Raw genomic sequence first — 41332 nt, 5'->3', positions numbered from 1 at the left:
ACATTAATTTTAGCGTGTTTTAAAAACCTCTAAATTGGTTTTTATCAACCGCTTTTTCCATCGCATCTTGTTTGGTGATTAAGCCTCGATTAACTAGACCTTGTAGACAACAGACACCCATGGTTTGAGCTGGTTTTAAAACCTCTACATTGATCTTAGCTCGCTTTAAAACATCTACATTAATTTTAGCGTGTTTTAAAAACCTCTAAATTGGTTTTTATCAACCGCTTTTTCCATCGCATCTTGTTTGGTGATTAAGCCTCGATTAACTAGACCTTGTAAACACTGATCCATGGTTTGCATACCATGCGTCATACCGGTTTGAATGGCACTGTACATTTGCGCTATTTTATCTTCACGAATTAAGTTTCTTATTGCCGGAACGCCCAACATTATTTCATGAGCGGCAACACGACCACCGCCCACTTTTTTAATAAGAGTTTGCGAAATAACCGCACGAAGTGATTCTGACAACATTGAACGCACCATAGATTTCTCTTCACCTGGGAAAACATCAATTATACGATCGATGGTTTTTGGTGCTGAGGTTGTATGTAAGGTACCAAAAACTAAGTGACCGGTTTCCGCCGCTGTCATCGCTAAGCGAATCGTCTCTAAGTCACGCATTTCACCAACAAGAATAACATCAGGGTCTTCACGTAAAGCACTGCGCAGGGCAGCTTCAAAGCTTAGCGTATCGCGATGGACTTCACGTTGGTTTATTAAACATTTTTTGTTTTCGTGCACAAACTCAATAGGATCTTCAATGGTAAGAATATGATCATGTTTGTTGTTATTAATATAATCGACCATAGCCGCTAAAGTGGTCGATTTACCTGAGCCTGTTGGACCCGTGACTAAAACTAAGCCGCGAGGTATATCAGAAATTTCCCGAAATATATCAGGACAGCCTAAATCATCTAAGGATAATATCTTGCTTGGGATAGTACGAAATACCGCTGCGGGGCCACGATTTTGATTAAAAGCATTAACACGAAAACGCGCTAAATTAGGCACTTCAAAAGAAAAATCGACTTCTAAATTTTCTTCATACTCTTTGCGTTGGCGATCATTCATAATATCATAGACCAGAGCATTAACATCTTTCTCGTCAAATGCTGGGATATTGAGTTTACGTACGTCACCGTCGACACGAATTGAAGGCGGAGTGCCTGCAGATAAATGTAGATCAGATGCATTATTTTCCACACTAAAGGCAAGTAATTCGGTAATATCCATAAAAAGACCTCTTAATAATTATTTTTTATAATATAAAGTAAGTTGAAACTAAATTGACACAAAACAATATGACACCCATTAAAGATAATCTTGCTAAGATAAATCTGCAAATTTTTAATGCTTGCGAGCTAGCAAAACGCCCAACTTCACAGGTTACCTTACTCGCGGTAAGTAAAACCAAAACCAGTGCCATGATCGAACAAGCTTATTTAGCAGGTCAACGAGAATTTGGCGAAAACTATATCCAGGAAGCCGTTGAAAAAATAGCAGACTTACAACGTTTGTCAGATATTACTTGGCATTTTATTGGTCCTATACAGTCAAACAAAACACGATTAATTGCCGATAACTTTGCTTGGGTACATAGTGTTGACCGCATTAAAATAGCAAAACGTCTTAATGATCATAGGTCTAGCCAAGATACTCCCCTCAACGTTTGTTTACAAGTCAATATTAGTGGCGAAGAAAGCAAATCTGGCATAGCCGTTAAAGATATTAAAGCGTTAGTTGATTGTATTGACCAGTGCCGACATTTAACCCTACGCGGCTTAATGGCTATCCCTGAGAAAAATGCCTCTGAACAAAGTTTTGAAAAAATGCAGCTACTTTATGCACAATTAAAAAAAGAACATCCTAGTATGGATACTTTATCGATGGGCATGTCAGGTGACTTAAGTGCCGCCATTGCCAAAGGTTCGACTATGGTCAGAGTTGGCTCAGCGATTTTTGGCGCAAGAGAAGATAAATAGTTATATTAGGATACAATCTATTTCACTTTCTTTAGGTATAATTCGTTACAATAGTTAAAATATTTACTCTCTTATTTATCATAGGTATTTCATGACAAAAATTGCTTTTATTGGCGCTGGTAACATGAATGGCGCAATTATTTCTGGCTTAGTAAAAACAGGCTTTGCCGCTCAAGACATTATCGTATCAAACCCTTCACCTGAAAAGCGACTGGCTTTACAAGAGCAACTTGGCATTAAAGAAACCGCTGACAATATCGTTGCCGCTAATTTTGCAGACTTTATTGTACTTGGTGTTAAACCACACTTTATTGCTGATGTTTGTCAAAAAATTAGTCAAGAAATTGATATAAGCAACAAGTGCTTTATTTCCGTTGCTGCTGGCTGCACCGTAGCTCAAATGAAAAAAGCCTTAGCCAAGCCTTGTGCTATTATTCGCACTATGCCCAATACCCCCTCACAGATTGGGTTAGGTGTTAGTGGCTTATATGCCGACGAAAATGTTAATCCTCAACAAAAAATAATTGCTGAAGAGCTTATGAGTTCGGTGGGTATTATAAAGTGGTTAGCCACTGAAGATGAAATTGACAATATTATTGCGGTTTCTGGCTCAGCACCTGCTTATTTCTTTTTGTTTATGGAAGCAATGGAAAAACAAGCGATAACATTAGGATTTTCAGCACAGGAAAGCCGTGAATTAGTACAGCAAACCGCTTTAGGTGCTGCGCAAATGGTAGTCAACAACGACATTCCAATCAGCGAGTTACGTGCTAAAGTCACCTCTAAAGGTGGTACAACCAATGCTGCTATCAATTCTTTTATAGATGATGGTTTGGAACAAATAGTAACAAATGCAATGAACAGTGCATTGCATCGCGCTAAAGAAATGGCGCAAAATAACGGTTAAGACCGTTTGAATTTTATTAATTATTAAGTTTTGGAGAAGTAGATGGAAGCCATTAATTATTTGCTGAGTTTTGCCTTTGACGCATTATTAATGTTGTTAGTTTTACGTGTATGGCTACAATTGGTCCGTGCAGATTTTTATAACCCGTTAAGTCAGTTTATTGTAAAAGTAACCAATCCAGCCGTTATTCCGCTTCGTCGCGTTATTCCTGGTTTTGGTGGTATTGATGTTTCAACATTACTGTTAGCTTTTGCCGTTGCAACGTTAAAGTTTATTATTATCCCATTACTTAATGGCGGCGATCTCAATATTATTTCGGCGCTGTACTTTGGCCTTATCTATTTAATTAAACAAACCGGTGTATTGCTGTTTATGCTAATGCTAGTTATGGCATTAATGAGCTGGGTAGTGCAAGGATATAATCCTACACAAGCTATCTTTCAGCAGCTAACTGAACCGTTTTTAAAACCGATAAAGCGTATTGTACCCAGTATTGGCGGTCTAGACTTATCTATACTTATTGCTTTCTTATTATTAAACGTGATTAATATTTTTCTATCTGGCGCCGTTCCTGGTTGGGCAATGCTATAATAACGTAGCAGCGATTAAACAGGCTTTGTAATAATTTTGCTACAAAACCTGTCTTATTAAATGTATGGCTCATTAAGATAAAAAGGAACACATTATGAAAAACATCTTCCAAACCTGTTTATTTATTATTTTAGTTTCATTGACCCTAGTCAGTAACGTTTTTGCTGAAAACATGAAGAAAATGGGTTCGATGCAAGTGCATTACATGGCAATAAATGCCACGTTTTTAACGCCAAAAGTCGCAAAAGCTTACGACATTGAACGTAGTCGTTTTAACGGTTTAATTAATATTTCGGTTTTAGACGATACTAAACCGTCGACACCAGCTAAAGCAGTAACCATACAAGGCAAAGCACGAAATGATATTGGTCAAATCAAAACCCTTGAATTTGACGAAGTAAAAGAAGGTGATGCTATTTATTATTTAGCACAAGTTAATTACACCAACGAAGAAACCTTTTACTTTGATATCACCATTAGTGATGGCAAAGAAACCCACCAGCTTAAATTTAAACAAAAATTTTATGTTGATTAATCGCTAATTGCAGATAAATAATTAATATATAAAATCAGGTTTTACCTGATTTTATTTTTTCATTTCTATACGCTCAAGGTACAAAATGTCAACCATCGTATTAGCCACAGGCAACCCAGGTAAAGTTAAAGAACTCAGCCATTTATTAGCCGCACATAACATTGAAATAAAACCCCAAAGTGAATTTAATGTCAATGATGTGGCAGAAACAGGCACTACTTTTGTTGAAAATGCCATCATTAAAGCGCGTCATGCCGCTAAAATAACGGGCTTACCAGCAATCGCCGACGACTCTGGCTTAGAGGTTGATGCATTAAATGGTGCACCGGGTGTTTATTCAGCGCGTTACGCAGGTGAAAACGCTAGTGATAGTGATAACACAAATAAACTGTTAAAAGCACTAGAAAACACACCTGATGAACAACGTACCGCTCGTTTTCATTGTGTGCTGGTTTATATGAAACACCAACACGATCCAACGCCGATAATTTGTCATGGCGTTTGGGAAGGCACAATTACCCGTGAAAAATTGGGCGAACAAGGTTTTGGTTATGATCCTATTTTTTGGCAAGAGTTACAGCAACAAACATCCGCACAATTGCCTCGCGATTTAAAAAATAGTTTAAGCCACCGCGGCCAAGCACTTGCTCAACTTGTGCAACATTTTGGTGTTAAATAATAATGCTTCAAGCGCCCCCGCTTTCTTTATATATCCATATCCCTTGGTGTGTGGAAAAATGTCCGTATTGTGATTTTAACTCGCATGCCTTGAAATCAGCGGTTCCAGAAGAAGAGTATGTAAGACATCTAATTGATGATTTAGATGCAGATATCGCCAAATTTTCTTTGAGTGATCGGCCACTACACACTATTTTTATTGGTGGTGGTACACCGAGCTTATTTTCAGCACAGGCGATTGAAAGTTTATTAACGCAAGTTCTTGCGCGCTTCGAACATAAAGATGACATTGAAATAACGTTAGAAGCGAACCCAGGCACGGTTGAAGCTGAAAAATTTATTGGCTTCTTTAACGGCGGTGTTTCAAGGCTATCCATTGGCGTACAAAGTTTTGAATCTGACAAGCTCATAAAATTAGGTCGAATTCATGACAGTAACCAAGCAAAAAAAGCAGCCGAGTTGGCCTATTCTTGTGGCATAAAAACCTTTAATCTTGACTTGATGCATGGCTTACCACAGCAAAACATTGCTAACGCCCTTGATGATTTAACCACGGCTATTTCACTGAATCCAACCCATTTATCTTGGTATCAGTTAACAATAGAGCCCAATACCGCTTTTCATTCTCGCCCGCCTAAATTGCCTGAAGACGAAGTACTCTGGGATATTCAAGATCAAGGTATCGCCTTATTAGCGGCAGCAGGTTATCAGCAATACGAAATCTCGGCTTACAGTAAACCCGGTTTTGAATGTCAGCATAATATCAATTACTGGCAGTTTGGTGATTATCTGGGCATTGGCTGCGGCTCACATGGCAAAATAACAGATCCTCTTAATAATAAAATTTTCCGTACCATCAAAGTAAAGCACCCTAAAGGTTACTTAGACGAGAGTCGCCCGCATCTTGACCATTTAGTTGAAGTCAGTGCCCAAGAGTTACCCTTTGAATATATGATGAACAGACTGCGCTTACATGAACAGTTCAGCTTAACGGAATATCAACAAAGAACAGGCTTATCGATTGATACTGTCTTGCCAACATTGCAAGTCGCTAAACAAAAACAATTGATGCAAGAAAACACTGATGGCACTTGGCAAGTCAGTAAACTAGGTCATCGTTATTTAAATGATTTACTCGAGATGTTTTTATAGTGGCGGTTAGTGAAGAGCAGCAAGCATTCGACCAAACGTTTATGCAACGAGCTTTTGAGCTCGCTCAGCAAGCAGAAGCGATTAACGAAATCCCGGTTGGTGCTGTGGTTGTCGCTAATAATAAAATTATCAGCGAAGGCTACAATCAATCTATTACATTGAACGACCCTTCAGCCCACGCTGAAATGGTTGCGATACGCCGTGCTGGCTTAGCCTTACAAAACTACCGTTTGCTCGACTGTACACTCTATGTAACATTGGAGCCTTGCCCGATGTGCGCTGGTTTATTAGTACATAGTCGAATTAAACGTGTGGTATACGCGACGCCAGATTTAAAAACTGGCGCGGCAGGTAGCGCCTTTAATTTATTGTGTGATAAGAAGCATAACCATCAAATTGTGCTATCTTCAGGGATAATGGCAGAAGAATGCAGCCAATTACTGTCCGCTTTTTTTAAACGCCGCAGAGCTGAGAAAAAAGCGTTAAAACAGCAAGCGAAGTTAGCACAAAAATAAGCGCTAACCTCAGTATTATTGTTACTTCAACCTAGAGCGTGTTATTGAAATTATCTTGCGGCTTATTTTTCCTACTGGTGTGCTTTACTCATCATGTCATTGCACAAGATAGTGTAAAGGTATAGCAATACCAGTCAGAAAAAGGCATCAGCTCTTTTTCTGATATTCCCCCCGTAACCTCAAGTTATCAACAGGTCAGCATAGGTTGCTTTGCCTGTAAACTTAACGCTATGGTTAACTGGCATAACACGCGCTTGTTTATTGATCACTTCACAACAACCATCAATCAACAAGCAAAGCTTTATAAAATAGACCCTGCCCTTATTCTTGCGGTCATTCATGCAGAGTCACACTTTAACCCGCTAGCTTTGTCTAAAACTGGCGCACAAGGGCTAATGCAGTTAATGCCGGCAACAGCGAAAGCGTTAGGCGTTAAAAATTCCTTCGATGCTAAACAAAATATTAGCGCGGGCACTAAACATTTAGCACGTTTAATAAGGAAGTTCGGTGGTAATATTACGTTAGTTTCCGCGGCCTACAATGCAGGCGAAGGTGCGGTTAAAAGATATAACGGCGTGCCACCCTTCCCTGAAACTGAAGTTTATGTTGAACGGGTAAAAATTTTACATCAGCGTTATTTAGCCCATATCACCGCTTTGCCCTTTTTTGTACCAACGAATTAATTCTTTTTGATCGCCAGGAGCATCTTCACCTTGCGCTATTTTAGTGAGCGCTTGTTTCGCTAGTAATTGTTCAACTTTATCTTCAAGTTTACTGAGCGCATTATAAAAAGCACTCGTTTCATCAGCGGTTAAGACACTTTCAAGCTCTTTTGACCGCATCTCCATCGCGGCAGTAAGTTGTTGATATAGTAACTTACCTTGGTCATTTAAGGCTAAAATCTTAATATTTTTACTTTTTTCATCTCGACGAATATCGATTAAACCTTTCTTATCTAATGCTTTTACTGCACGACTAACATTATAAGAATCAATACGAGATTGGTAAGCAATATCCGCTGACTTAATTGGCATGTATGAGCCAATATTTAAGAGAACACGCATTTCTCTTGGCTCTAAGTCACAGAGATCTCGAATCTTCCAGTCACGATTTAACGCGAGTAAATTACTAACAACCGCGACTCTAAACGGTAAGTGCTTTGTTAAATCTAATGGTTGAGCTATTTCTTGCGTTAGCGTAAACGCTTTATTTCTGGCAGATGTAGTAATGAGAGTACCTCGAGATTTTAAAATAATGACTAGATAAAAGTCGCAATTTCATTCAATGGTTTTTTAACTAGAGCATGGTGAGGCACAGTAGCATCTTCGCCTGGATAGCCAGTGATAAGTAACATATAAGCACGGTCATTTTCTGGTCGTCGACACACTTTACTTAAAAAAGACATAGGTTTTGGGGTATGTGTTAGCGTTACTAAGCCAGAGGTATGTAAGGCATTAATTAAAAAACCCGTCGCTATGCCAACAGATTCATGAACATAATAATTAGTTTTTTGCTCTGCTGAACTTATGCCACCTTTCTTTTGACTAAAAATGGCAATCAGCCATGGTGCACTTTCTAAGTAGGGTTTATTAGCATCGGTGCCGAGCGCTTTTAAAGCACCTAACCATTCTTCACCTGCCCGGCCTTGATAAAAGCCTCGTTCATGAAATTCAGCTTGTTCTCTAATTTGCTTTTTTATATCACTGCTATGTACAGCGACAAAGTGCCAAGGTTGGTGATTAGCACCACTTGGCGCTGTTGCAGCAGCTTTTATACAGTTCTCTATAATCTCTTTAGGCACAGGGCGATCGCTAAAGCTACGAATGCTATGGCGACGTTTTATATCCAAGTAGAAATTTTCAGAACGCAAGCGCATTTCTTCTACGGGGTATTCAATGTAATCGGTGAGCGGGCTTGAGTCATGATCTTGCATCAAACTTTATCCTTTTTATTTAATACGACTAGCTAGCAGGATATAACACTGCACAGATATTGCAAGTGCAACAACAATAACAGGTTGGCATGCTATTTTTCGTAGCTATATTTTTACACTATTATTGATAAGGTAAATAAATTGAAATCAAATCAGTAAAGTAAAATTATGCTTTATAATTTATATTAGAATTAACGCTATTATTTTCAACGAATTAAAATAAATCGTTAAAATCTGTGTATATTTTATACTTTTTTATGATTATTTTATTATAAATCCTTCGTTTTTAAGTTTAAATAAGTCTTGTGGCTACATAAAGTATTTTCATAAATAAACTATAGTTAATCATGTGGTGTTAAAGTAACCGGAGACACTTGCATGGATAGCTTCTCAAATATATTAACGCTAGTTCAGCCTAGAACGAGCGGTTTAATCTCACTCAAAAAATCGATACTTTTGGCTAAAAAAAATCACGCATCCGTGACTGTTTTAGCAACAAAAGAAAAACCTTCTGCCTATCAACGCTGGCTTAATCATAAAACAACGACTGAAGTAGTTAATGAAGATAAAATTAATGGCTTAATTGACCTTGCCAAACAAGAAGGTATTTCTATTGACTATAAAATAAGGGAGGAGCGCGATCAATTTATCGCACTAAAAAAACAACTCAAGGAAAACCAGTATGACTTGGTGGTAGCAGAGAGCTTCAAAGAAGCATCACATCTTTGGACATTTGAACAAGCAGAATATACTCATTTATTACGTGTTTCAGATACCTCAGTTTTATTCGTTGGTGACCATAAATGGTTAAATAATGGCAATGTACTGGCGGCTATAGAAACAGAGGAAAATACCGTAACGCATAAAACATTTAATAACGAAATTATTGAAAAATCATCTGATTTAGCAAAACTATTAATGAGTGATATTCATTTGTTTAATTGTTATTTAGAAAGTTGCAGTGTTTCCTTTCAGCCAATGGACCCAATGAAACAATCTAAAAATCATTTAGATAATCTAACATCATTTGTTAAACCCTATTATTTTGAGGGTAAATGTTTACACGTTGAGGAAGGATTAGCCGATGATATTATTCCATCTTTAGCAAATAAATATAATGCGAATGTTGTGGTTATGGGATATGGGGAACACCAAGGATGGTTATCTAGAATTAAGGGGCACACTCTTGATTATGTTTTAAATAACTTATCTTGTGACTTGTTAGCATTAAAGCAATCTAATAACCGTGCAAATAAGCCACACCACTGAGTAATATTGTTTAAAACAACGCTATAAATAATTTTCTTAAAGAGTGAAAATTTAGCCAAAAAAATACCGTTCACCTTAAGTGAACGGCATTAACTGATTAAGTGCTTTATTGTTAACTAGACCGACTAGAAGAAATTAACCAATAAAAGCACGCGCATTACGAAACATGCGTACCCAAGGCGAATCTTCTTGCCATTCGTCTGGATGCCAAGAGTTAGCAACCGTTCTAAAGACACGTTCTGGATGCGGCATCATAATAGTAACGCGACCATCTGTTGTGGTTAGGGCGGTAATACCGTCTGGCGAGCCGTTCGGGTTAGCCGGGTAAGTTTCAGTAACTTGACCATAGTTATTAACATAACGCATTGAAACCGTGCCAGAATCATTGGCAGCGCCAATAGCCTCTTCAGAGCTAAATTCTGCATGACCTTCACCATGAGAAACAGCAATCGGCATACGAGAACCTGACATGCCTTTAAATAATACTGACGGGCTTTCTTGTATTTCAACTAATGAGAAACGTGCTTCAAAACGTTCAGATTTGTTTTGTACAAAATGTGGCCACGCGGCTGAACCTGGAATAATCTCTTTCAGGTTAGATAACATCTGACAGCCATTACAAACACCTAAAGTAAAAGTATCTTGGCGTTCAAAAAAGGCTTTGAACATGGCTTTAGCGTCTTTGTTAAACAAGATTGATTTTGCCCAACCTTCGCCAGCACCTAAAACATCACCGTAAGAAAAACCACCACAAGCGACTAAACCGTTAAAGTCAGCTAAATCGGCACGCCCTGATAAAATATCAGACATATGCACATCAATGGCAACAAAACCAGCACGGTCAAAAGCGGCCGCCATTTCAACATGAGAGTTAACGCCCTGCTCACGCAATATCGCAATTTTAGGGTTAGTGCCCTGCAGTGAATCTTGTGCTATTAACTTAGCAACAATATCCTCATTGATATCAAAAGTAAGCTCGGCATGTAAACCTGGATCTTCGGTATCGTATTTAACATCATGTTCTTGTTGAGCACATTCTGGGTTATCACGCAGTGACTGCATTCTATAGGTAGTTTGTGCCCAGACAGTACGATAATAAGTACGAGAATTTTCAAGTACTACCTTGCCATCACGGCTAAAGCGCAGCGTGTCTTCGTTATTAATGCGGCCGATATCAGTACAACAATCTAAAATCCCATGAGCCGCTAAAATAGCATCAATGGCTGCAACATCGCTTTCACGAATTTGAATAACCGCGCCGAGCTCTTCATTAAACAATACGTCAATGTCATTACCTGAAACTGAGTTTAATTTTGTTAAATCAATATCAACACCGGTGTGACCTGCAAATGCCATTTCTACGACGGTGGTAAATAAACCGCCATCAGAAATATCGTGATAAGCAATAAGCTTTTCATCACGCACTAAGGTTTGCATGGCATTAAAGAAACCTTTTAAGGTTTCAGGACAATCTACATCAGGTGTTTCTTTACCTAAGTGCTTATAAACTTGTGCTAGACATGAGCCACCTAAGCGCTTTTTACCCTTTGATAAATCAATAGCAACAATTCGAGTGTCGCCTTGGTCTATTCTTAATTCTGGGGTCACGGTTTTGCGAATATCTTCAACAACACCAAATGCAGTAATGATTAATGACATAGGTGAAGTGACTGATTTCTCTTCGCCGTTGTCTTCCCATTTGGTTTTCATCGACATTGAGTCTTTACCAACTGGAATAGTTAAGCCAAGCGCAGGACAAAGTTCTTCGCCGATGGCTTTAACCGCTTCATACAAACCAGCATCTTCACCTGGGTGACCTGCCGGTGACATCCAGTTAGCAGACAATTTAATACGGTTTAAATCACCGATATCTGTACCGGCAATATTGGTGAGTGACTCAGCGACCGCTAAACGAGCAGAAGCGCCAAAGTTTAGTAAAGCAACCGGTGTACGTTCACCTAAAGACATCGCTTCGCCGTGGTAAGAGTCGAGCGCAGAGGCGGTAACACCACAATCGGCGACAGGTACTTGCCAAGGACCAACCATTTGATCACGATTAACCATACCGGTTACCGAGCGATCGCCGATGGTAATGAGGAAGGTTTTTTCTGCCACTGTCGGTAATGACAATATGCGGTCCGCGGCATCAGCTAAAGTAATGTCCGTTAAAGAGAATACATCGCCTGCTGCTTTAGCTGTGGCGACATCTTTAAATATTTTAGGCGTTTTACCTAATAAAACTTCAAGCGGTAAATCAATCGGGGTATCGCATTTCGCATTACCAGAAAAATGTGCATCAGTAACCGTTAAGTGTTCCTCTTCGGTAGCGCGGCCCACCACTGAGAATGGTGCACGCTCACGCAGACATATTTGTTCAAATGTCGCTAAATTTTTATCTGATACCGCAATAACATAACGTTCTTGAGATTCGTTACACCAGATTTCATGAGGAGCCATGCTGCGTTCATCATTAGGGACATTACGCAGTTCAAAAACACCACCACGGCCACCGTCAGACACTAATTCAGGAAATGCATTCGATAAACCACCTGCGCCAACATCATGAATGAAGGCGATAGGGTTGTCTTCACCAAGCTGCCAACATTTATCGATAACTTCTTGGCAGCGACGTTCCATTTCAGGGTTTTCACGTTGCACAGAAGCAAAATCAAGGTTCTCGGCTGATTGGCCAGAAGCCATTGATGATGCAGCACCGCCGCCTAAGCCGATATTCATTGCTGGCCCACCAAGTGCGATTAAATGAGCTCCGACGATAATTTCACGCTTTTGTACATGTTCGTCACGAATATTACCCAAACCACCGGCTAGCATAATGGGTTTATGGTAACCACGAACCTCTGAGCCATTGAACGAATTAACTTCTTCTTCGTAAGTACGAAAGTAACCTAAAATAGCCGGACGACCAAATTCATTGTTAAAAGCTGCACCGCCTAATGGGCCTTCCAACATAATATCTAATGCTGAAACGATACGACCCGGTTTACCAAAATCGGTTTCCCATGGTTGGACAAAATTAGGAATACGTAGATTTGATACTGAAAAGCCGACTAAACCTGCTTTAGGTTTAGAGCCAATACCGGTTGCGCCTTCATCACGAATTTCACCACCTGAGCCTGTCGCTGCTCCAGGGTAAGGAGAAATAGCTGTTGGATGATTATGCGTTTCCACTTTCATTAAAATTTGAATGTCTTCGTGATGATAACTATAAATATTGGTTGCTGGATTAGGGAAGAAACGACCGCCCTTATTACCGACCATAACGGCGGCATTATCTTTATAGGCACTTAAGACAAAGTCAGGGTTTATTTCATGAGTGTTGCGGATCATTTTAAACAGTGATTTCGGCTGTTTAACACCATCGATAGTCCAGTCAGCATTGAATATTTTATGACGACAATGCTCAGAGTTTGCTTGAGCAAACATGTAAAGTTCGATGTCGTGTGGGTTTCTACCTAATTTGGTAAAGTTTTCGAATAAGTAATTAACTTCATCTTCAGCTAACGCTAAGCCTAATTCGACATTGGCTGCCATTAATGCATTTTTGCCGCCATTTTCAATATCAATAACGGTTAATTCACCGGGCTCTGCGGTAGCAAAGAGTGCGGTAGTTGCTGACATTTCAGTAAAGACCGTTTCCATCATACGATCTGAAATTAACTGATTGAGTTGAGCTTGCTGCACTGTATTTAAAGATTCGCCAGTAATATAGTAAGCAATGCCACGTTCTAAACGGTTCACTTTCGCTAAACCACAGTTATGAGCGATATCTGTTGATTTTGAAGACCAAGGGGAAATAGTACCCGGACGCGGAGTGACCAATAATAATTGACCAACAGGTTCGTGCTCTTTAATGTTTGGTCCATACTTAAGAAGTTGCTGTAAAACTTGAAACTCTTCGTCGTTAAGATCAGCTGAGATATGTGCAAAGTGTGTGAATTCAGCGTAAATATCTGTCACAGGAAGTTCTAATTCAGCACATTGAGCTAATAACTTTTTAACTCGAAAGTCTGAAAGAGCAGGAGCGCCGCGAAGGGTTTTCATCAACATCGTCATAAACGTAATCACCAGTTTAGTTATATTTTAATTGCGTTTTCGCCGTTAAAATAATGGAAGAAAAATCGCGCATATTATAGTTTATATAAAGGGTTTTGATAAGCGTTAAAAGATTAACTTAAACAGTTAATCTTGATAATTGATAAAAAGTGCTTTGAATAAAGCTGGAATCACGCCACAATGACGTTATATGAATAAGATAAATTTTAAAATAGTTAAAAGAATCAGCAAGTTTGTAAGTATATTCTTTTTGAGTTCTTTTTTGCTGTTTGGCTGTCAGCCCACAGAAAATAATGCCAGTTTGCAGCGAATAATTGAGCGCGGCTATATTAAGGTCGGTACTATTTATGGCTTAACCAGTTATTATCTAGAAGCTGAAGACGCTGCTGGTTTTGAATATGAGCTGGTAAAAAATTATGCTGACTCATTAGGCGTTGAATTAAAGGTAGTGCCTAGCTACAGTCTTGAAGAACTTTTTGACAAATTAGACAGCGGCCAAGTCGATATATTAGCAGCGGGCTTAGCGGTTACTGAGAAAAGACGTCAAAAATATAATTTCTCCCCTAGTTATGATGATATCAGCCAAAAACTTGTTTTTAAACAAGGAGGCATTCGACCTCGTGACTTAGAAGATTTAACGGGGAATTTACTTATTATGGCTCATTCAAGCCATGAAGAAAATCTTATACAATTAAAAAATAGCCACCGTGATTTAACTTGGCAAGTCAGTGATGAATTTGATAGCGAAGAATTATTACTGAAAGTATTATCAGCAGAAATCGACTACACCATTATCGACAGTAATACCCTAGCGGTTAATCGCCGTTATTATCCTGAAATAAGCATTGGCTTTACCATCAAAAAACCACAACCTTTGGCTTGGGCGGTTAGAAAAAATAATGACCAATCAATTTATGCCAGTCTTGTTGAATTTTTTGGCAAAGTACATCACGACGGTACATTATTAGCACTCGATGACAAATATTATGGTCATGTTGAAGAGTTTAATTATGTTGATACTAGAATGTTTATTAAAGCCGTTGAAGGTAAACTACCTCAGTACCAACCCCTCTTTGAAAAGTATAGCCAAGAGATTGATTGGCGATTATTGGCCGCCATTAGTTATCAAGAATCTCATTGGGAACCGCACGCACGTTCCTATACCGGTGTTCGCGGTATGATGATGCTAACCTTGCCAACGGCTAAACAAATGGGTATAAAAAGTCGTTTAGATGCTGAACAAAGTATTCGTGGTGGCGCTAAATATTTTAAGCAAATGATTGATAGAATGCCCGATAGAGTCCCTTTCCCTGATCGTTTATGGTTTGCACTTGCCTCGTATAATATTGGTTTAGGTCACTTAAATGACGCACGAAAAATCACAGAAAAACAAGGAGGCGACCCCGACCGCTGGGTAGAGGTTAAAGATCGCTTACCATTATTAAAACAAAAGAAATATTACAAACCAACTCGATACGGTTATGCACGTGGTGATGAAGCGGTCAATTATGTTGAAAACATCAGACGTTACTATGACACCTTGACTTGGATGGATAATAAATCAAAAGAAAATGCTCTTCCTGAACCATTTGAAACTGAAGCAGTCGCTATAATAGAATAACTTAAATTGATAATCTGTGTTAATGTGAAGTTACTTATTATTTCACTTAATAACTTTTTGGTTGTCATCAAAGTGAAACATAGTTAAGCAATACTAAGTAAGTAGATAAATTCAAGGAGAGACAAGATGAACAATAAAATTAGACGACAAGTACAAAGTACCCATAGAAAAAGACAGTTACAACGACAAAAACATAAGATAAATACCCGTCGCTTGGGACACTTTTTAATAGAAAACCAATAGAAAATCACTATTGGTTTTCACCAAAGCCTCTAAATATGCTTACCTTGAGTCCATGTTGACTCTGTTAACAGTCGATTACCTGCCTCAATAGCTCCTGTTTCCATGGTTGTCCCCATAGAGTCATTCCAACGATTTAAAAAACCAAATAAAGAAATAACGCTTAGGATCTCAATGATTTCACCATCATCCCAGTATTTATGCAGTTCACCAGAAATACTATCGTCAACAGCATTGGGGACACTTGAAGCCGCAAGCGCAAATTCAAACGCTGCTTTCTCCGCGGTACTGTAGCTATTACTTGTTCGAAACGACCAAATATTAGCTAATCGTTGCTCCGTTCCGCCATAGCGCTCAGCCGCTAAAATAGTGTGTGCTTCGCAATAGCGACAGCCATTATTGGCACTGGTTATAATAAGCAATTAAACGTTTTTGTTCTGCCGTTACTCTGCCTTCATTTGCCATAACAGCCATATTTAAATTAATAAAAGCCTTAGCGATAGCAGGACGTCGTTGCATGGTCAGTATACTATTAGGACAAAAGCCTAATGTTTCATTAAAAAAAGAGCAAGCGCTGTAACTTCTTTATTTTCATCGCTTGCGAGTGGCTCAACTAACGCCATAGCTATCTCCAAATATTAATCTAATTGTTCAAGATACTTTAATACAAAGTGATGATATTGCAAATGCAACATTAGAGTTTGTGTAGCCAATAGGTAAAATATCGGATAATAATGCTTTAGAGTTGCACCTAAACACCTAGTAAAATTAAGGCGAATTCCCTTTATAATCGATATAAAGTTAAATCTCTCCAGTTAAGTAGCGCAGCGCTAATAAGCTGGAGAGCCTATTAAATCTGACAATTTTTTCTTAATCTAGCAAATCATTAACATGGTCATCGACCCAAATAATTTATTTTATCGAAAATAAACGCTAGGTTTTGCATTTAAATTAAGCTTATGTCAATGTAGGTGTAACAAATTGTTGCTGCTGGTCCCCTTGATAGTGCAATATGATGATATAAATTTGTCTATAAAGCGCTTCTCGACGAATAAAACTAACCGTAATATTAAAATGTATATTCAACAAATAAAAGATTAGTCAATTAGTGAAACATGGAAGAAAGAGCATGAAAAAATATTTACTCTTAGGGCTATTATTAATTTTTAATAGTTCAGCTTATACGGCCTCTTCAAGAGATTATGCTGTTGGCTGGGAATTGTGGTATCCCTATCAATATCATAATAAAAAACAAGAGCTTGTTGGTTTAGATTTTGATATCTTCAATGCGATTATAAAAGAAGCTAATCTTAAAGTAACGTTCACAGAGCTCCCTTGGAAAAGACATTTACAATACATAAAAACAGGTAAAATGGATATGGCGATGGGCGCATCTCATACGCTTGAACGTGAAGAAAGCGCATACTTTTCTTTACCTTACCGACTTGAGAAAGTTAATCTTTTTGTTAAAAAAGGCATGACTGATAAAATCAAGCTAGAGACATTAAGTGATCTCATTAATTCTAATTACATGATTGGTGTTGAAGGTGGATATTTTTATGGTGAAGAGTTTCAAGAACTGGTAACCACAAAAGATTTTCATAGCCATATTAATAACGTTATCGACTTAGAGCAAAATGTGGCGTTATTACTAAAAGGACATATTGACGGATTTTTGGTCGACCCCGTGACAATGAAAGTGTTCTCTGAAAAGTACGCTTTGCAAGATGAATTTGAAATGCATTCATTGAAAATATACCAAGATAATATTCATATTATGTTGAGCCGTGAATCCTGTAGTCTTGAAACACTTAATCTTATTAATAAAGCCATTACCAAATTAAAGACAAACGGCGAGATTGCTAAAATTATTAACCGCTGGACAGTAAATAATCAGTAGTTATCGACTTATTTCGCAAGCCATCTAATAAAAAAAGCAAGGTAGTAAATGTTAGATACGCTTTAAAATAAAAAACCTCAATAACAATGTGTTATTGAGGTTTGATTTTTTAAGCTAGTGGAATTTATCAGACGATGACCTAGCCTTTACGCCAAGTGGTTTTACCTGCACTGTCCTCAACGATAATATTCATCGCCGCTAATTTATCTCGTGCTTCATCAGCTAGTGGCCAGTTTTTGCTTGTTCGCGCATCATTACGTTGTTTTATTAGCGCTTCAACTTCAGCGACTTCATCGTTGTCACCTTTTCCTTGTAAAAAGCTTGCTGGAGATAATTGTAACAAACCAATTAATTCTCCCAAACCTTTAAGCGTTGCAGCTAAATAAGGCGCCTTATCACTGTTGCCATTCTTAGCGACATTTAACTCCTTCGCTAAATCAAATAATACCGCTAAGGCTTGTGGCGTATTAAAATCATCGTTCATTACTTTAATAAATTGAGCAACAAAGCTGTCATTCTTATCTAGTGAAAAATCAACAAGCACCTCTACATCACGTAAAGCCGTGTAGATACGCTCTAACCCAGAACGTGCCTGTTCTAAGTTATCCGTAGAATAATTCAACTGGCTGCGATAATGTCCAGACGTTAAAAAGAATCTGACGGTTTCTGAGTCATACTGGCTTAACACATCACGAATAGTGAAAAAGTTATTGAGTGACTTTGACATTTTTTCTTGGTCAACTTGCACCATGCCGGTATGGATCCAATAATTCACATAAGGTGAATCAAGCGCACAACAACTTTGTGCTACTTCATTCTCATGATGAGGAAACTGTAAATCTGAGCCACCACCATGAATATCAAAATGATGGCCGAGTTCTTTAGCACTCATCGCCGAACATTCAATATGCCAACCAGGACGCCCTGCTCCCCAAGGTGATTCCCAACTTGGATCGCCCGGTTTAGCTGACTTCCATAAAACAAAATCCAGTGGTGATCTTTTGCTTTCGTCTACTTCAACACGAGAGCCCGCTTGTAATTGCTCTAAATTTTGGCCACTGAGTTTGCCATAATCTGCAAAGCTAGACACAGCAAATAATACATCGCCACTACTTGCGACATAAGCATGCTCTTTTTCAACAAGCGTGACTATCATGGCAATAATTTCGTCCATGTGCGTGGTCACTCTTGGCTCTATGTCTGGTCGTTCGATATTCAAGCTATCAAAATCTTCATGCATTAAGGCAATAGTTCGCTCGGTAAGCTCGTCTGGCGTTTCGTTATTTTCTTGTGCCCGCTTAATGATTTTATCTTCAACATCGGTGATATTACGGACATAATTTACGTCATAACCAGAAAACCTTAGATATCTAGCAATGTTGTCAAAGCTAATATAAGTGCGACCATGACCGATATGACATAAATCGTAAACTGTACAACCACACACATACAAACCTACTTTACCTGCTTCAATTGGGGTAAAAATTTCCTTCTGGCGGGTCAATGTATTGTATATCTGTAACATAAGATTTTCTGGCTCCGATCACGATTAAAATAGGGGTAATTAATAGTTAATAAAAATTCGATGAATTTTCGATAATTGTACCCGAACAAAGCGCTAGGGTCATTATTTACCTGCACAATATCCATAAGTTTGCTTTACAGTTCTGTGCTTTCGTTTACAATTCCCACATCGAAATTGAAGAGTAAATAAAATGATCATTTTAAAAACAAACTTAGGCGATATCAAAATTGAATTAAATTTTGATAAAGCACCTCTTACAGCAAAAAACTTTCAGCAATATGTTGAAGAAGGCTTTTACAACGGCACTATTTTTCATCGTGTCATTAAAGGTTTTATGGCACAAGGCGGTGGTTTTGCTTCTGGCTTAGATGAAAAAGATTCTCGTGAAACCATTCAAAACGAAGCAAGTAATGGCTTAGAAAATAAGCGTGGCACTTTAGCGATGGCAAGAACGCAAGAGCCACATTCAGCTTCAGCTCAGTTTTTTATCAACTTAAGCGACAACGATTTTTTAAATTTTAAAAACGAATCTGTGCAAGGTTGGGGTTATTGTGTATTTGCTGAAGTTGTTGAAGGCATGGACATTGTTGATAAAATGACTCTGGTTGAAACTGGCCGTATGGGTTTTCACGACGATGTACCAACAGAAGAAATCATTATTGAATCAGCAATTGTTGAATAATAAAGTTTAGTGACTAACGCAACAAAAAACAAATCAGTAACCTATTTTATTGCTGATTTGCATTTAGCGCAAAACAGGCCAGATATCACGGCCTGTTTTTTATCATTCCTCGAAAAAGATGCCCCTAACGCCGAAACACTTTATATATTAGGCGACTTATTCGAATACTGGATTGGTGATGATGATAAAAATCCTTTTGTCGTCGAAGTAGCCCTCGCGCTAAAAACATTAAGTATGCTAGGTACTGATATTTACTATATTCATGGTAATCGAGACTTTCTCTTAGGTAAACGCTACGCCAAAGCTTGCGGCATGACGTTATTACCTGAAGTAGACGTTATTGACCTATATGGTAAACCGGTCGTTATTATGCACGGTGATACTTTGTGTACGCGTGATATTGCTTATCAAGCTTTTAGGAAGAAGTCTCGTTCTTGGTGGTGGCAAGCTATTATCAAAAACTTACCCTTGTTTGTGCGTAAGAATATTGCCGAAAATTATCGCTTAAAAAGTGCCAGTGCAACCGCAATGAAATCACAAGAAATAATGGATGTCACCGAAACAGAGGTGATCGCCATGCTTGAGTTACATCATTGTCAGTTACTTATTCACGGTCATACTCACCGCCCTAACATCCATCATATTCAGGCAAATAATCTACCTGCGCAACGCATCGTCTTAGGTGACTGGTATGAACAAGGCGCGTGGTTAAAGGTTACAAGAGACAGTATAGAGCTACTTTCTCAAGCCTTTAAACCACATTAAACGCTTTTTTATCAATAAATTAATGTTACTTATGTGAATAAGTAATATACCAACAGATAAAAGTTTATAAAACCCTCGTTCCTGTAGGCTTTTACATTGAGTTTCTTTTTAGTTAACTGCTATTATGTAAAAAAAACAATAAAGGAAGTATGATGCCGGGAAGTTTTAATCAAACGATGAAAATTGCGGAACAAGCTAAAGAATTTATGCTTGTGCATCAAATTACGCCAGTACCCAGCCATTACGCTGTTGCCTATTGTTATGTTTCTGAAGAAAATTTGTTGCTGATAAAAAAAATAGATGAGCAATTAGCCAGCAAAAAATCTTTAGACGCTATTTTTATCGATGCATTGTTTAGTGAATTTCTTTCTAACAGCCAAAATATTGAAGATAATATTTTTACGCCTTTTGGTGAAACTCTGACTAGCACCTTAGCGCAACTTGAAAACCACGTTTCTAGTGAAAAAGCGACTATAAGTCACCTCAATAAAATAGGTAAGACCCTAGGTCAGTTAGGGGAATATAAACCTCTCCAAAATATTACTACTTTTCTACTTAATGCTATCGGACAATCAACCGCCCAGCACCAGTCTTTATCTACTGAGCTCTATAAAGCTTCAGAAGAAGTTTCACAGTTAAAACAGAAGTTAGAAGAGTCACGTCAAGAAGCCTTAATTGATACCTTAACAGGACTATTAAACCGACGAGGTTGTGATAAAAGATTACAAGCGCTATCGCTTAATAACATTCACTCATCATTAGTTATTGATATTGATCACTTCAAAAAAGTGAATGATTCTTTTGGACACAGTGTTGGCGATAAGGTGATACAGTTAGTGGCAAAAATCATCAAAGAACACGTTGCACCTGATGATATTCCGGTGCGCTACGGCGGTGAAGAATTCGTAGTGGTTTTATCAAACAAATCACAACAATTTGCTCATACTATCGCTGAAAAAATACGCTTGGCTATTGCCAAGTTAAAATTAGTACAACGTCAAAGTAAAACCCAGCTTCCACCTATTACGGTATCTATTGGTGTTGCCGAACTACAAAATAACATGACGTGGACAACCTTATTTAATAATGCCGATCAAGCGCTATATAAAGCAAAAGATTCAGGAAGAAATTGCTGCGTTTTGGCAAGTATCAATACCGCAGCTCAACTTGAATTGGCTAACTAAGCTTAAAGAGTGGCTGCTGGTAAGCCACTGTGGAACTTAAAGTCTTCATCTGGACTAATAATTAGCGCCGCTTCGATATCAGCAAAACATTTCACTCGTTCAGAAATATCTTTTCCAGCAATCTCTGTCGCTAATGATAAGTAGTCTTGGTAATGCCTAGCTTCAGAGCGCAATAATGAAATATAAAAATCGCCAAGACGTTTATCAACATGAGGCGCTATTTTAGCAAAACGTTCACACGACCTAGCTTCGATAAAGGCGCCAATAATTAACTTATCAACCATAGCATCAGGTTCAAAAGATTTTACATTTCGCAGTAAACCTTTTGCGTATCGGCACGGTGTAATACTTTTATATTCAACACCATACACATCCATCATTTCTAATACTTGGTAGAAATGATGGAGCTCTTCTTTTATCAGTAAGACCATTTTGTCGATAAGGCCTTGCCCATGAGCTGAACCTGACTTAGGTAATATGGCTTTAGTTAACTTGTTTTTTGACGGTAATGAACGCCAATCCCCTTGCCTTTTATAAATTAATTGCTCAAAAGGCTGCAGCCATGCTAATAAAGCATCACCACTTTCTTTATCAACCGCATACTTACGGATAAGAAACATAGCGGACTGAGCTGCTTTTAATTCACAGACGAGATGATCAATTAAAATTATCGATAAATTTTCAGGCTTTTTGGCTTCATCAACCCAGGCATCAGGTGTTTCACATTGTAAAAAAGATAAGATGGGTGCTAATAATTTGGCTGTCGACATTTCGGGAAGTTCTTCGCTATATACACTATATTACTATTGATTTTAACATATACAAATCAAGAATTACCCAGCTATTTACCAATAAAATTAAATACCAAGTAATATTTGATATTTTAGATTCTAACTTGGACATTACTTCAAAAATCTAGTCACAAAACGGTATTAATTTATTGTTAAATAATCAACTTGCCTAATGCTCACTAAGATACGATATCTGACCTTAATAATAATTCTATTTTTTATACTTAATTCGTTCTGGTGGTATAATTAATTAGGGACGATGAGGGGGCAGCTTTATGATCATACAGCTGATATAAATTGATTATTGGGGAAAAATCGTCTAATTATGTCAATATCATTACCCAAATAATATTGACATATTGGTGACTTTTTAGGTTGATTTTTTATGTATCAAAAGTATATCTTCAATAACAGCATATCCTGTTTCCAATCGTCCAGCACCGGGGCCAATTAAGGTAATATCCCCGAGTAATTCTGTTGTATAGGTAATAGCATTTGTTGCGCCTTTGATGGATGCTAATGGATGTTCACTCGATACCATCTCAGGTTTAACTGAAGCGGAAAATCCATCGCTATGTTTTTCGACCGTTCCAATTAATTTCCAATGCTTATTTAAAGAAGTGGCGTCAGCAATATCAGCATTTGTGATATGGCTAATGCCTTGACGATCTACATCATCTAATGTGAGCGATAAATCCATTAAAAGGTTTCCTAAAATAACGACTTTTGCAGCCGCATCATACCCCTCTACATCACCAGTAGGGTCTGCTTCAGCATAACCAAGTTCTTGAGCCTGTTTAAGAGCATCTTTATATTTTGAACCTGAAGACATCTCACCTAAAATATAATTTGTTGTGCCATTAAGGATCCCTTGAACTTTTGTTATTCCTGCGGCTAACAACATTTCGTTACCTAAATTTATTGAAGGAGTTCCACTCATTACAGTACCTTCAATACCAATTTGAACATTTTTGCTTAGTGCTAATTTGCGAAGTTCAGGAAAGTGTAAAGCCACGGGCCCTTTATTAGTCATAGAAACATGCATTCCATTATTTAATGCCTGTCTAATATGACTTACTGCTGGCTCACCTGTTTGTAAATCGGTAAAAGCAAGTTCGACTAGAATATCAGCTCCACTATTATCAATTGTCTCTGTTGCATTCCAACCAGTGATTGGAGCAAGCGTACTTTTTAAATCTCCATTTTTTTCTAGATCAGATAATAAAGTTTCAGGGTCAAAGCCGTTAGAGTTATAAATACTGCCTTTGTATAAGTCACATACGGCTACGATGCTTAAATTAATACCAAACTTTGCTATTAATAGGTTTTTTTTGTCACTAATAATTTTGGTTAGGCCTTGACCAACATTCCCAAAACCAATTATCGCTAATTTATATGTTTTCATTGCGTTCTTCCTAGATTATCTATTTAAAATGTAGAATGATTTTCGATAGCGTTATTTTCGTAAATTAAAACAATAGGTTTTTATGTCTGTCATTTCTTTAACTGCATTCATAACCCCCTCTCGACCAACACCTGATCCTTTAACGCCACCAAATGGCATTGCATCAATGCGATAATCACTACTGTCATTTATCATTACACCACCACAATCCATCGAGTCTGCAAGTTCAAAAGCTAATTCAAGGTCATTGGTAAATATTCCAGCTTGTAAGCCAAATTCAACATCATTTGCTTGAGTTATTGCTTCTTTTTTATCAGAAAATCGATATAACACAGTGACAGGTCCGAACACTTCTTCTTTGGCAATTAAGCAATTACTGCTTACATTGGCGAAAACAGTCGGTTGAAAAAAGTTTCCCTGCCTTTTCCCTCCACACAATAGTGTTGAGTTTTTATCAAGCGCATCTTGTACCATCTCCTCAACTTTTAGAGCAGCACGACGATTAATCATTGGGCCCATCTGTGTAGACTCAGAAAGCTTGTCTCCCATAGAAATTTCACTTGCACGACGACAAAATTCTGCAGTAAACTGATCATAGATATCATCTTGAAGATAAATTCTTTGAACATGTAAACAGTTTTGGCCTGCAGCCCAGAAAGCACCACTCACACAGGCCTCCATAGCCAGATCAATATTTGCATCATCCATTACTATTACCGGACAATTACTGCCAAGTTCCATAGATATCTTCTTTAAACCAGCGAGACTTAAGATCCTTTCTCCGACACTTTTCCCTCCGGTAAATGAAACCATATTAATACGAGGATCTGAAACGATCATATCGCCTATCTCTATTCCATAACCTGTAACTAAATTTAAAATGCCTTTAGGTAAACTTGTTTTATTGAAGAGTTCTACAAGCAATTTTGCAACAAGAGGCGTCTCGTGGTGAGGTAAAAGGATGACTGAGTTTCCTGCAGCTATAGCCGGACCTATCTTGTGAGCGACTAAATTTAAAGGATCATTAAAGGGAGTAATAGCGGCAACAACGCCAAGCGGTATCCTACGATAATACCCGAACCTATTTTCAGAGTCAGGTGCTTGATCAAAAGCAATCGTTTCTCCCGTTAAACGTCTAGCTTCTTCTGCACTGATCCGTATGGTCTCTACACACCTAGAAACTTCTTTTCGCGCTTCATTAATTGTTTTAATACCTTCACGAGCGATCATTTGAGCGAACAATTCTTTTTGATTACTTAAATTATCAGCAACTTCATTTAGTACAGACATTCGTAAATTTGAAGAAAGTTTTTTCGCTTTTTGGGCTCCTATTACTGCGGCCGCAATAATAGCGTCAACTTCACTTACAGAGTTGTTCACAACGGTACCGACTAAACTACCATCTTCAGGGTTTAACACTTGTATCTGTGGTTGTGAATTTTTTAAAGCTACCGTCGTTGGAGAAGACAAACCTTGTATTGCAGACATGGAGATATTCCTTGTTTAATGATTTAGCTAATATAGGTATCTTACCTACTAATAACGGTACACATATCGCTTTAATTTAAATTAAGTGAGTTTTTATTTATGTTATTTAGGGAATAGTGATATTATCAAATCAAAAAATGAGAAATGTTAAATTATGAAATTGAATAAGCAAGATTTAAAAATATTGGAGTTATTGCAAATAGATGTAAAAACTTCTGTTGAGCAGCTTTCTGAAGAGGTGGGTTTATCAACGGCAAGTATACAGCGACACTTGAAGCGCTTAAGAGACAATAAAGTTATTGCTCAGGAAGTAGCGATAATATCGCCTAGCGCTGTAAACCAATCAATGACTTTTATTATATCTGTACAACTCAACAGAAATTATAACGATTGTTTCAATTATTTTAAAAATAAAGTAAAAAATAACAATAATATCCAGCAGTGTTATTACATTACAGGTGAAGCTGACTTCGTCCTGATAGTGACAGCAAAAGACATGGAAAATTTTGAAGAATTTACTCAATCATTTTTTTTTAGTGATGTTGCTGTTCTTCATTTTAAAACATCTGTTGTTATGGGCAGAACAAAAGTGAGCTTAGCATTACCTCTTAATTTTGCAGATATATAAAACATGTTACTAAGTTATGATAATAAAAATCATGCCACTAAACGCCCTTTTAAAGACCCAAAAAATTAATTTCATCAGGCAATGCTCATTGCAAGTTTCAAGTCTACTAAATAAAGTAGCAATAAAGAGTTAGTACCCCGTAATTTCGGCATAGCCAATACCATTAAAGCCACCTGTTGCTTTAACGCGTCCTTCCCAGTAGGGAATTGTTAATTGATTACGTGAATCCTTGGTAATGCTTTCAATAATAATGGTTGGTCTATTGGTTAATTCAACTTGCCATTTACTAGGATAATCGTGGTTATTTAATGTCACGGTTTCAATAACAGACAGTTTAATATCTTCTTTAAAAATCGCTGTTGTTTGGCCATTGGCGGCTATCTGAGTACCGCTACAATACTCATAATTATGATCATTACCTCGAATACAAAAGAGCATGAGCCCTTGCTTCTCTGATTGAGTGGCTGATTGAGCGTCAACAATACTGAACCAATCCCAACCGAGTTGATTTTTGTCGAGTAAACTCGCCGACCACTCTCTGTCATACCATGCATCACCCGTAACGTTATAAGTGTTACCCGCAAAAGTTAGACGGCCTTTTACCTTTAAAAAGGGATAACTAAAGTAATAAGACGCATGACCACTTTGTGTTTTTTGGCTATAGCCTTTGTCGCCATGCAAAGCTATTGGACTGTCGCTTAGTGTCAGTGCTATTTCATAGTTTTGATGTGCAGCGGTTAAATTGAGTGGCAAAAATTCGTTGTTAATACTGCTCAACTGCCAATCATCAATACTTGCATCAAACGGCGAGCTAATGACCTTAGCTTGCCTTGCTCGTGAAAACCTTTCAAACGCAACATGATATTGTTGGTGTTGCATTGCAAAATGAGCAAAGTAAAGATTGTCATCCCACCATGGTGACTTAAGGTTACCTGGCATTAGTGTGCGAAATAATGTCCATTGAACCCCAAAAGTCTCGCCAGTGTCACTTTGCAAATTAGCCGTTACATACCACCACTCAATACCTTGTTCAGCATGAATACCATGATCAGCGGGGAAGATAAGAGGAGTGCCCTGTATTACCGGCTTGCCAATAGCCACTTGTAAGTTAGATGATGTTGTTTTTTGCTCAGCAGGTTGACACGCAGACAGCACAAAAATTAACAGCACAAGAGTAAATCGTACAAAAACAAACGGAGTCAATAATACCCTGGCTAAAACTTGTCTTTTTATCACGCGATTATGACTCCTTGGTCGCTAAGTTAGTTAATTTTCGAATCGGTAAATAGGCACATAAAACAGAGACAGCCACTAGCGTTAAACACGTTATTAATAAACTGCTTAAATCTAAACTAAAGTGAATAGTCCAGCCAAAGGCAATTGGCATGACAAACTTCAATAACGCAAAGCCCAATGCGAAGCCAAGCGGAATAGCAAACAACGCGGTAAACACAACCACGCCTGCTGTTTGTAGCAGTTTCATGGTTAATAATTGCCGTTGTGTCACGCCTAAATTACGTAATATGGTTAATTGCTTTAATTGATTAACACTTAAACTTAATAGGCTGGTACACAAACTTAACAATGCAATAGCGAGAATAAAACTATTTAGTGCTTTGGTAACGACAAACGTATCTTCAAACAAGGCATTAGCGATTTGTTTAAATCGTTTATTCGCTAAAATATTTGTACTGTCTTGTTTAAATTCGTCCATTAAACGCTCGCTAAAAACAGCAACGGCAGTACTACTTTTTAGCCGTATTGAATAACCAAAAATATCATGATTGAGTGCGGCTGTTTTCTGGCGTTCCTCTAGCGTAAGTAACGATATTCTTGGGTTACCATAATCATAAAAAAATCCTGTTATACGACAAGTAAATTCAGTTGAGTTTTGCTTAAAGACCAGCACATCATTCAATGAATAACTAAACTTAATGTTACTTTGTTCGTTAGCCAAACAGCCTTGACGATAAAAATTTGCTTCACTAATGGTTAAGCCTGATGTCAGCGAAATATGTTGATAATGTTCAAAGCTATTACCAAAGCTTGCAAGGTTCGCAGGTACTTTATTTACATCACCATCACTTTGCATATAGATACTTAACTTCTCAACTTCAGGCAAGTTAGTGAGCGCTTGCCTTAAAGTATTATCGAGCTTATCTGAACGTAAATAAATATCTGCACTTAATTGCTTTTCAAGGTGGGCATTTAACGTATGGCTAAAACTTTTCACCATAATTTGCATGCCAATAGCACTACCAAGCGCCACTAGAATTGCAATAATAGCAATATGCAGGTCTTTTACATGAAGTCGGGTATCGGCATGAAGCCATTGTGTTAATGGATCTGTTATTTTGATCGGTAATGAAACCAAGAGAGAAAGTACTTTAGGCACAAGCAGGATAAACAACATTAAAAGCGCAAAACACAGCAGCAAAGCTTGATACTCATTAGTCGTATAATAGAGTAACCCAATGACTGCCGCTAATGTACTGACCAATAAACTATAAAACATCAGTTGACTTTTTTGGGCAACTTGCTTGGCTTGCGCTAACAAGATGACCGCTAAAGCAGAAATATTAAGGGCAAAACCTAATAAAACATTCGACCATTGCCAATTGATCACCAACGTTTTATCGAGTTGATACAAGCCAACCAAGGTGCTGTTGACATCAAGCACTAATGCATTGGCAATTAAGTATCCACCTAATGTACCTAATAACGCCGTGCAAACACTGACAATAATAAGCTCAATTACAAGACTCAATTGAATACTTAATTTAAGACAGCCTAATAGCTGCATTTGCTCTATTAATTTTTGTCGCGCAGTTAAGGTCAGTTTTATCGCATTAAAACTCAAAAATGCCGCAACAATATAACCAAGCATGGCAAGTGCGGTCAGATTAAAAAAGAAGGCTTCAGATAAAACATCAAACGATTGTTGCTCTGCATCAATCAACTGTGCTTGCCCAGCAATTAGCTGTGCTATTTCTGTTAATTGCTGCTCACTAACATGCGAGAGCTCAATAAAACTGAGTTGCCCTTTAGCCGCTAATAAATAATCAGCATTGGCGATATCGGTGATCGCCCAAAGTCCAATATTATCAGCTAATACAACTTCAGGTTGTTGCTGAGCGTTTTGCAGTGAAAATTTTATCAGTTCACCTGTTTTTGTGAAGATGCGTTTTGCAAATTTCGAATCAACTAATAAGGTAGTAAGGGAAAAGCGTTGCGGCGTTTTATCTGCATTTTCATCACTTTGTTGGTATTGAGCACGGTTTAACCACAGCAGAGTATCCACACCTTGAATGGCAAGTGCTTCCCCTTTATTAGTTACTAATTGACCTCGTAAAACGGGTTGAGTATTGATAAAGCCATGTTGTCGTAAAGTGAGCCATATATTGCCATCAATAAAGTGCTTTCCTGTTAATGGTTTAATTAAATGTGTAACGGGGTTATTGATTAATGCGGAAGAATTTTGATAGCGTGTATTAGCCTCTTGATTAAGACCAGAAATTGCAGTTAAAAGTGCACTACCGAGACTAAAGCCTAAAAAAAATAACGCCATTAACCAAGGATGTCTTCGATAAAAGGCTAAATGGGTGGCGAGAATAAGTTTGATTTCATTAGCCGAATTACTCAAAATGACCATCTCTGAGTACTTTTACCTGATCAAAGTAATCCGTTAATTGATGACTGTGAGTCACCATCACCAAATTGATTTTTCGCTCACTGCATAACTTAGTAAGAAGTTTAACAACTTGGTGCGAGCGTTGCCTATCTAAGTTACCTGTCGGTTCATCTGCAAAAATTATCTGAGGTTTGTTGAGTAAAGCTCTTGCGATGCCAACTCTTTGTTGTTCTCCACCTGACAGTTTTTCAGGCAATGCATCGAGCTTACCTTGGAGCCCAAGCTCATCAACAATATGGTCAAATTCACTAGCAGATTTTTTGGGGTAATTGAGTTTGTGTTGAAAGAGAATATTCTGCTTTACGGTTAAACAATCAAGCAATTGGTAATGCTGAAATATTAGCCCTATTTTACGGCGGTAAAGCGCGAGTTCTGTCTCATTCAGTGATGAAAGCTCTTGATTGTTAATACTTACCGAACCACTATCTGCTTGCAATAGTCCCGCTAAAATATGCAAAAATGTTGTTTTACCTGAACCACTATCACCAAGTAATGCGAGGTGTTGTGCTGCTGGTACAAATAAATCGAGTTGATTTAAAATATTTTGTTTGTTAACGCCATCGTTACGGCTAAAAGATAAGTCTTTCACGCAAATCACGGTAACTCCTTATTATGTAAAATATCATAGTACAAACACTACAAAACCAGCAAAAAAAAACTTAAACCATTGAAAATTTATAACTTATAATTTATTTATGGATATCATTATAAGTAAATTTTCATTGGATCATTAGCTTAATAATACAATAATTATTAGCTTGGTTTGTACTTCCTTGTCTATATTTTATATTGATAGCTGGATGTTGAAAGTTTTCAAACGACTTACTTAGCTTCATCAACCAGTATTTAGCGGGTTTGACCTGATAAAAAAGATAAGAAAGGCGCTAATTATGTTGTTGTCAAAATTTCGTCAATGACTTAGCTATGGCTACTACATTATTACCAATTTTATCATACTCATATCAAGAATTACCGATTATTTACCATGATTATCAGACAGCTAGATTTAATATAAACAACAAAAATAAGCGTAACACTTCTACTAAGCTAAGAATGCGTTATTGCACAGACAAAAAAGCTAATTAGCTATTAATAGTTTAATGACCAGAAGCGTCTATACTCAAAATAACTTATAAAACAGTGATATCACTACGTTAATATCTCATGGATTTACAAGTTATACAGCATACGCGTTCGGGTTAACTCGACACTCAACAAAAGTGTTCAATAATTTTTTAATTTGAGAGTTATACTTTAATGAATGAAATGACTAAATAGTATTAGCTGTGCAATATTGCATAGCTAACACTAAACCAATAGGTTATGGATGAATATTTCCACTGGTAATAAAATCGGTTTTTTATGCTTTATCGTTATACTAAGCATGTGGGGGTACGTTGTTGCACATATCATAGGTATTTTTGATCTGCGATCGATTAAGGATGAAAAGCACCATGTATACTCACTAAATATTGCTAATGAATTACGTCAAAGTTCGGATGATCTTACACGTATGGCACGAACATATGTCGTCACGGGTAACGAAATATATAAAGAGTATTATTTTGACATCATTGCGATACGCAACGGGGATTCCCCTCGACCAAAAAAGTACCCTCCCACCTACTGGTATACTTCACTCACTCCCGAACGATTTGCTTTAGATAAATTAGATATACAAGTCCCATTGAAGAACCTTATGCGTGATATGGGTTTTACCGAAAGTGAATTGTTACTGCTTCAACAATCACAGGCCCGTTCAGATAATTTAATGAATATTGAAAAACAGGCTTTTGCGTTAATGAAAGGCTCTTACAATGATGGTAAAGGCACTTTTACTCCTAAAGGAGTACCTGATAATGCTTTTGCCATAAAATTATTGTTTTCACCTCAATACCAGCAAGAAAAAATTGCCATCATGCAACCTATTCAAAAGTTCATTGCTGCGGTTGAGAATAGGTTAATTATAGAGGCCGATGAGTTTCAAACTAAACAAAAAAAATATTTATGGTACGTTATTTTGTTATTAGTAATTTCAACACTGATGGCGTTAATTATCACTTTTTATGTCAGAAATAAAATTGTTCTCCCCATATTTTCACTGGTTCATGATGCACAAAGCATAGCAGAAGGAGATTACCAAGCGCGCAGTAAGGTCAGTGTAGAAAATGAAATCGGCTCACTCAGCAAAAATTTAAATAAAATGGCCAACCATATAGAACGAGACATTAATAAATTAAAACAAATGGCAACAACGGATGAGTTAGTCGGCATCGCCAACAGACGTGCTTTTATGAAATCTTTACAGCTTGAACTAGAGCGCTCCCATCGCTATCAAGTTCCACTGTGTTTATTAATGCTAGATGTTGATTATTTTAAAGTATTTAATGATACCTATGGCCATTCGATTGGCGATGATGTTTTGAAACTTATTTGTAAAGTTAGCCAACTAGTACTGAGAGAAAATGATCTGATGGGGCGAATTGGTGGCGAAGAGTTTGCCTTCATTCTTCCTGCTACCAACATCGACTTCGCATTAATTGTTGCTGAGCGTATCCGCGCGGCTGTTGACGATGCTTTTCTTATTATTGATGGTAAAAAAATAAAAGTCACTGTAAGTATGGGCGCAACCCAATTAACAAACGAGGATGATGTTGGCTTATTTCTTAAACGAGCAGATATGGCGATGTATAAATCAAAAGACAACGGACGTAATCAAACCCATTATTTTTAATGGCTACTCACTTACTATGCCCGAAAAATAATGGATGGCATTAATGTTGCTGAGCGATAAATTCCAAAGAGTGTTGATTAAAAAGTTCTGGGCTCTCAACATTACAAACATGACCGCATTTATGAATAGTGTGTAATAAACTATTTTTATGTTGCTTAACCATTTCCATTACCGGTCCCAAAAACATATGGTCTTCTTTGCCCATAATATAAAGGATAGGTATATCAATTTCTTTCTCTTTGAAATATCGCATCAAGGGATTCACATCCATGGCTAATTTAAACCAACGAATAAATTCTTTTTGACACAAACGTTTCGCTTCACGAACAAATAAATGTCGAGATTCCTTATGGCGCTTTTTTGGCATCATAATAAAAGCAAATAAACGATACAACCACATGTATGGCAGACAATGCTTAAAGGTATTACCCAAATAAACCAAAATATTACTTCGGGCATTAAAGCGAGTGATAGCACCGCCTAAAACCATACTCGATACATATTCTGGTGCAATTTCTGCGATATTTCGAATGATAATAGTTCCTAAAGAAATACCAACGAAGTGTGCACATGCAATATTATTGTGATCTAAAACATCAATGATATCTTCAGAAACTTTATTAAACGAATAGTTACTATCAACAAAGGTTTGTACCAGATGACTGGATTTTCCATGACCACGAAGATCAAGTAAAAGGACATTATAGGCTTTTTGGTAATCTCTGATCTGACGAAACCAGATCGCCGAACTGCCACCAGCTCCATGGACAAAAACAACCCATACTTTACTGGTTTTATGTGGATAAATAGTATGGAAGAGAATTGATTTGCTCATTACTGCAAGCACCCTATTACGCTGAGTTATACAAACTTAAGAGTAGCTAGTATAGCTAAATTAAAAGAAAATCTCCTAATAAGTTCGTCAACACAACTTTTTAGACGATATTTACTCATTAAGATAAAGATTTAATGTCTCAGTATGATGCCAAGGGGAGAATCACTAAAAACCTTCACGCCTAGAGTTTTGTATAAAGAATAATAGAAAGATGTTTTTCTACTGTAACGATATATCGGTATTGATTAGTTGTTTTGAGAAAAGATATAATAAAAAGTAGAATAGTTTATCTCCCTAATACATAGACAATATCAATAACGCTGCCGTGTTAGAGCTAGGCATTAAAAATGTCTCATCAAGGAAATAAAGATGAAAAAGAAAACAGTAAAAGATCTCTTAAAAAAGCATGACAAACTTGTTCACAGTGAAAATGTTACTGTCGTCTCTCATATTCAGCGCGAACAAGATGAGTGGTTTATTAATACGGTCATGATAAAAGACTGTGATGTCCCATTCAAATATAAGCGAAAAAAAGCTTATAAATCGCTCAGCAAGCAACAAGTCAATATGACCTATTACACGAGTACTGAGTTGATTGCCGGCTTTGAAATAGAAATCATGAATATTGTTAGAATAAAGGTTGCTTGATTTTTCAGCGGCCCTGCCATTTATGATAGAGCGCAGTTTGTTTTGAAATAACAAAATAATATATCACTATATAGACATTCGTTATTTTCGGTATAAAAAGAAGTTATTTGCATTTAATTTAGCTTAATTGCTATTCATCTCTTGACGAAAGCTTCGCCATCTTACATAAATAAGCTATCAATAATAAAAAATTGATCGACACAGACATTTATTAATAAAAAATAAAAAGCAATAAATGTAATTTTGGGGACAGCGAGAGGATTTTATTATGATATTAAATCATATATGGGGATTGTACACTGACCCTAAGAAAGAGTGGCACACGATTGAAAAGCGTCACGAAAGCTTAATGTATAGCATGGTTCATATAATAACAATTGCGTTAATACCTGCCATTTGTAGTTATTATGCCGCCGCTCATATTGGTTGGACAATAGGCGTAGGTGACCCAATAAAGTTAACTCAGGCAAGCGCTATGACCATGTCTGTCGGTATGTATTTCGGTCTGATTTTTGGTGTTATTGGCTTGGCTTTTTTAATTCAGTGGATGGCCAAAACCTTTGATGCAAAACCTGATTTCACCCAATCTCTAGAATTGGCCGCTTACACTGCAACACCGTTATTAATGGTTGGCGTAACTGCGTTATTTCCTGTTTTATGGTTTGTTGCTTTAGCGGGACTAGCCGCACTTTGTTATTCTGTATATTTACTTTACTCTGGCGTGCCGATCATGATGAATATTCCAGAAGAAAAAGGCTTTATTTATTCAAGCTCAGTGGTTACCTGTGGATTAGTACTTTTAGTTTCTTTAATGGCATTTAGCGCTATTATGTTAGGTATGGGCTTTGGCTCTGAATATATATCTTAAAATTTTCATAGATAAATTTAAGTCGATAAATCATTTATTGTAAATGTAAATATTTAGCAATCAATAATAAAAAAGCCCGCTTAGTGATAAACTAATCGGGCTTTTTTTTACGTTATTTTCTATGTTGTCATTAACGAGACACTGTCACTCATTAGCTATTCAGCACCTTCATTGTGCATATCAATAATTGAGTCAGCATTTTTATCTGAGTCTTCTTTATTCTCATTATTTCTCATCGCATCTAATCGTTCTAAATAGCCTTGAGTAATGTCTTTAGTAATATACTGACCATCGAATACAGATGTTTCGAATTGTTTGATTTCAGGGTTTACACTGCCCACAGCACTAACTAAATCTTCTAATGTTTGAAAAATAAGTTTATCTGCACCAATTAATTGGCAAATATCATCTAATTCACGACCATGAGCAATAAGTTCATTGGCACTTGGCATGTCAATACCATAAACATTAGGAAAACGAATCTCTGGTGCGGCTGAAGCAAAATAAACATTTTTAGCACCCGCAGAGCGAGCCATTTCAATGATTTGTCCAGAAGTAGTCCCCCGTACAATAGAGTCGTCAACTAACAATACATTTTTACCGGCAAACTCAGTTGTTATCGCATTAAGTTTACGACGGACTGATTTTTTACGCTGCTCTTGGCCCGGCATAATAAAAGTACGGCCAATATAGCGATTTTTCACAAAACCTTGACGGTATGGAATGCCAAGATGACGAGCAATTTCTAAGGCCGTGTCACATGATGTTTCTGGGATAGGGATAACAACATCGATCTCTACGTCTTCCCATTCTTTCGCAATTTTATCACCCAATTTTTTACCCATTTCAACACGAGAACCGTAAACAGAAATTTTATCAATCGCTGAATCAGGACGCGCAAAATAAACGTATTCAAAAATACACGGGTTGTAGGTTGGGTTCTTTGCACATTGTTGGCTGTGAATTTGTCCATCTTCAGTGAAATAAATAGCTTCACCAGGCGCAACATCACGGACAAACTCAAAATCGTTGGCATCAAGTGCTACCGACTCAGAGGCAATCATATATTCAATACCCGTGGCAGTTTCACGCTTACCAAATACTAATGGGCGGATGCCATTAGGATCACGAAACGCCACCATGCCATGGCCAATAATTAAAGCAACTGTTGCATAGGCACCACGAATATGCTGATGTACATTAGATATTGCAGTAAAAATGTCATCAGGAGTTAATTTCAAATTTTCAGTCAATTGTAGTTCATGACCAAGAATATTGAGTAACAACTCAGAATCAGACGTGGTATTTACATGACGACGCGCCACGTTAAACAACCATTCTTTTAATTCAATCGCGTTGGTTAAATTACCATTATGTGCGAGAGAAATACCAAAAGGAGCATTGGCATAAAAAGGTTGAGCTTCTGAAGAACTTGAAGTACCTGCGGTTGGGTATCTAATATGACCAATACCCATGTTACCTTGTAGGCGCAACATATGACGCGTATGAAACACGTCTTTCACTAAACCATTTCCTTTACGTAGTCTAAAGGTATTGTTGTGAATAGTCACAATACCCGCAGCGTCTTGACCACGATGTTGAAGTACAGTTAATCCGTCATATAATGCTTGACCTACCGATGTTTTACCAACAATGCCAACAATACCACACATGCGTTTATTCTCCACAGAACTAAGTTTAAGGGCGTTTTTATGAAAAGAAACGCTAATAAATAAAAATTATACTAATGAACAGCAGCCCCATTTTCATGGCACTACAATAACGTTATTTCAAAAAGCTTGATGAATTTTTTAGGTATTCGAAAAACCATTCAACAATGAGTGTAAACTCGGGGATCAGTTGAGAGCTAGCCCACCATGCAGTTGATGACGCGGGGGTAAATGCATCCATAAAGAATAATACTGCGCTGATAACTAACACGCCACGTAATGCACCAAAAACAAGTCCTAGCAGACGATCAGTTCCAGACAAGCCTGTTTTACTGACTAGTTGACCAATAAGATAATTTACCAAGGCGCCAAGAATTAACGTGGTGATAAAAAGAATAGCAATTGCCGCGGCATTTCGCAGGACTTGATCGGAAATATTTGTCAATAAACTAGCAAGGTTTACATAGAAGTGGCTGGCAATAAAGAAGGCACTGATCCAAATAACTAGCGAAACAGCTTCTTTAACAAAGCCGCGAACCAAGCTAATTAACGTTGAAATGCCTACAACTGCCAAGATGGCATAGTCTATCCAAACCATAAATTAATCGTTACCAATGAATACTTACCAGCATAATTAGGCGCGCATTCTAACAGAAATGCCCCTTATTGTGCCAATGTTTTATTTTAAATAGCCATTACCATTGAAAGTGCTCAACTACTTTTAACAGAGTATTAATGGCCAGCGGCTATAACTCATCACTTTGTTGGGTAAAAACGAGCGATTTTACCTTCAACGCCAGTTAATTTTTTCAATGCAGGGATTTTTTTAATCAATGAATTTTTGATCAGTTCAGGACCAATAAAAACTTTTATCAATGGGCCATTTTTTGTCTTTATCGGTTTGGTAAAAGCGGTATAACCATTATCTTTAAGCTTAAGTAATAACTGTGCAACATTTTTTTTATGACGAAAACTGCCCAGTTGTACTACCCAGGCTTGTTGTAACACTGACTTTTCAGGCAAAATATCTTCTGCTGCTTGTGCAGTTAACACTTTTTCGTCTTCTTTCGTTGCAGAAGCATTATTTAAACGCGGTTCATTTTCTGTTTCAACCGTATATTTTATTGTTTGTTCAGCCGAAGATACATCGTCATCTAACGCGGTCTCATCACTCAGTATTTCGTTGGTAACTTTAACGATTTTATCTTCAGGAAAGCTTAGTGTGTTTTTAACAAATTCGACCTTAGGCGGCGGTGGAATTTTTTCAAACTCATCTTGATAAGTTTTTTTATTACCGTCTAGCAAGTCTGGCAAAATAATAATAGCAACCGCAGCCACAATAATGGTGCCAACTAAGCGGTTTTGAAAAGGTGTAGACAAATGGAACTCCCAGGCTGCAGTTAATAAAAACTACAACAATAAACGTCTGACTTCAGCTACGGTATAAAATGATCCAAACACTAAGATCAAATCTGTTGCTGTTGAATTTTTGTTAGCCATTCTAAATGCCTCAGTGATATTGTCAAAACAATTAGCTGAATCTTCATTTAATAACAATTTTTCGGCTAACTCCTTTGCACTAGCTCCACGAGGCATAGATAAACTGCCTAAATACCATTTATCAACCAGCGCAGTTAATGGCCCAAAGGTATTAGCAATATCTTTGTCTTTTAACATCCCCGTGACCGCATAGAGCTTATCGTACTTTTGCGATTTTAAATATTCAACTAAATAACGTGCCGCTTGAGGATTATGACCTACATCAAGTAATACCCGACTGTTTAATGATTTTTTCGTGATAAGCTCAGTACGACCAGCTACTTTTGTTTGGTTTATTAAGGCATTTACACTTTTAGTATTAAAAACAAAAGAACAATCATTAAGTAAAGCCAAGACCGTTAATGCTGTTGCTACATTATCTTGAGGTATGAAAGGCTTATTTAAATCATTGATTTGGTACTCGCCAAATGTCCAACGCCACAAGGAGGGAGAAGCGGCTTTTTTGTGCTGTTCAATAGCGAAATCATCGCCGCGCAGACTCACCACGGCTTTAAGGTTATTAGCATGTACAAGTACAGATTTAGGACAATCGGTATCACCAATAACGACTGTTTGATCAGCACGCATGATACCCGCTTTTTCAAAGCCAATGCTTTCCCGGTTATCGCCTAAGTAAGCTTGATGGTCTAAGTCTATCGTGGTTATGACAGCAATATCAGCGTCAATTAAATTTGTCGCATCTAAACGCCCACCTAAACCTACTTCCAGGATAATGAAAGCAGGCTTTCTTTCCATCAAGACTAAAAAGGCGGCTAGTGTTGTGTATTCATAATATGTTAGTGAAATATCACCACGGTGTTGCTCTATTTGCTCAAAGGCGTTGATTAATGACTGACTGTCCACATCAATATTATTAATACGTAAACGTTCATTGAACTTTTCAATATGTGGTGACGAATAAACCGCAACTGTTTTCTTATCGCCGAGCAAGGCATTTTCAATAAAAGCACAGGTAGTGCCCTTACCGTTAGTTCCGGCAACCGTGATCACTTGAGCAAAACTGAAATCAATATTTAATCGCTTAGCGACATGCGAAATACGTGTGAGCCCCAAGTCGATTTCAGTTAAATGTATTGTTTCTAAATAAGAAAGCCATTGAGCTAGAGACTTACTAGCAAAATGGCTTTTGTTGTTTATTGGCATAGTGTTTTTATGAAGCGTTAGTTATGAAGCGTTAAGGCTTGGATGTCCCATGAATTTAGCTAACATACGAGAAAGCGTACTACGCATTTCACGTCGGTCAACGATAATATCAATCGCACCCTTTTCTTTTAAGAATTCACTACGCTGAAAACCTTCAGGCAACTTCTCTCGAACAGTTTGTTCAATAACACGTGGACCCGCAAAACCAATTAACGCTTTAGGCTCTGCAACATTAATGTCGCCTAGCATAGCCAAACTTGCAGATACACCGCCCATAGTAGGGTCAGTTAATACCGAAACGTAAGGTAAACCTTTTTCGCTCATCTTCGCTAATGCTGCACTCGTTTTTGCCATTTGCATTAATGAAAATAATGCTTCTTGCATACGTGCACCGCCACTTGCAGAAAAACAAACCAGTGGTAGGTTATGCTCTAGGCAGTATTCAACACCTTTAACAAAGCGAGCACCAACAACTGATGCCATTGAACCACCTAAAAAAGCAAATTCAAAGGCAGCAGCAACGATAGGCATACCATTGAGTTCACCTCTCATAACAACCAGAGCATCTTTTTCACCGGTACTTTTTTGTGCAGCGCTTAAACGGTCTTTATAACGTTTTGAATCTTTGAACTTTAAAATATCTTGTGCTTCAAACTCTTCGCCTAATTCAGCGCGGTTATTTGGATCTAAGAAACAATCAATGCGTTTGCGTGCTGAAATGCGCATATGGTGATCACATTTTGGACAAACTGATAATAATCTATCGAGTTCCGCTTTATAAAGCACTGCATTACAAGAAGTACACTTGCTCCAAACGCCTTCAGGGATATTGCGTTTTTGGGTGGTTTTTGCTTTTGGGAGAATTTTTTCTATCCAGCTCATAATTTATTTTTGCCTTCTTTTACCTAATATGTTCATGGGAACATAGGAGAACTTGCCGATATTGATTTCAAACCTATCAGCAAATTGTTAATTTTTTGAATTATTCTAACTATAACCGACAATTAAAGCACATTTAGCCCTACCATGAATACAAAAAACTGGTCTGTCTTGTTGGATTTATCAGTTTGTAATGGTTCATTCTGCCATTATTTATCTTAAAGTAAAAATAGCGGTCCCAGCGCGGGTTTTGGAATATTGAACTCTTGCGGGTAGTCGACACCGACGAAATATAAACCCGCGGCGGATGCCATCATACCAGCAACACAACGATTTTTAGCTTCGAGTACTTCACCCAGCCAGGCTACTGTTTCTAATTGTTGCCCAATACGCATCAAACTACCGGCGATATTTCTCACCATATGGTGTAAAAAAGCATTGCCTTTAACATCAATAATAACAAAGTCACCTTGGCGAGAAACATTGCAATGAATCAGTGTTCTTACCGGAGAATGTGACTGACAATGCACGGTCCGAAATGAGGTAAAGTCATGTTGACCCAGTAAAGACTGAGCCGCCTGGTGCATTAATTTTTCATCAAGTGGATAATGACAGCTCGTTATCCCTTGGCTTAAAATAGCAGATCTTAAGCGGTTGTTATTAATAACATAGCGATAACGACGTGCTGTAGCGCTAAATCGCGCATGAAAGCTGTCATCAACTTGCTTGACCCAAGAGACAGCAATATCACAGGGTAAATTGGTATTAACGCCAAGTGTCCAAGCAACATCTTTACGAACTTTGTTCGTTTCAAAGTGAATAACTTGGTTGGTTGCACTAACACCTGTATCGGTTCTGCCCGCACAAATAACTTCTATTTTTTCATCAGCAATTTTTGATAAGGCTTTTTCTACATTTTGCTGAACACTGACCGCATTTTTTTGTCGTTGCCAACCGTGATAACGGCTTCCATCGTATTCAATACCTAAAGCGTAACGCATCAATAACTCCCCATAATAATGCGCGCATTATCCAATATTTTAAGGTTTATGCCAATGAGGTTCTTTGATTATATAAAAAAGTACAGCAGTGGCTTCTATAAAACATAAAGTAATTGTTAATAATTAATTCATATTAACAATTAGCTGCTGAGCATCACCTTTTGCTACTACATCTTGTAATATGACCTCGGCGTTTTCTATTATTGCGCCTATTTCACTATATCTTCCGCTGAAGTTAATCACTTATATAAAAAAAGCCACAATAGTGGCTTTTATAAAACGATAAACAATTTCTCTTGATTAACTAACCTGAGATCTGCTTAAGAGCAGCGTTTTCTAAACTTCCATCAATCCAAATTCACTGGCTGATAATTTAATACGTGGCTTTTTCTTCTTCAAGCAATAAGCCACTATTCCTGAAATTACATTTAG

General features: G+C 37.6%; 38 protein-coding genes and 1 pseudogene. 18 read left to right on the top strand and 21 right to left on the bottom strand.

The annotated features are described in order from the left end of the window. Positions 1–195: 195 nt before the first annotated feature. The gene (locus ESZ26_RS17050) at positions 196–1239 is read right to left on the bottom strand and encodes a type IV pilus twitching motility protein PilT (protein ID WP_146800631.1); all 1044 of its coding nucleotides are present in this window, start codon (positions 1237–1239) and stop codon (positions 196–198) included. A 68-nt stretch (positions 1240–1307) separates the two neighbouring features. Between ESZ26_RS17050 and ESZ26_RS17045 the strand changes: the two genes are divergently transcribed. The 8 genes from ESZ26_RS17045 (at position 1308) to ESZ26_RS17010 (ending at position 7049) form a co-directional block, all read left to right on the top strand. Next, a complete protein-coding gene (locus tag ESZ26_RS17045) occupies positions 1308–1988 on the top strand; it encodes a YggS family pyridoxal phosphate-dependent enzyme (protein WP_146800641.1) in 681 nt (226 codons plus the stop codon). A 91-nt stretch (positions 1989–2079) separates the two neighbouring features. Then, positions 2080–2895 (top strand): pyrroline-5-carboxylate reductase, encoded by an 816-nt coding sequence (gene proC, locus ESZ26_RS17040; RefSeq protein WP_146800629.1) that lies wholly within the window; start codon positions 2080–2082, stop codon positions 2893–2895. Positions 2896–2937: 42 nt separating this feature from the next. Then, on the top strand, positions 2938–3486 hold the full coding sequence (locus ESZ26_RS17035) for a YggT family protein (protein WP_146800627.1): 549 nt from the start codon (positions 2938–2940) through the stop codon (positions 3484–3486). Positions 3487–3580: 94 nt separating this feature from the next. Further along, a complete protein-coding gene (locus ESZ26_RS17030; RefSeq protein WP_146800625.1) occupies positions 3581–4021 on the top strand; it encodes a DUF4426 domain-containing protein in 441 nt (146 codons plus the stop codon). A gap of 85 nt (positions 4022–4106) precedes the next feature. Next, positions 4107–4700: an XTP/dITP diphosphatase gene (locus ESZ26_RS17025; RefSeq protein ID WP_146800623.1), complete on the top strand. Its 594-nt coding sequence runs from the start codon at positions 4107–4109 to the stop codon at positions 4698–4700. A gap of 2 nt (positions 4701–4702) precedes the next feature. Next, entirely contained in the window at positions 4703–5851 is a 1149-nt protein-coding gene (gene hemW, locus ESZ26_RS17020) for a radical SAM family heme chaperone HemW (RefSeq protein ID WP_146800621.1), read from the top strand. Then, on the top strand, positions 5851–6366 hold the full coding sequence (gene tadA, locus ESZ26_RS17015) for a tRNA adenosine(34) deaminase TadA (protein WP_223271700.1): 516 nt from the start codon (positions 5851–5853) through the stop codon (positions 6364–6366). Before hemW ends, tadA begins: the two co-directional genes overlap by 1 nt. Positions 6367–6596: 230 nt before the next feature. Next, on the top strand, positions 6597–7049 hold the full coding sequence (locus ESZ26_RS17010) for a lytic transglycosylase domain-containing protein (RefSeq protein WP_146800619.1): 453 nt from the start codon (positions 6597–6599) through the stop codon (positions 7047–7049). Here ESZ26_RS17010 and ESZ26_RS17005 read toward each other — a convergent pair. Both ESZ26_RS17005 and ESZ26_RS17000 read right to left on the bottom strand, forming a co-directional pair. Next, positions 7005–7463: a MarR family winged helix-turn-helix transcriptional regulator gene (locus ESZ26_RS17005; RefSeq protein ID WP_223271701.1), complete on the bottom strand. Its 459-nt coding sequence runs from the start codon at positions 7461–7463 to the stop codon at positions 7005–7007. The genes ESZ26_RS17010 and ESZ26_RS17005 overlap by 45 nt on opposite strands. Positions 7464–7624: 161 nt before the next feature. Further along, positions 7625–8299 carry a nitroreductase family protein gene (locus tag ESZ26_RS17000; RefSeq protein WP_146800637.1) on the bottom strand — a complete coding sequence of 225 codons (675 nt, stop codon included), beginning with the start codon at positions 8297–8299 and terminating at the stop codon, positions 7625–7627. Positions 8300–8755: 456 nt separating this feature from the next. Between ESZ26_RS17000 and ESZ26_RS16995 the strand changes: the two genes are divergently transcribed. Beyond that, entirely contained in the window at positions 8756–9568 is an 813-nt protein-coding gene (locus ESZ26_RS16995; protein WP_170246407.1) for a universal stress protein, read from the top strand. Positions 9569–9703: 135 nt separating this feature from the next. Here ESZ26_RS16995 and purL read toward each other — a convergent pair whose 3' ends face one another. Beyond that, positions 9704–13630, bottom strand: coding sequence for a phosphoribosylformylglycinamidine synthase (gene purL, locus ESZ26_RS16990; RefSeq protein ID WP_146800635.1), 3927 nt, complete (start codon positions 13628–13630; stop codon positions 9704–9706). Positions 13631–13892: 262 nt separating this feature from the next. On the opposite strand from purL, the gene mltF reads away from it, so the two are divergent. After that, entirely contained in the window at positions 13893–15263 is a 1371-nt protein-coding gene (gene mltF, locus ESZ26_RS16985; RefSeq protein WP_244947099.1) for a membrane-bound lytic murein transglycosylase MltF, read from the top strand. Between the two features lie 272 nt (positions 15264–15535). Here mltF and ESZ26_RS16980 read toward each other — a convergent pair whose 3' ends face one another. Both ESZ26_RS16980 and ESZ26_RS19575 read right to left on the bottom strand, forming a co-directional pair. After that, complete coding sequence (locus ESZ26_RS16980; RefSeq protein WP_223271699.1) at positions 15536–15925, bottom strand: carboxymuconolactone decarboxylase family protein; 390 nt, start codon at positions 15923–15925, stop codon at positions 15536–15538. After that, a complete protein-coding gene (locus tag ESZ26_RS19575; RefSeq protein WP_262984200.1) occupies positions 15900–16022 on the bottom strand; it encodes a hypothetical protein in 123 nt (40 codons plus the stop codon). The genes ESZ26_RS16980 and ESZ26_RS19575 overlap by 26 nt, the downstream gene beginning before the upstream one ends. A gap of 610 nt (positions 16023–16632) precedes the next feature. Between ESZ26_RS19575 and ESZ26_RS16975 the strand changes: the two genes are divergently transcribed. Then, positions 16633–17403 carry a substrate-binding periplasmic protein gene (locus tag ESZ26_RS16975; protein WP_146800612.1) on the top strand — a complete coding sequence of 257 codons (771 nt, stop codon included), beginning with the start codon at positions 16633–16635 and terminating at the stop codon, positions 17401–17403. A 139-nt stretch (positions 17404–17542) separates the two neighbouring features. Here ESZ26_RS16975 and cysS read toward each other — a convergent pair whose 3' ends face one another. Further along, positions 17543–18928, bottom strand: coding sequence for a cysteine--tRNA ligase (cysS, locus tag ESZ26_RS16970; RefSeq protein WP_146800610.1), 1386 nt, complete (start codon positions 18926–18928; stop codon positions 17543–17545). 190 nt (positions 18929–19118) lie between these two features. On the opposite strand from cysS, the gene ESZ26_RS16965 reads away from it, so the two are divergent. From ESZ26_RS16965 to ESZ26_RS16955, 3 genes are all read left to right on the top strand, one after another. Beyond that, positions 19119–19610, top strand: coding sequence for a peptidylprolyl isomerase (locus tag ESZ26_RS16965; protein ID WP_146800608.1), 492 nt, complete (start codon positions 19119–19121; stop codon positions 19608–19610). A gap of 9 nt (positions 19611–19619) precedes the next feature. Then, positions 19620–20375: a UDP-2,3-diacylglucosamine diphosphatase gene (locus ESZ26_RS16960; protein WP_146800606.1), complete on the top strand. Its 756-nt coding sequence runs from the start codon at positions 19620–19622 to the stop codon at positions 20373–20375. A gap of 152 nt (positions 20376–20527) precedes the next feature. Further along, a complete protein-coding gene (locus ESZ26_RS16955; protein ID WP_223271698.1) occupies positions 20528–21559 on the top strand; it encodes a GGDEF domain-containing protein in 1032 nt (343 codons plus the stop codon). A gap of 2 nt (positions 21560–21561) precedes the next feature. Here ESZ26_RS16955 and miaE read toward each other — a convergent pair whose 3' ends face one another. From miaE to ESZ26_RS16940, 3 genes are all read right to left on the bottom strand, one after another. Then, positions 21562–22329: a tRNA isopentenyl-2-thiomethyl-A-37 hydroxylase MiaE gene (gene miaE, locus ESZ26_RS16950; RefSeq protein WP_146800602.1), complete on the bottom strand. Its 768-nt coding sequence runs from the start codon at positions 22327–22329 to the stop codon at positions 21562–21564. A gap of 391 nt (positions 22330–22720) precedes the next feature. Continuing rightward, on the bottom strand, positions 22721–23755 hold the full coding sequence (locus ESZ26_RS16945; RefSeq protein ID WP_146800600.1) for a homoserine dehydrogenase: 1035 nt from the start codon (positions 23753–23755) through the stop codon (positions 22721–22723). Between the two features lie 51 nt (positions 23756–23806). Beyond that, entirely contained in the window at positions 23807–25243 is a 1437-nt protein-coding gene (locus tag ESZ26_RS16940; protein ID WP_146800598.1) for an aldehyde dehydrogenase family protein, read from the bottom strand. 154 nt (positions 25244–25397) lie between these two features. Between ESZ26_RS16940 and ESZ26_RS16935 the strand changes: the two genes are divergently transcribed. Next, complete coding sequence (locus ESZ26_RS16935; protein WP_146800596.1) at positions 25398–25871, top strand: Lrp/AsnC family transcriptional regulator; 474 nt, start codon at positions 25398–25400, stop codon at positions 25869–25871. Between the two features lie 129 nt (positions 25872–26000). Here the strand turns inward: ESZ26_RS16935 and ESZ26_RS16930 are convergent, their stop codons facing one another. Genes ESZ26_RS16930 through ESZ26_RS16920 form a run of 3 tightly spaced genes read right to left on the bottom strand, consistent with a single transcriptional unit; the run spans position 26001 to position 30160 of the window. Then, positions 26001–27104 (bottom strand): lipocalin-like domain-containing protein, encoded by a 1104-nt coding sequence (locus ESZ26_RS16930; protein ID WP_146800633.1) that lies wholly within the window; start codon positions 27102–27104, stop codon positions 26001–26003. 7 nt (positions 27105–27111) lie between these two features. After that, the gene (locus tag ESZ26_RS16925) at positions 27112–29523 is read right to left on the bottom strand and encodes an ABC transporter permease (protein ID WP_146800594.1); all 2412 of its coding nucleotides are present in this window, start codon (positions 29521–29523) and stop codon (positions 27112–27114) included. After that, positions 29507–30160: an ABC transporter ATP-binding protein gene (locus ESZ26_RS16920; RefSeq protein WP_146800592.1), complete on the bottom strand. Its 654-nt coding sequence runs from the start codon at positions 30158–30160 to the stop codon at positions 29507–29509. Before ESZ26_RS16920 ends, ESZ26_RS16925 begins: the two co-directional genes overlap by 17 nt. Before the next feature lie 729 nt (positions 30161–30889). On the opposite strand from ESZ26_RS16920, the gene ESZ26_RS16915 reads away from it, so the two are divergent. Continuing rightward, positions 30890–32296 (top strand): diguanylate cyclase, encoded by a 1407-nt coding sequence (locus ESZ26_RS16915; protein WP_146800590.1) that lies wholly within the window; start codon positions 30890–30892, stop codon positions 32294–32296. Between the two features lie 40 nt (positions 32297–32336). Here ESZ26_RS16915 and ESZ26_RS16910 read toward each other — a convergent pair whose 3' ends face one another. Further along, positions 32337–33131, bottom strand: a complete 795-nt coding sequence (locus tag ESZ26_RS16910) for an alpha/beta fold hydrolase (RefSeq protein ID WP_146800589.1) — start codon at positions 33129–33131, stop codon at positions 32337–32339. A gap of 369 nt (positions 33132–33500) precedes the next feature. On the opposite strand from ESZ26_RS16910, the gene ESZ26_RS16905 reads away from it, so the two are divergent. Then, on the top strand, positions 33501–33779 hold the full coding sequence (locus ESZ26_RS16905) for a hypothetical protein (RefSeq protein ID WP_146800588.1): 279 nt from the start codon (positions 33501–33503) through the stop codon (positions 33777–33779). A gap of 268 nt (positions 33780–34047) precedes the next feature. Then, positions 34048–34647 carry a Yip1 family protein gene (locus ESZ26_RS16900; RefSeq protein WP_146800587.1) on the top strand — a complete coding sequence of 200 codons (600 nt, stop codon included), beginning with the start codon at positions 34048–34050 and terminating at the stop codon, positions 34645–34647. Between the two features lie 155 nt (positions 34648–34802). On the opposite strand, the gene purF is transcribed toward ESZ26_RS16900, so the two are convergent. The 7 genes and pseudogenes from purF to ESZ26_RS19660 all read right to left on the bottom strand — a co-directional run. Further along, the gene (gene purF / locus ESZ26_RS16895) at positions 34803–36320 is read right to left on the bottom strand and encodes an amidophosphoribosyltransferase (protein WP_146800586.1); all 1518 of its coding nucleotides are present in this window, start codon (positions 36318–36320) and stop codon (positions 34803–34805) included. Positions 36321–36432: 112 nt separating this feature from the next. Next, complete coding sequence (locus ESZ26_RS16890; protein ID WP_146800585.1) at positions 36433–36915, bottom strand: CvpA family protein; 483 nt, start codon at positions 36913–36915, stop codon at positions 36433–36435. Positions 36916–37073: 158 nt separating this feature from the next. Next, positions 37074–37697, bottom strand: a complete 624-nt coding sequence (locus ESZ26_RS16885; protein ID WP_146800584.1) for an SPOR domain-containing protein — start codon at positions 37695–37697, stop codon at positions 37074–37076. A 30-nt stretch (positions 37698–37727) separates the two neighbouring features. Beyond that, positions 37728–39020 (bottom strand): bifunctional tetrahydrofolate synthase/dihydrofolate synthase, encoded by a 1293-nt coding sequence (gene folC / locus ESZ26_RS16880; protein WP_146800583.1) that lies wholly within the window; start codon positions 39018–39020, stop codon positions 37728–37730. A gap of 21 nt (positions 39021–39041) precedes the next feature. Further along, entirely contained in the window at positions 39042–39902 is an 861-nt protein-coding gene (gene accD, locus ESZ26_RS16875) for an acetyl-CoA carboxylase, carboxyltransferase subunit beta (protein ID WP_146800582.1), read from the bottom strand. Positions 39903–40117: 215 nt separating this feature from the next. Beyond that, positions 40118–40900: a tRNA pseudouridine(38-40) synthase TruA gene (gene truA, locus ESZ26_RS16870; protein WP_146800581.1), complete on the bottom strand. Its 783-nt coding sequence runs from the start codon at positions 40898–40900 to the stop codon at positions 40118–40120. Between the two features lie 336 nt (positions 40901–41236). Continuing rightward, positions 41237–41332 (bottom strand): annotated as a pseudogene (locus ESZ26_RS19660) (IS982 family transposase); the annotation flags it as partial.

Origin of the sequence: Colwellia hornerae (assembly GCF_007954355.1) — a bacterium.
GTDB classification, from domain to species: Bacteria; Pseudomonadota; Gammaproteobacteria; order Enterobacterales; family Alteromonadaceae; genus Colwellia_A; species Colwellia_A hornerae.
Note: the sequence above shows the minus strand (reverse complement) of the source record. Positions and strands in the feature narration are given on the sequence as shown.

What these genes read in the sequence shown, in the direction of transcription:
- ESZ26_RS17050 (WP_146800631.1), bottom strand. Translation starts at nt 1,239, where the DNA reads ATGGATATTACCGAATTACTTGCCTTTAGTGTGGAAAATAATGCATCT.
- ESZ26_RS17045 (WP_146800641.1), top strand. Translation starts at nt 1,308, where the DNA reads ATGACACCCATTAAAGATAATCTTGCTAAGATAAATCTGCAAATTTTT.
- proC (WP_146800629.1), top strand. Translation starts at nt 2,080, where the DNA reads ATGACAAAAATTGCTTTTATTGGCGCTGGTAACATGAATGGCGCAATT.
- ESZ26_RS17035 (WP_146800627.1), top strand. Translation starts at nt 2,938, where the DNA reads ATGGAAGCCATTAATTATTTGCTGAGTTTTGCCTTTGACGCATTATTA.
- ESZ26_RS17030 (WP_146800625.1), top strand. Translation starts at nt 3,581, where the DNA reads ATGAAAAACATCTTCCAAACCTGTTTATTTATTATTTTAGTTTCATTG.
- ESZ26_RS17025 (WP_146800623.1), top strand. Translation starts at nt 4,107, where the DNA reads ATGTCAACCATCGTATTAGCCACAGGCAACCCAGGTAAAGTTAAAGAA.
- hemW (WP_146800621.1), top strand. Translation starts at nt 4,703, where the DNA reads ATGCTTCAAGCGCCCCCGCTTTCTTTATATATCCATATCCCTTGGTGT.
- ESZ26_RS17010 (WP_146800619.1), top strand. Translation starts at nt 6,597, where the DNA reads ATGGTTAACTGGCATAACACGCGCTTGTTTATTGATCACTTCACAACA.
- ESZ26_RS17000 (WP_146800637.1), bottom strand. Translation starts at nt 8,299, where the DNA reads ATGCAAGATCATGACTCAAGCCCGCTCACCGATTACATTGAATACCCC.
- purL (WP_146800635.1), bottom strand. Translation starts at nt 13,630, where the DNA reads ATGAAAACCCTTCGCGGCGCTCCTGCTCTTTCAGACTTTCGAGTTAAA.
- ESZ26_RS19575 (WP_262984200.1), bottom strand. Translation starts at nt 16,022, where the DNA reads ATGCAACGACGTCCTGCTATCGCTAAGGCTTTTATTAATTTAAATATG.
- ESZ26_RS16975 (WP_146800612.1), top strand. Translation starts at nt 16,633, where the DNA reads ATGAAAAAATATTTACTCTTAGGGCTATTATTAATTTTTAATAGTTCA.
- cysS (WP_146800610.1), bottom strand. Translation starts at nt 18,928, where the DNA reads ATGTTACAGATATACAATACATTGACCCGCCAGAAGGAAATTTTTACC.
- ESZ26_RS16965 (WP_146800608.1), top strand. Translation starts at nt 19,119, where the DNA reads ATGATCATTTTAAAAACAAACTTAGGCGATATCAAAATTGAATTAAAT.
- ESZ26_RS16955 (WP_223271698.1), top strand. Translation starts at nt 20,528, where the DNA reads ATGCCGGGAAGTTTTAATCAAACGATGAAAATTGCGGAACAAGCTAAA.
- miaE (WP_146800602.1), bottom strand. Translation starts at nt 22,329, where the DNA reads ATGTCGACAGCCAAATTATTAGCACCCATCTTATCTTTTTTACAATGT.
- ESZ26_RS16945 (WP_146800600.1), bottom strand. Translation starts at nt 23,755, where the DNA reads ATGAAAACATATAAATTAGCGATAATTGGTTTTGGGAATGTTGGTCAA.
- ESZ26_RS16940 (WP_146800598.1), bottom strand. Translation starts at nt 25,243, where the DNA reads ATGTCTGCAATACAAGGTTTGTCTTCTCCAACGACGGTAGCTTTAAAA.
- ESZ26_RS16935 (WP_146800596.1), top strand. Translation starts at nt 25,398, where the DNA reads ATGAAATTGAATAAGCAAGATTTAAAAATATTGGAGTTATTGCAAATA.
- ESZ26_RS16925 (WP_146800594.1), bottom strand. Translation starts at nt 29,523, where the DNA reads ATGGTCATTTTGAGTAATTCGGCTAATGAAATCAAACTTATTCTCGCC.
- ESZ26_RS16915 (WP_146800590.1), top strand. Translation starts at nt 30,890, where the DNA reads ATGAATATTTCCACTGGTAATAAAATCGGTTTTTTATGCTTTATCGTT.
- ESZ26_RS16910 (WP_146800589.1), bottom strand. Translation starts at nt 33,131, where the DNA reads ATGAGCAAATCAATTCTCTTCCATACTATTTATCCACATAAAACCAGT.
- ESZ26_RS16905 (WP_146800588.1), top strand. Translation starts at nt 33,501, where the DNA reads ATGAAAAAGAAAACAGTAAAAGATCTCTTAAAAAAGCATGACAAACTT.
- ESZ26_RS16900 (WP_146800587.1), top strand. Translation starts at nt 34,048, where the DNA reads ATGATATTAAATCATATATGGGGATTGTACACTGACCCTAAGAAAGAG.
- purF (WP_146800586.1), bottom strand. Translation starts at nt 36,320, where the DNA reads ATGTGTGGTATTGTTGGCATTGTTGGTAAAACATCGGTAGGTCAAGCA.
- ESZ26_RS16890 (WP_146800585.1), bottom strand. Translation starts at nt 36,915, where the DNA reads ATGGTTTGGATAGACTATGCCATCTTGGCAGTTGTAGGCATTTCAACG.
- folC (WP_146800583.1), bottom strand. Translation starts at nt 39,020, where the DNA reads ATGCCAATAAACAACAAAAGCCATTTTGCTAGTAAGTCTCTAGCTCAA.
- accD (WP_146800582.1), bottom strand. Translation starts at nt 39,902, where the DNA reads ATGAGCTGGATAGAAAAAATTCTCCCAAAAGCAAAAACCACCCAAAAA.
- truA (WP_146800581.1), bottom strand. Translation starts at nt 40,900, where the DNA reads ATGCGTTACGCTTTAGGTATTGAATACGATGGAAGCCGTTATCACGGT.